Source organism: Mesorhizobium sp. M0292, from assembly GCF_040321695.1.
Lineage (GTDB): Bacteria > Pseudomonadota > Alphaproteobacteria > Rhizobiales > Rhizobiaceae > Mesorhizobium.
Genome location: NZ_JAMYSB010000001.1, coordinates 282,974 through 338,690 on the forward strand (window position 1 = coordinate 282,974; position 55,717 = coordinate 338,690).

A 55,717-nucleotide genomic window follows, 5' to 3' on the forward strand; every position below is an offset into this window, starting at 1 on the left:
CTGGCCGTAATCATCATCGCCGTAATTGTCGCCGTCGTCGTCATTGTCGCCATAGTCGTTACCGCCCCCGCGCTTCACGATATAGCAAGCCTTGTCGCGGCCGGGCGCCGGGTCGCCAAAGACTCGATTCGTACACGGCACGGCACGACGATCGATGAAGCGCGAAGTGGTCTGCCCGCGCGCGCCGTAGACCACTTCCGAGGGGTAGGGCAGGCGGCAGATTTCGCCTTCGTCGGCGCATCGCTGCATCCGCTGGGCGGATGCGGTGGCTGGAAAAAGAATAGACACGGACGAGGCCAGGCCGACCAGGCAGATGAATGTAAACGTCATCCGGATCAAAGCATTGAAGGTTTTTGACACAATTTGTCTCCCGTTCGATTCGACCAGCATGGTACAGCAGCCTTGTTAAATGCACGATGAACGAAAGCCCTCCGGGACGGCAGCACAATGATGGATCATCCAGGGCGCCTGATGCTGCGGTTGCTGTTCGCATTGGCAATCGTCGGCACTGGACGCTCCTCCTATGCAGGGAATGCCGGCGACGGCGTCGACCAGCCCGCCGCCAAGGCAGCCTTGCTCAAGGCCTATCCCGGCCTTTTCACCATTTCGGGCAATGTCCTGACCTGGACCGACGGCACCACCATGGTGTGGAACGACGGCAAGGCGCGCGACGCCGACGCGCTGCTTGAGAGCCCCGACATCGAAGACATGTTTCGCTACGTCTATCCCAGAGCAGCCGAGGGCGCGCTGGTCCCGGCGGAGGATTTCGATCCCGGCCGTATCCGCAATGAACCTTTCTTCGAGAAGCTCTACGGGGCAAGTGCCGCCGAGGTGGGCAAGCACATCGCCAACGTCAAATGGTTGCCGAAGCTCGGCAAGAAGACCGTGCAGGTCACCAGGATTTTCGGCATCAACGACCGGCTGGGCAAGGTCTCCGCTGCGCTTGAGGCGATGCCCGCAGAGCTGAGCCGTTACGGGCTCAAGCCCGGCGGCGGCTTTGTCTGGCGGCCGATCGCCGGCACCGACCGGTTGAGCGTTCACTCGTTCGGAGCGGCCTTCGATATCAATGTCGGCTTCTCCGACTATTGGTACAACAACAGGAACAAAACCAACCCGAAGGCCCACATTCCCTTCAAGAACCGGATTCCGCTGGAAATCGTGGAATTGTTCGAGAAAAACGGCTTCATCTGGGGCGGGCGCTGGTATCACTACGACACCATGCACTTCGAGTACCGGCCTGAGTTGCTGCTGTACAAGAAATCCGGCTGATCACGGCGGCAGCAGCCGGAAATCCTTGCCTTCGGGCAGCAACTGGCCGCCGTCGACGACGATGGTGGTGCCGGTGATGTAGCTGGCATCGTCGGAGGCGAGGAACAGGAAGGCGTTGGCGACGTCGCGCGGACTGCCGAGGCGTCCGAGCGGGATCGAATCCTCCATGTTCTTGATGTAGGCGGCGCCGCGATGCAGCTCGATCGCTTCGGTCAGGATGTTGCCGGGCTCGACGCCGTTGACGGTGATGCCGTAGCCCGAAAATTCCAGCGCCGCCGAGCGGATGAAGCCGTTGATGCCGGCCTTGCTGGCGGCATAGTGGCCGTGGCCGGGGCTGGTGACGTGCGGACCGGTGATCGACGAGGTGTAGAGCATGCGCCCGTAACCTTGCACCTTCATCGGCGCCAGCGCCGCCAGCGTGGCGTTGAACGTGCCGCGCAGATTGACCGCCATCACCCGGTCCCAGTCGTCCGGGCTGGTGTTTTCGATCAGCTGCCAGGGATAGATGCCGGCATTCTGCACGACGATGTCGAGGCGGCCATGGCGGCTCAGCGCCAGCGCCACCGCAGCTTCTGCATCGGCCATTTGCGAGATGTCGGTGCGAATGAAATCCGCGCCGAGCTCGTCCGCGGTCGCCTGGCCGGCTTCGGCCTCGCTGTCGGCCAGGACCAGCCTTGCGCCTTCCTCGGCAAAGCGCAGCGCAATGCCCTTGCCGATGCCGCGCGCGCTGCCGACGATAAGCGCGACCTTGTCTTGCAGCCGTCCTGTCATGTGAGCTGTCCTGTCATGCGAGTCTTTGGCGAATGGTTTGCTTGAAGGCGTCGAGCAGCACGGCGGCGAGCACCAGCAGGCCATGGATCACCTGGGTGAAATTGGCCGGCAGGCCCATCAGGTTGATTGCCGTGTTGATGGAGGAGAGCAGCAGCACGCCGGCATAGACGCCGGGCAAGGTGCCGACACCGCCTTTCAGGCTGACGCCGCCGATGACGACCGCGGCAAAGGCGTTGAACAACAGCCCGGTGCCGAGATTGGCGGTGGCGCCCGAGGTGCGGATGGCGAGCAGCCAGCCGGCGAGGCCGGCAATGGCGCCGGCAAGTACGAAGGCGATGATCAGATTGCGGTTGACGCGGATGCCGGCGCGGAAGGTCGCGGTCTCGTTGCCGCCGATCATCACGAGGTGGCGGCCGAACGGCGTCTTGGCCATGATCAGCGAGAACAGGACGAAACAGGCGACGGCGATCCAGGCGGTCAGCGGCAGGCCGGCCATTCGCTGGATGCCGAACCAGCGGATGGCCGGCGCCAGATCCTGTGCCGAGCGGCCGCCGGAAATCACCAGCACCAGGCCGCGCACCCAGATGTAGGACGCCAGCGTAATGATAAAGGCGCTCATCTTCACCTTGACCACGAGATAGCCGTTGAAGGCGCCGATGAGGCCGCCGACGGCCAGCGCAACCAGCAGCGAAACCGGAACCATCAGCCATTGCGGATTGAGCTGTATGCCCATGCCGATGCCCGATGAGCAGAACAGGATGCCGACCGCCATGGCGCTGAGTGCGGCCACCGATTCCACCGACAGGTCCATATGGCCGGCAATGATGACCAGCGACAGGCCGATCGACATCACGCCGAGAACGCTCGAAGCCTCGATGATGTTGGCGAAGATGCCGAGCTGGAAGTAGTTGGGGACGAAGACGGAAAAGACAACCAGCACAAAGATCAGCATGAACCAGACGAGGTTGTCGAGGACGAACTCCAGGGCTTTGCGGCTGCGCGGGTTCATGGGCTGATCCGGTTGGCGCCCCCGAGAAAATCAGGCTGAGAAATCAACTCGATTTCGTCGGGTTCAGGCGCGGGTTTAGGTTCGCCACGGTGTCCTGGGACGCGGCGTCGTGAATGGGCAGGCTCCGGGCCGCAATGGCCCGGAGCGCTTCGCTAGGCGACTATTCGACAGACTTGATCGTGTCCGTCGGCGGCTTCTGGTTGCCCCAGAAGGCCGGATTGTCGACGTTTTCCTTGGTGATGGCGGCACCCGGGATCTTGATGTTGGGACCCCAGGCTTCCTTGGTCACGGTCGACTTCAAGCCGAGCACGTCATACTCGCCGGGCTTGATTTCCTGCTTGCCGGCGATCTTGTCCATGAACATCGCCACGGCTGCGGCCTGCGCATAGAGCGGCTGTTCGACTTCGACGTTGAGCCAGCCCTTGCGGATCAGGTCGAGACCGACCGGAGCGCCGTTCGAGCTCATCAGCATGACGTCGCCCGGCTTCTTGCCGGCGGCCTCGAGCGAGGCGACGGCAGCGACCGACAGATGCGCGGCATGGCTGAAGATCAGGTCGATGTCGGGGTTGGCGAGCATCTGGTCGGCAACGATCGTGCCGGCGTTGCTGGCTTCCCATTGCATGGCCGGCAGCGAGATGATCTTGACGTCCGGGAACGCCTTCAACTTCTCCTCGAAACCCTTCTGGATGTCGAGCGTGTAGGGATCGCCGGGATCGCCCAGCACCTGCAGAATCTTGCCCTTCACCGAGCCGTTCTTGGCGGTCAGAAGTTTTTGCGCCTGGTCGGCGGCGACGTAGCCGATCTCGACCGTGCCCGCGACCGACGTGAAGTCGGACGGGGTCGAGGTGATCTGGCGGTCGAACTCGACCACCGGGATGCCGGCCGCGCGGGCGGCTTCGATGGACGGCTTCAAGGCGTTGAAATCGACGGCGGCCAGGATGATCGCCGCCGGCTTCAGCGCGATGACGTCGTTCATCTGCGATTGCTGCGCGTCGGTCTTGTTGTCGGCGTTGAGTGTTTTCACCTCATAGCCGACCTGCTTGAGGAACAGCTCCAGCGCGCTCACCGAGCCGGTCTGGAATTCATCGAGCAGGGTCGGAACCATATAATAGACGATGCCCTTGGTCTGGGCCAATGCCGGCGTGAGCGAGGCAAGAGCCAGTGCCAGGATACCGAAGACAAGAACCAGTATTCGCTTCATGTCGTTCGCTCCTCTTTTATACCGGACCCCTCTTTTGTCCCTCAACTTGCCGGTCCGGCACCGGCAAGCGTCTCACCGGTGATCATGTTGATCACCGCATCGGGACTTGTTTTGTTGCGTGCGACATCGCCGGCCACGACGCCTTGCCGGATCACCACGATCCGGTCGGCGACCTGGAAAGCCTGTTGCATGATGTGGGTGATGATCACGACGCCGATGCCCTGGTTGGCCACCTGGCGGATCATCTCGAGGCCGCGCCTGGTCTGCTCGACGCCGAGTGCCGCGAACGGCTCGTCCAGCAGCACCAGCTTGCCGCCCCAATGGACGAAGCGGTTGAGCTCGATGGCCTGGCGCTGGCCGCCCGAGAGATGCTCGACATTGGTGCGCAGCGACGGAATGCGGGTGCCGGCACTGGCCAGCGCCTTGCCGACGACGGCCTCCATGGCGCGCTCGTCGAGGATCGGTATGCCGAGCACCTTGCGGGTGATCTCGCGGCCCATGAAGAAGTTGGCGACGACGTCCACATTGGTGCAGAGCGACAGGTCCTGGTAGACGGTCTCGATGCCGGCAGCCTTGGCCTCGGCCGGCGTTTTCGCCAGGAATTCCTTGCCCTCGAACAGCATGCGGCCGGAGCTCGGCTCGAGGCCGCCGGCGATGATCTTGACCAGTGTCGACTTGCCGGCGCCGTTGTCGCCGAGCAGCGCCACGACTTCGCCCTTGCCGATCGAGAAGCTGATGCCTCTCAGCGCATGGATGGCGCCGTAATTCTTGGTGACGTTTTCGAGTACCAGCAGCGGTTCGGTCATGCCGCCACTCCCTTGCTGTGCATGAGGTCGGACCGGCGCTCGCGCTCGGCGATGAACATCTGGCCGAAGCGCGGCGAAAGCACACCGGACACTGCAAGGGCGGCAGCGCCGCGCAGCACCGAATGCTTGCCGCCGGTCGCCACCGTCACGCGCGGTGTCTTGCGGTCGCGCCGCGCCGAGACCGAATTGGGAAGCTGTCCCGCCGCGCCGACCAGCTTTTCCAGGAGGTCGGTGGGGGCGAGCCCGCCGAGGATGACGGTTTCGGGGTCGAATACATTCTCGATTGTGACGATGGCGTTGCGGAAGATCGGCGCGATCTCGGCCACCCAGGCGGCGTCGCTGATGTTGCGGCGGCGACGTGCTTCTAGCGAGAGATACCGTTCGAGGCAGCCGCTGTTACCGCATGGGCAAGGCTCGCCACCGGGAACGGCAGGGATGTGTCCGATTTCGCCGGCATTGCCCCAGGCGCCGCGCATCACCGCGCCGTCATGCACGATGACGCCGCCGAGGCCGACGCCGAAATAGAGGTAGTAGTATTCGGAATAACCGGAGCCGAGACCGTAAAGCCGTTCGCCCATGGCCGCCGCCGCCATGTCGGTTTCGAAGAAGGCCGGCAGCCCGGTCGACGCCGCCAGCCGTTCCGGCAGCGCGACATCCTTCCAGCCGGCCATGGTCGTCGGGCCGACGAAGCTCATCGACTCCACGCCGAACGGTCCAGGCAGCGCCATGCCGATGCCGAGCACGCGTCCGCCGGGCCGCAACGCGGTCAGCTCGGGCACCATCGCGCCGATCAGCTCGAAGGCATGGTCGGGCGTCGCATGCGGCGCCTCGCGATGCATGCTCTCGATGACATCGCCGCTGAGATTGATGAGCGCCGCGTCGATCCCCAGCGGGGTGAGGTGGACGCCGACGGCATAGCCGCCCTCGGGGTTGATCCTGAGCGTCGCCGGCGGCAACCCGCGTCCGCGCGGCTCTTCGCGCAGCGACAGCACATAGCCATGCTCTTCGAGTTCGCGAACGATGGTCGATACGGTCTGGACGGTGAGGCCAACGCGGCCGGCAATGTCGCCGCGAGCTATGGGACCGTGAAGGCGGATGGACTCCAGCACGATGCGCCGGTTGTAAGGCCGCCCGAACTCCTGATTGGTTCCCCGCAGTGCCATGTCCCGCGCCCTTTAGGAAGGCTAAGACTTGCACAGGCAATTTATTCAGTCAAATGGAATTCAAAAATAATTCGGAATGGTTCCCAGACGCGGTGCAGGACCTGTCCCATGCGCCGCGCTGGCCGATTGCAGCCGGGCTGAAACCACCGCAATGGTGAATGACGTCAGGCGGGCGCGGGGCTCGCCCGACCAGTGATCCAGCAGGAAAACCGATGATCGAATTGCCTTTTGCGCGCGATGAGTACCAGCGGCGGCTCAAGAAGATCCGCGCTGAGATGGCGGCGCGTGGGCTGGAACTGCTGGTCGTCAACGATGTCGCCAACCAGCATTACATCACCGGCTATGACGGCTGGTCGTTCTACACGCCGCAGGTCGTGCTTGTCCCGATCGAAAACGAGGCCGAGCCGGTCTGGATCGGCCGCGCCATGGATGCGGCAGGCGGCTTGCTGACGGCCTGGATGAAGCCGGAGAATGTGGTCGGCTTCCCCGAGGACCACGTGCAGCGCGCCGATCGCCATCCGATGGACTGGATAGCGGCCTGCATCGTCGCCAAGGGCTGGGGCGCGAGACATATCGGCATCGAGCTCGAAGCCTATTATTTCTCGCCGAAGGCGCATGCCCGGCTCGTCGCCGGCCTGCCCAATGCGAAATGGCACGACGCCGATCTGCTGGTGAACTGGATCCGCGCCGTCAAATCCGCGCCCGAAATTGCTTATCTGCGCAAGGCGTCGACACTTGCCGAATCGGCGGTTTCGCGGGCCTTCGAAGTCATCGCGCCAGGCGTGCGCGAATGCGATGCGATTGCCGCGATCCAGGCGGCGCAGATTGCCGGCAGTCCAGACTTCGCCGGCGACATCACGGCACTGCCGCCGACCATCCTCGGCGGCGAGAATGCATCGGCTCCGCACATCATGTGGAGCGATCGGCGCTTCGGCAAGGACGAAACGATTGCGCTCGAACTTGCCGGTGTCTGCCGCCGCTATGCCGCAGGCCTCGCCCGAACGATGCAGCTCGGCAAGACGCCGGCCCGTGTCGCCGACACCGCAAAGGCGGTGATCGAAGGCATGGATGCGGTGCTCGACGCGGTCAGGCCGGGGACCACAGCCGAAGCGGTCGAGGCCGCATGGCGCAAGGTTATCCAGCGCTACGGGCTGAAGAAGGAATCGCGCATCGGCTACTCCATCGGCGTCGCTTATCCCCCGGATTGGGGCGAGCACACGATCAGCCTGCGGCCCGGCGACAAGACCGCGCTGCAACCCGGCAACGTCCTGCACTCCATTCTTGGCATGTGGATGGATGGCTGGGGCATCGAGATCAGCGAGACCATTCTGGTGACCGAGACCGGCCATGAGACGCTGACCAAATTCCCGCGAGACATCCATGTCAAATCCTGACCGGTCAGCCACGACGGACGCCACCGCGACCCGCCTGACGCATCTGCTCAATATTGGATCGTCCGGCGCTCGATCAGCACCACAAGACAAAACAGGACGATCGACAGGCCCGATGACAGCACGATCGCCGCGTAGAGGCGGTCCGACTGGTAGTTGAAGGACGCCTGGATGATCAGCGCGCCAAGTCCTTGGTCGGAGCCGATCCATTCGCCGACAATGGCGCCGATCACGGCGGTGGCCGAGGCAATCCTCAGCGATGAGAACGGCATCGGCAAAGCGCGCGGCAGCCGCAGGCTCCAGAACGTGACGCCGGAGCACGCGATGTCGGATTGCCAAACAACAGGATGGTACAACGGGTGAAGGAGGCGGGGGCGTGCAACCAGCCGCCTGGCTTGACCCTACAGATACTGCTCGACCTTCTTGCCGACGGTCAGGAAGCGCAGCGGGTCGATGGCCTCGCCATTGTGGCGGACTTCGTAGTGCAGGTGCGGGCCGGTCGAACGGCCGCTGCTGCCGGTTTTGCCAATGATGTCGCCGGCTGCGAGTTTTTGGCCGACGGCAACGTCGATCTCGCTCAGATGGCCGTAGCGCGTGGCAAAGCCGTTGCCGTGATCGACCTCGACCATGCGGCCATAGCCGCCGTTCCAGCCGGCCCTGGTAACGATTCCGGCCGCCGTGACCTTGGCTGCCATGCCGACCGGCGCGCGGAAATCCATGCCCGAGTGCAGGGCAGCGGTGCCGAGGATGGGGTCAGTGCGCACGCCGAACGGGCTGGTGACGGAGTGGCCCGGCGCCGGGTTGGCGAGCGGCAGCCGCCGCGCCTCTTTCTTCAACTGGTCGAGCGTATCCAGCGCCTCGTCCAGTTCCTTGACCTTGCTGTCGAACATCATCGAGCTGTCAAGCGGGATCAGCGGTCCGCCGACGTCGCTTTCGTTTTTGCCGAAATCACTGTCGACCGGCAGACCGGCCGCTTCCAGCGCCTGGGTGATGGCATCGGCGTTCTTGTAGGCGTTGTCGGCCAGGGTTTCGATGCGGGTGAGTTGCTGGCTCTCGATAGCCTTCAGTGAATCATTGATCGAGACGAACAATTTGTCGGCGCGGTCCGCAGCCGTTTCGCTGGGCAGCGGATCGGAACGTGTCGACCACAGCGAGAATGGCCTGGTGTCGCCCGAACCAAGGCTGGCGACCGAATAGGCGAGTGGCTCGCCGCCAGTCAGTTCGGCATGTTCGTCGGGTTTTGCCGCCACATCCGCGGCGGCCGGCGTGCCGACCTCGTTTTCCGCCCGCTCGAGAATCGGGCCGAGGCGGCCATGGCGCTGACTGAGTTGGCTCTGCCGCTCGATCAATTCGCTGACCTTGGTTTCCATCAGTTTTTGGTCGAGAAGCTGGCGGCTGGTGATGCGGTCGACCTGCGCGCGCAATGCGGAAATGCGATCTTCATAGGCCTGCTGCATGCGCGCCTGCCGGGCCGTGGTGGCGCCGATCAGATCGTCGCGCAGTACGAGATAGGAGGTCGCCAAGAGATAGCCGATGGCGATCGCCGCCAGTGCCGAGCCGAGAAAGGCGACGAGCCACGGCCGGATGGTGAAATGCCGTATTTCATTGCCCCGCGCAATGATGACCGTATGCGGCTCCTTGCGCCTGCCGAAGACCGCTGACTGACCGGTTAGGTTCACGGGACCAAGCTTTCGTTACGACACCGACGAAGCCCGATTACACATTATTAGGGTTAACAAAGTTTTGCCGTCGCGGGCGCGCTAGTGACCAACGGTGTCAGCCAACCGCATATATGTCTTATGCCTCTAATGCACTGCGCGGCGTTGGCCAGATCGGTGGCGCCTCAGAGCGCGCGGACCGCCTCCAGCACTGCTTCGGCATGGCCTTTCACCCGGACCTTGCGCCAGATCCCGGCGATCCGCCCGTCCTTGCCGATCAGGAACGTCGCCCGCTCGACGCCCATATAGTTGCGGCCATACATCGTCTTCTCGACCCACAGATTGTAGGCCTCGATCACCTTGCGCTCCTCGTCGGCAACCAAGTCGACGGTGAGATCGTATTTGGTTTTGAACTTGTCGTGCTTCTTCACGCTGTCCGGCGACAGGCCGATCACCACGGCGCCGGCCTTTTCGAACTCCGGCTTCAGCTGCGAAAAGCTGATCGCCTCATTGGTACAACTTGTGGTGTCGTCCTGCGGATAGAAATAAAGTACAACGGGCTTCCCCCGCATCGAGGCAAGGCTGATCGAGCCGCCGCCGTCGCGCGGAAGATCGAATTGCGGCGCAACGTCGCCAACGTCGAGATCAGCCATATCGATGCCCTTGTTTGAGGTTACGCGGCCCTAAATCAAAGAGATAGAGCATGATGCCTGGACAAACGGAAACCGTTTGTCCGAGAAAACCGCCTCACACTTTTCGGCATCATGCTCTAGCCTGCGTCGTTATAGTGTCGGGCGGGGATTCGTCCACGATCGAATTCGCACAACGGAAAATTGCGTGGATCAGGAAGAACCGCAGCACGAGAAAATCCGGTTCAGGCGTGACGAGATCACCGACCTGGGGGCTTTCCCGTCCGCTTGCCGCGTGCCGCCGCTCGGCAAGGCACGGATCGGCCGCGGCTTTCGCATCCTTGCCCGGCTGTTTGCCGGCATTGGAGCCCTTGTGCTGCTGGCAGCGGCCGCCGTCTACGTCATCGGCGCCACCGGCATCGGCAACGAACGGCTGCGGTTGGAAGCCGAAACGGCGATCGAGAAACTGGCCGGTTTCGACGTCAAAGTCGCCGTCGGTCCTGCCAGCCTGACACTTGACGGATCGAGCTTCATTGCGCTGCAGGTCAAGGATGTCAGCGTCGAGACGGCCGACGGCAAGCCGATGGCCGATGCCGGGCGCGTCCGCTTCGGCATCCGGCTGGTCCCGCTGCTTTCGGGCGAGGTTCGGCTGACCAGCGCCAGGATTTCCGACGCCCATATCGTCACCGCGGCAATGCCGTCGGGTGGTGACTGGATAGCGCGCCTGCGCAATCAAGACGGTCTCATCGATCCGGAAAAACTGGCCGCCGTCGTCTTCAGTGACGTCAATCGTGCACTCGATGCCGTGCGCGAGGATTCGATGCGCCGCATCGATCTTAGAAATGTCGCGTTCGAGCTGCCCGAGGCCGGATCGGTCAAGCTGGTCACGATCGCCAACGCCACGGTGCTGCAGTCAGGCCCCGGCAGCATGGAGTTCTCGTCCGAGGCGGATGTCGATGGCCGCGCGCTCACCGTCACGGCCACCGCCACCCGCGATACGAGCTCGATGCGCGTTACCGCCTTGAACGCCGCCATCGACATGGCGGATGTCGCGGAGACAACGCCGGCGGCCGGCGGGCGAACCGGCGCGATGGCTTTGAAGCTCACGGGATCCGAAGGCTCGGGCGAGACCGATTCGCGGCTGACGGGCTCGCTGTCGCTAACCGGCTCGGTGCTCGACCTCGGCACACGCGGGCTGTTGCCGGCCGATGTCGATGTCGACGCCGCCCTTGTCTCCGGCTCCAACAAGATCGATGTCGGCAGGCTGGTTCTAAAGACCGGGCGCTCGGCGTTCAATTTCGCCGGCTCGATCGGGCCAAAGCCGTCGACCGGCGCGGCCGGCGAGGAGCCTTCCTATCGTTACGACCTGACCAGCGACGGCTCGACGCTGGCGCCTTCGGAATCGCCCGAGCCGGCGCTGAATTTCTTCGCCCGCATCGCCGGCGTCTATCAGATCAAGAGCCGCAAGCTTGTCGCCGACCAGATCGGCATCAGGTCGGGGTCGGGGAGCGAAGTGCTGGGAACCGCTGCGGTTTCCTTCATCGACAACGGACCGCCGGGTATCTCGGTGTCGCTCAACGTCCACGACATGGCGGTCTCGCACGTCAAGCAATTGTGGCCCTGGTTCTCGGCCAAGAACGCGCGGCTGTGGGTGCTGCAGAACCTGTTTGGCGGCCGCGTCGTCGATGCCAGCCTGCAGTTCCAGGTCGTGCCGGGGCGTCTCGGCAACGGCGTGCCGCTTTCGGCCGACGAGGTGTTCGGCCGGTTCCAGGTCGAGGGCTCGCGTTTCGACACCGCCGGCCGCATCCCGCCGATACGCGATGCCGTCGGCGTCGTTTCCTTCCACGGCAACGATGTCGACGTCGCGCTGTCGTCGGGCAGCGTCTATATGCCGAGCGGCCGCACCGTGGCGGCAAGCAATGGCACACTGTCGGTAAAGGCGGCAAACCACCCGCCGGTGATCGGCGCGCTCGACATCGACGTCGCCGGCGAGGCGCCGGCCATCGCCGAACTTGCCTCCTACGAACCGATCAACGCCATGCGCCATGTCGGCATCTTGCCGGACGACCTGTCGGGCACGGTGACCGGCCACGTCAAGGCCGACATTCCGTTGCAATCCGGCGTCGACACGTCGAAGCTCGATTGGCTGGTATCGCTCGACTACAAGGACCTGTCGCTCGCCAAGCCGTTCGAAGGCCAGATGGTGACCGATGCCGACGGCTCGATCGAAGTCGGGCCCGGCAAGGCGGTGATCTCTGCCAAGGCGCGGCTGAACGGCATTCCAGCCGAGCTCGATCTGGTTGAGCCGCTCAGGGATGGCGGGCCGCCGCGCAGCCGCAAGGTGGCGCTTGTGCTCGACGACAAGACGCGCGCTATCGCCATGCCTGGCCTGTCGCCGCTGATTTCCGGCACCATCAAGGTGGCAATCGACAAGAGCGGCGAAGGCGGCAGCCAGAACGTCGACGTTGACCTGACGAGCGCCAGGCTGGACATTCCCTGGGCAGGCTGGAGCAAGGGGCCGGGCATTCCCGCCAATGCCACTTTTACCATGAGCAAGTCCGGCGATACCACGACGCTGTCCGACTTCGACCTCGACGGAAAGAGCTTTTCGGTCGAAGGCGATGTCGTCCTGGTCAAGGGCGCGCTGTCTTCGGCCCGCTTCAGCAAAGTCGCCTTGAACCGGGGCGACGATGTCGCCGTGACGGTGAAGCGGTCGGGCAAGGGCTTCGCAGTCGATGTCAGCGGCAACGCGCTCGATGCCCGCTCGCTGATCAAGCAGTTCACCTCCGATGTCGATACCGCCACCAAAACCACCGGCACGGACGCGGTTTCGGTCAGCGCCGACGTCAATTCGCTAACCGGGTTCCATGACGAGGTCCTGTCCAATTTGAAGCTCGACTACAGTGCCGCCGGCTCCAGGGTGAACAGGCTCAAGGTCAGCGCCGCGGCAAGTTCCGGCGCCGCCATCACGATCAGCAATACGGCAGGCAATGGTGCTCGCGCGCTCACCATGAAGTCGGCCGACGCAGGCGCCATATTGCGCTTCCTCAACATCTACGAGCACATGGAAGGCGGATCGATCACGCTGGCGCTGAGCGGCACAGCCGACGGCCCGATGCGGGGACAGGTCGATTCGAGCAACTTCTTCATCGTCAATGAACCCAAGCTCGCCTCCATCGTCTCGACCACGCCAACCGGCGATAGCCGCAGCTTGAACGAAGCGGTCAAGGGCAAGATCGACACTTCGCGCGTAAAATTCGAGCGCGGCTTTACCGAGATCGACAAGGGGTCGGGCTATTTGAAATTGGCGAATGGCGTGCTGCGCGGCCCGCGCATCGGCACCACCTTCCAAGGCACGCTCTACGACCAGAACAACAATATGGACATGACCGGAACCTTCATGCCGGCCTATGGCCTCAACCGCATCTTTGGCGAACTGCCGCTGGTCGGCGCGCTGCTCGGCAATGGCCGCGACCGCGGGCTGATCGGCGTCACCTACCGGCTTAAGGGCAACGCCAACAAGCCGGTGCTGGACATCAACCCGCTATCGGTAATCGCGCCGGGCATTTTCCGCTCGATCTTCGAATATCGCTGAGGATCCCAGAAGACGGGTCAGACCGGCCGCACCAGAACGTGTTTTTTCTTGCCCACTGAAAGCTTTGCGACGTTTTCCGGACTCAAATCCTGAGGCGTCACCATCCGCCGGTCGTCCGCCACCGGCTGGTCGTTGAGGCGCACGGCGCCACCCTGTATGTGACGCCTTGCCTCGCCGTTTGACCCGGCAAGGCCCGCGCTGACCAGCAGCGACAGGATGCCGATGCCGGCTTCCAGCGCGGCGTCGTCCACTTCCACGGTCGGCAGCGTTTCGGCCGTCACGCCTTCCTCGAATGTCTTGCGCGCAGTTTCCTCGGCCGCGAGCGCCGCCTCGCGGCCGTGCACGATGGCCGTGGTTTCGGTGGCCAGCACCTTCTTGGCCTCGTTGATCTCCGAGCCGCCAAGGGCGGCCAGCCGCGCGATCTCCGACAGCGGCAGCCGGGTGAAGATCTTCAGGAAGCGCTCGACGTCGGCATCCTCGGTGTTGCGCCAGTACTGCCAGAAATCATAGGGCGAGAAGAGGTCGCCGTTCAGCCACACCGCGCCCTTGGCCGATTTGCCCATCTTGGCGCCCGACGATGTCGTCAGCAGCGGCGTGGTCAGCGCATAAAGCTGCGGCGTGCCCATGCGGTGGCCGAGATCGACGCCGTTGATGATGTTGCCCCACTGGTCCGAACCGCCCATCTGCAGCCGGCAGTCGTGGCGGCGGCTGAGCTCGACGAAATCATAGCCTTGCAGAATCATGTAGTTGAATTCGAGGAAGGACAGCGACTGTTCGCGCTCGAGCCGCAGCCTGACGCTGTCGAAGGTCAGCATCCGGTTGACCGAAAAGTGGCGGCCGACATCGCGCAGGAACTCGACATAGTTGAGCTTCATCAGCCAGTCGGCATTGTTGACCATGATGGCGTCATTGCCAGTGTCGCCGAAGCGCAGGATGCGGCCAAAAATTCGCTTGATGCCTTCGATGTTGGTGGCGATCGCCTCGGGCGTCAAAAGGCTGCGCTGGTCGTCACGGAAGGAAGGGTCGCCGATCATCGAGGTGCCGCCGCCCATCAGTGCGATCGGCCGGTGGCCGGTCTCCTGCATCCAGTAGAGCATGGTCGCCGATATCAGATTGCCGATGTGCAGGCTGGTCGCCGTGGCGTCGTAGCCGACATAGGCGGTCACGGTTTCCTTCGCGAAAAGTTGATCCAGCCCGGCCTCATCCGAAATCTGGTGGATGAAGCCGCGCTCGCTCATGACGCGCAGGAAATCGGACTTGAAGGCGGGCATTGTTTCTTCCTGAAAGCGCCGGGTCCGAACGGACCGGCATGGCCTGAACGCGGGCGTTTAGCATCCAAGCGCGTCAAGCAAAAGTGGTTTCCGATTTTGCGCCGGCATGGACAGCCTATTCTGCACTGCCGCGCATGCTTGCTTCATCCTGTCGGCTGGCGTAATGAGGCGCCGCGCCAACGGGTTCGATCCGCTGGAACGGCACCGCACGGCATCCACCGAATGCCATATCTTGTGACAGAGCCCGACGCGATATGCCGGACGCATTGATATCCATCGTCATTCCCTGCCGCAACGAGGCGGCGAACCTGCCGCTGCTGATCGACGAGATCGAGGCGGCGATGACCGGGCGCGACTTCGAAATCATCGTTGTCAATGACGGTTCGACTGACGACACCGCTTCGGTGCTTGCCGCTGAAGCCGCCACACGTCCGTTTCCGCTTCGGCAGCTTCGGCACGAAAAATCCGCCGGCCAGTCGCTTTCGGTGCGCTCGGGCGCCTGGGCGGCGCGCGGCTCGATAATCGCCACCATCGACGGCGACGGCCAGAACGACCCGCAATATATCCCCGTGCTGGTCGATGCGCTGCGTCGGGCAGGGCCCGATTTCGGCGCCGCGCAGGGGCAGCGCTTGAAGCGCCGCGACAGCAAGATCAAGCAATTGGCATCGCGTTTCGCCAACTGGCTGCGCGGCGCGATCCTGCATGACGACACCCGCGACACCGGCTGCGGCTTGAAGGCGATCCACACCGATATCTTGCGCAAACTGCCGTTTTTCGACGGTACGCATCGTTTCGTTCCGGCGCTTGTCATCCAGGAAGGCTACCGCGTCGTCCATTGCGACGTCGTCGACCGCTCCCGCCGCCACGGCAAGTCGAATTACGGCATCTTCGATCGCGGCCTGCAGGGCGCGCTCGATCTCGCCGGCGTCTGGTGGCTTCGGCGCCGGCGCCGCAGAATGCCAAAGGTAGAGGAAATCACGCATGGCTAACGTGTTTCAGGAATTGGCGACCTGGCTGCACCAGGTTTTTGTCAAGCAGTTCGACGCCTGGGTTCTGCTCGGCTTCGTTGCCCAGTTCTTCTTCACCATGCGCTTCCTGGTGCAGTGGATCGCTTCGGAAAAGGCCAAGCGCAGCGTCGTGCCGATCGCTTTCTGGTTCTTCTCGCTGTTCGGCGGCGGGCTGCTGCTGGTCTACGCCATCCAGCGTGAGGATCCGGTGTTCATCGCCGGCCAGGCCATGGGCATGGTGATCTATGTCAGAAATTTATGGCTCATCGCCAATGAGCGCAAGGCGGCGATGACCAAGGTCGACTGAGCCACCAGTCCCGCCAAATCCAGTCTGTCCGGTGTTGACCAGTCTGTCCGGTGTCGAAATGAGCAGGAACTACATCTTTCTCTTCCTGTTCAGCCTGATGATGACGGCGTCGGGACTGGCCTCTTTGCCGCCGCTCGACCGCGACGAGCCGCGCTTCGTCCAGGCGACCAAGCAGATGACGGAGACCGGCGACTATGTCGACATCCGCTTCCAGGACGCGTCGCGCTACCAAAAGCCGATCGGCATCTACTGGCTGCAATCGGCGGCGGTGACGCTGAGCGGCGAGGGGGCACAGGCGCCGATCTGGATCTACCGGCTGATCTCGGCGCTGGGCATCGCCATCGCCGTCGTCGCAATCGCCTGGACCGGGGCCAATCTGTTCGGCGCCAATGCCGGTCTTGCCGCCGGCCTGGTCATGGCGGCGATTTTCGCCACCGCCTTCGAAGGCCGCGACGCCAAGACCGACGCGATGCTGCTTGCCTGCTGCGTTCTGGCGCAAGGCGCGCTGGCGCAGATTTATCTGGCATCGCGCCGCAACGAGCCTGTCGCCGGCCATCTGCCGTGGATTTTCTGGGCTGCGCAGGGCGCAGCTATCCTCATCAAGGGGCCGATTGCACCGCTGCTGTCGGCGCTGACGGTGCTCACGCTGGTTGCTTTCGAGCGCGACTGGCGCTGGCTGGCGAGGCTGAAAGCCGGGCGTGGGCTGATTCTGGTGCTGTTGATCGTGCTGCCTTGGCTCGCCCTCATCACCTGGAAGAGCAACGGCGCCTTCCTGCAGCAGGCCGTCGGCAAGGATATGCTCGGCAAGGTCGCGCAAGGCGAGGAGTCGCACGGCGTTCCGCCGGGCTTCTACGTGCTGACCTATTGCCTGTTCATGTGGCCGTTCGGCCTTGTGGCGCTCGGCGCCGGGCTGCAGGCGCTCAACCGATTGCGCGACGATCCGCGCCTGCGTTTCTGCCTCGCCTGGTACGTTCCGTTCTGGCTCGTCTTCGAATTGATCCCGACGAAACTGCCGCATTATGTGCTGCCGGCCTATCCCGGCATGGCCCTGCTCATCGGCTGGCTTTTGACGCTGACACCGCAAGAGGCAAATGCGCCGCTCAGGCGCTGGCAGACATGGCTGTGGTGGGCGACCGCATTCGGCACCGTTCTGGTGACAGTCGGTCTCGCCGTGCTTTGCGTCGGTGCGCCGATCTATCTCATGAAGACATTTTTATGGTGGAGCGTTCCGGCCGCCGCGGCAGCATTGGGCGCCGGCTACCTCGCTGTTTCGCGCCAGACGCTGGTGCCGCTGGTCCGCATCGGCGGGGCTGCGGTTTGCGCCGGTATAACCTACGCCCTGCTGTTCGGTGTCATCGTGCCGTCACTGAAACCGATTTGGATGAGCCGGGAAATCGAGGCGGCGGTTCGCGCCGATCGTCCCTGTGAGATGAGCGTGCTCGCCTCCGCGCAATATCACGAACCGAGCCTGGTATTTCTGGTGGGCACAAAGACGGTACTGACCGATGTCGACGGGGTTGCGCAACATCTGCTTGGCGATCCGGCCTGCGCGCTGGGCCTGGCGCCGGTCGGCGATCAAAAACGGCTGGATGACCTTCTGGCAGGGCAAGGCAAGAAGGCCAGCCGCGTCGCCGAGATCGACGGCATCAACTATTCGTCAGGTGATAAATTGTCGCTCGGCCTGTACCGTGTGGCGAACTGATACCTCTTCAATGATCGCGCCGAGCTCCGCATGTTGATGAAGTCGCCATCACCGGCGCGTGCCGCTATGCCTGCCATGCTCCGGCAGTCTGTCGATAATTTCCGCGATACTTTCGGGATTGTACGGCATCGCCTGGCGACGCGCCCGGCGCGCTACCCGAAAATCCTGTGGTCGGTCTGGGTGGTGGCCTGGCTTTTGCTGACGATCGCGGTGTCGCTCCGTTTCGACCATCTTGCAGGGACCATGGCGAGGGAGTGGGCTTCAGGCTCGACCAATGTCTTTCGCATCGCCGAGTTTTTTACCTTCTTCGGCCTTGGCGGCTGGTATCTTGTCCCGTCGGTACTGGTGCTGATTGCCGCGAATCTGACGGATTGGCGCAGCCTTTCCCGGCGGGCGCGGATGACCTTCTACAACTGGACCTGCTTTGCTTTCATGGTGCTGGGTTCGATCGCACTCTCGGCCATGGTCGTCAACGTGCTGAAATATGGCGTGGGCAGAGCCAGGCCGATGAATTTCGACAAGCTCGGCGATCTGTCGCTGCATCCTTTTTCCTTGGAGGCGCGCTTTGCCAGCTTCCCGTCCGGCCATGCCACGACCATGGGCGTCATTTTCGGCATTGCACTGCTGTTGTTGCCCCAGCGCAGATGGGTGCTGCTGGCAGCAACCTTGTCGGTCGCATCGACCCGGATCTTTATCGGCGCGCACTATCCGAGCGACACTGTCGCCGGATTCGGCCTTGGCTGTGCTGTTGCGATCGTCTGCGCGATGGTGCTTGGCCGGCTGGGATGTATCTTCCGCTACACGGCGTCGGGGTTGCCGGTGGCAAAAACTACGTTCAGCCTATTCCGTCGGGCTCGCAAACCAAACCAAAAACGATGCGCCGAGACAGACGAATTTCGGCATTGGAGCGGCGCCGGCAAGCAACTGAATTGCTGACGCCTTTGGAACTATCTAAGACCACCCCAGCTAGCTGTCGATGCCGCCCCAACTCCGCACCAGCCGAGCCATGTCAGGCGCGCCGGCGGCTTCCTTCTCCAGCCCTTCGGCGACACCGACGCGGTCGGCGACAGGCCGGTTCTGGCTGACTTTCCACTTGCCGCTGATTTCGGCGATCTCGATCTCGAGCCCGATGATGCCCTTGATCTGCGACTGGATGAAGGTCGGCGGCGCATCGGTCACCGCCCAGGGTGCCTCGCGGGCGCCTTCCTGTGACAGCGTCAGCTCGGTGATCTGCTGTGCGATCCAGGCGGAATCCTCGGTCACTCTTACCGTTCCTCGCACCTGGACAATGGCGTAGTTCCAGGTCGGCACGACCTTGCCGGTCTCGCGCTTGGTCTCGTACCAGGACGGCGTCACATAGGCGTCGGCGCCTTGGAAGACGACCAGCACCGGCGATGTCGGATTGTCGGCGAGCAGGCGCCATTGCGGGTTGGCCCTGGCCAGATGGGCGCGCAGCCGGCCATTCGGCCCAACCTCGGCATCAAGCAGGAAGGGAATGGCGTTGGCGACAGGGCCATCGGCACCGTTGGAGATCAGCAACCCCAGCGGATGCTCCCGGATCAGCCCGTGCAGGACGTCCTGCCGCGTTTCCTGGAAATGGGGAGGCTGGTACATGATCGGTCATGCCTTCTTCGGCTGGCTAAACCGGTATTGTGCACCGTTCAGCCAAGCCGCGCCACATGTCAGGCGGGCTTCACCGTTTGGATCAGCCGAAATGGCATTGTCGCGCCCGTCATGGGCACGACTGTGCACGGCATCGGACCGGGAGTTTTTGTTTTGACGCAATTCCGGACGGAAAACCCGTTTACACTTTTCCTGGAATTGCTCTTAGCGCAGCCGCTTCGGCCGCGGATCGGACAATTCGCCGGCCAGCCGCCGGTCGAGATAGTCGGCGCATTCCTCGAGCAGCAGATCGGCGTCGTTGGCGAAGAAGTGGTTGGCGCCGGGCAAGGTCTTCTGCGTGATGGTGATGCCCTTTTGCGTGTGCAGCTTGTCGACCAGGCCCTGCACATCCTTGGGCGGCGCCACCTTGTCGGCATCGCCATGGATGATCAGACCCGATGACGGGCAGGGCGCCAGGAACGAGAAATCATAGGTGTTGGGCTGCGGCGCGATCGAGATGAAGCCCTCGATCTCGGGCCGGCGCATCAGAAGCTGCATGCCGATCCAGGAGCCGAAGGAATAACCGGCCACCCAGCAGCTCTTGGAATCCGGATGCAGCGACTGCACCCAGTCGAGCGCTGCGGCGGCATCCGACAATTCGCCGGTGCCGTGGTCGAATTCGCCCTGGCTGCGGCCGATGCCGCGGAAGTTGAAGCGAAGCGTGGTGAAATCGCGCTTCTGGAACATGTAGAAGAGGTCATAGACGATCTTGTTGTTCATCGTGCCGCCGAATTGCGGATGCGGATGCAACACGATGGCAATCGGCGCGCTCTTCTCCTTGGAAGGCTGGTAGCGGCCCTCCAGGCGGCCGGCCGGACCGGTGAAAATGACCTCAGGCATGAACTACTCCAAATGGCATACGAATGCGCGGCGCCCGGAACAACTCTTTACTCTAGCCCCAGCCCTTCCGGGCCTTGACGCAGGGCAAGCGTCTTCTTAGAAGCTAGTTTAGAATTGTTCAAAACTGGATAGCCAGCCGTGACGGCCCGGCCATCCTCGCCGCAAGCCGCGTAAATAGGACGTCTTGCCTTGCAATTTCAAGGAAATAACGCGCTATCCTTGCGGAAAGGGTCTTGACGGGATCGATTGGGTGAAAATGGCCGCAGCACGCGCCTATCTCGACTACAATGCCAGCGCGCCGCTCATTACCGAGGCGCGCGAGGCGATGATTGCCGCGCTCGATCTCGTCGCCAATCCGTCGTCGGTGCATGCCGAGGGGCGCGCGGCGCGGCGCCTGATCGACACTGCCCGGCGCGATGTGGCAGCACTTGTCGGCGCCAAGGCCGAGCATGTCGTCTTCACCTCGGGCGCGACGGAAGCCGCATCGACGCTGCTGACGCCGGATTGGCGGATGGGCCGTGGCACGGTGCGCATGAGCCGGCTCTATGTGTGCGAGGCCGACCACCCTTGCCTGTTGAACGGCGGCCGCTTCCCGGCAACACAGGTTTCGCGGATCGGCGTCGACGCCGATGGCATTGCCGACCTCGCTCAGCTGACAGCCGCTCTGGCCGCGCATGACAAGGCCGAAGGCCTGCCGTTGGTCGCGATCCATGCCGCCAACAACGAGACCGGCGTCATCCAGCCGATCGAGGCAATCGCTGCAATCGTCAAGGCGGCGGGCGGCATTCTGGTGGTCGACGCGGTGCAGGCTGCGGGCCGTGGTCCCATCGATATGTCAGCGGCTTACGCTGACTATTTGATTCTGTCTTCGCACAAGATCGGCGGCCCCAAGGGTGTCGGCGCCGTCGTTGCGGCAGCCGATCTGATGATGCCGAAGCCGCTGATCAATGGCGGCGGCCAGGAAAAGGGCCATCGCGGCGGCACCGAAAACCTGGCGGCCATCGCCGGCTTTGGCGCCGCGGCGCGGCAGGCTTTGGCTGGACTGAACCATGTCGATACGCTCGCGCACCGGCGCGGCGAGGTCGAAACCATCATCAAAACACTGGTGCCGGACGCAGAAATCTTCGGAACCGGCGCGCCAAGGCTTGCCAATACGACATTCTTCGCTATTCCCGGCATCAAGGCCGAGACGGCGCAGATCGCTTTCGATCTGGCCGGCGTTGCGCTGTCGGCGGGATCGGCCTGTTCGTCGGGCAAGGTCGGGCCGAGCCATGTGCTGAAAGCCATGGGTCACGGCGACAGCCTGGGCGCTTTGCGCGTGTCCATCGGCCACGCAACGAGTGCCGGGGATATCGAACTGTTCCGTGCTGCGCTGGCCGGTATTGCCCAGCGCCGGGCGGGCAGGGAACAAGCCGCCTGAGGCGGCGACAAAGAATTCAGGCCTCGCGGCCTGGTAGAGCCGTGCGTTTGCAAGTGGCCGGGTGAATTCCCGGCCGAGACGCACTATATGAAACTTACGCCGCCTTCGGCGCCTCATGGGCAGCCCTCGGCGATGCCATAGTTTGAAAACTGTCGGGCCTTGACCCCGGCGTGGATGGAGAACGCTTATGCCTGCTGTGCAGGACACGATCGATCGGGTCCGAAAGATCGACGTCGACCAGTACAAATACGGATTCCAGACAGAGATCGCGATGGACAAGGCCCCCAAGGGCCTGAGCGAAGACATTATTCGCTTCATCTCGGCCAAGAAGGATGAACCGTCCTGGATGCTGGAATGGCGTCTGGAAGCCTATCGGCGCTGGCTGACGCTGGAAGAGCCGACCTGGGCGCGCGTCCATTATCCGAAGATCGATTTTCAGGACCTCTATTACTACGCAGCGCCCAAGAGCACGCCCGGCCCGACCTCGCTGAGCGACGTCGATCCCGAGCTGTTGAAGGTCTACGAGAAGCTCGGCATTCCGCTGCGGGAACAAGAAATCCTCGCCGGCGTGCAGAAAACCGACGTCTCCGATCTCGAGGAGCCCAGCGACAACGTCTACAAATCGGGCCGTGTCGCCGTCGACGCGGTGTTTGATTCCGTTTCCGTCGTCACCACGTTCAAGAAGGAACTGGCGCAGGCCGGCGTCATCTTCTGCTCGATCTCGGAAGCCATCCGCGAGCATCCGGAGCTGGTGCAGAAATATCTCGGCTCGGTCGTGCCGACATCCGACAATTTCTACGCCACGCTGAATTCGGCTGTCTTCACCGACGGCTCGTTCGTCTTCGTGCCCAAGGGCGTGCGCTGCCCGATGGAGCTGTCGACCTATTTCCGCATGAACGAGAAGAACACCGGCCAGTTCGAGCGCACGCTGATCATCGCCGAGGAGGGGGCTTACGTCTCCTATCTCGAAGGCTGCACGGCGCCGCAGCGCGACGAGAACCAGCTGCATGCCGCCGTCGTCGAACTGGTGGCGCTCGACGATGCCGAGATCAAATATTCGACGGTGCAGAACTGGTACCCCGGCGATGCCGAGGGCAAGGGCGGCATCTACAATTTCGTCACCAAGCGCGGCGACTGCCGCGGCCACCGTTCGAAGATCTCGTGGACGCAGGTCGAGACCGGTTCGGCGATCACCTGGAAATATCCCAGCTGCATCCTGCGCGGCGATGATTCCTCCGGCGAGTTCTATTCGATCGCCGTGTCGAACGGCTACCAGCAGGTCGACAGCGGCACCAAGATGATCCATCTCGGCAAGAACACGTCGAGCCGCATCATCTCCAAGGGCATCGCCGCCGGCTTCTCGCAGAACACCTATCGCGGCCAGGTCTCGGCGCACCGCAAGGCGACCAACGCCCGCAACTTCACCAATTGCGATAGTCTCCTGATCGGCGACCAGTGCGGCGCGCACACCGTGCCCTACATGGAAGCCAAGAACTCGACGGCGCAGTTCGAGCATGAGGCGACGACGTCGAAGATTTCCGAGGACCAGAAATTCTACGTCATGCAGCGCGGCATCCCCGAGGAGGAGGCGATCGCGCTGATCGTCAACGGCTTCGTCAAGGATGTCATCCAGCAGCTGCCGATGGAGTTCGCGGTCGAAGCGCAGAAGCTGATCGGCATCAGCCTTGAGGGTAGCGTGGGGTGACAAGGGCGCGCAAACGCGAATCCGTGGAAAAACATGTCTATCTGCGGGAACGAGTGGATAACTGGGAAGCGGGCCTGGGCCTTGCATTCTGGTTTTGCGCGATAGGGATAGTGCTGCTCGGCGCGGCCTACTCGCCGGATGGCTTTTGGCGAGGATTTTGGCAAGCCGTGACGCAGATGTAGAAAACCGGGCGTAGGCGCTCGGATAGGCAATGCGATGGACACTGGAAGGATAGCGACCCGCCAAGCGTTCAGGGCCGTGCACAAGGCACAGGATTGCAACTGAACGTTTGAAAGGAAGTTGAAGTGATGGATACGGTTCCGATCGTTTTTTACGCTTTGGTGTGCGGCGCGCTCTGCGCTATCGCGCCCTCTATCCAGTCGACGCCGCGCCGGATGGCGGCGGGCGCCGTGACCGGGCTGGTCTCGGCAATTATACTGCCGTTTCTGCGCCACTTGGTTGATGGCTGAAGAGATGACCATGACGCTGCCTCGCGACGAGATCTGGTTTGCGGTTCGCTGGCGGCGGCTGTGGGCGGTTCGTCGCGAGGGCAACATCGCCACGATGAAATACGCCGCGGCCGCAGTGGCCTCGGCACTGGTAGGCGCCGTTTTGGCGGCGTTCGTCCATCCGCTGGTCGGCCTTGCGGTTTTCGCGGTAGGGTTCGGCCTGTCCTTCTGGCGGTTCAAAACCCTGCAGCGCCGGCACACCGATTACACAGTCACCTACGACGATTATTTCAGAGAAAAGAACAATGCTTGAGATCAAGAACCTGCATGCCCGCATCGTCGATGATGGCACCGAGATCATCCGCGGCCTGAACCTGACGGTGAAAGACGGCGAGGTCGCCGCCATCATGGGCCCGAACGGCTCGGGCAAATCGACGCTGTCCTACATCCTCGCCGGCCGTGAGGACTATGAGGTCACCGAAGGCGACATCCTCTATAACGGCCAGTCGATCCTCGAAATGGATCCGGCCGAGCGCGCCACGGCAGGCATCTTCCTCGCCTTCCAGTATCCGATGGAGATACCTGGTGTCGCGACCATGGAATTCCTGAAGGTGGCGATGAACGAGCAGCGCAAGGCGCGCGGCGAGGAGCCGCTAAAAATTCCGGAATTTTTGAAGCGGGTGAAAGAGGCGGCAGCCTCGCTCTCGATGGACATGGCGATGCTGAAGCGGCCGCTCAATGTCGGCTTTTCCGGCGGCGAGAAGAAGCGGGCCGAGATCCTGCAGATGAAGCTGCTGGAGCCAAAGCTCTGCGTGCTCGACGAGACCGATTCAGGCCTAGACATCGATGCGCTGAAGATCGTCTCGGACGGCGTCAACGCGCTGCGTTCGCCCGACCGTGCCATCATCGTCATCACCCACTACCAGCGCCTGCTCGAGCACATCGTGCCGGATAGCGTGCATGTGCTTTACAAGGGCCAGGTGATCAAGTCCGGCGACAAGTCGCTGGCGCTCGATCTCGAAGCCAATGGCTATGCCGGCGTGATCGGCGAAGCCGCGTGAGATGCCAGGTCATTTTGTACCAAAAGACAGGGCCAAGCTTATGAACATGCATTCGACACCCCAGCGCACCCAGGCCGAAACGGCGCTGATCGACGCTTTCGGCGAGCGGCTGTCGCTGCTGCCGGGCGACGGTGCGGTGATGCTGAAGCGCGACGACGCCATCGAGGCGATCAAGCACGGCCTGCCGACGCGGCGCATCGAATCCTGGCATTACACTGACCTGCGCCGGCTGTTGACCGCGGTGCCGGCGTTCGATCCGACGGCCGCCGCCAAGGGGCTGGCTCCCATCGTCGAAGGTTCCGCCGTGCTGGCGGTTCTGAACGGCGTCTCGAGTGCGAAATTCCCTGCCATCGAAGGCGTGACCGTCCAGCGCCTGTCGGAAAAGCTGACCGATGGCTCGATTGCGCCCGGCCTCGACCCCTATGGCAGCGATGACGCCATTGGCGCGCTGAACACTGCTTTCGTCGCCGACGGCTATTTCGTCGACATCGCCGATGGCGCAGCACTGGAAAAGCCGATCGAATTGCAGAACGTGCAAGCCGGCGGACAGACCCATGTGCGCTTTCCCGTGCGTGTCGGCGCCGGCGCCAAGGCTGCGATCGTCGAGCGTCAGGCGGGCGAGGGCGCGGCTCTGGCCAGCTCCGTGAGCCAGATGGTGCTGGACGAAGGCGCCGAGGTGACCTGGCTGATCATCCAGGAACAGCCGGAAACGGCCACCCATCTGGCGCAGTTCAAGGCGCATCTCGGCAAGAATTCGAAGCTGACGCTGTTCTTCATGAATGCCGGCGGCAAGCTTGTGCGCCAGGAGATCGTGGTGAAGACCACGGGCGAAGGCGCCGATTTCAAATTGCGCGGCATCAACCTGCTCGCCGGCGACACCCACACCGACGTGACCATGGTGCTCGACCATGCCGTGCCGCATACGACGTCGACGGAAGTGATCCGCAATGTCGTGACCGGCAAGGCGCGCGGCGTCTTCCAGGGCCGCATCAACGTCCACCAATACGCGCAAAAAACCAACGCCAAGATGGCCTGCAACACGCTGCTTTTGTCGGACGATGGCGAGTTCTCGACCAAGCCTGAGCTGGAGATCTTCGCCGACGACGTCATCTGCGGCCATGGCGCGACCGTTACCGAGATCGACCACAACCATCTGTTCTACCTGATGGCGCGCGGCATCGACGAGAAGAGCGCCCGCGGCTTGCTGGTGAAGGCGTTCGTGGCCGAAGTAATCGAGGAACTGGACGACGAAACCATCGTCGAGGCCCTGGAAACAAGGCTGGACGACTGGTTCGTGGCGCACGGGTAAGCGCCTCTTTCCCTTCTCCCCTTGTGGGGTCCGAAGGACGGGCGAGGCAAGTGACTCGCCCCGGGCGGTGGCCGAGCGAAGCTCGGTCGGATGAGGGGTGCGTGACGAAGTGAGGCGGTGCCTCAAGAGAGCTTGTAATGGACCAGAAGATCGAAACAACCCCATACGACGTCGAGGCGATCCGCCGCGACTTCCCGATCCTGTCGCGCGAAGTCTACGGCAAACCGCTGGTCTATCTCGACAATGGCGCCTCGGCGCAGAAGCCGCAGGTGGTGCTGGATACGATCCAGCACGCCTATTCCCAGGAATACGCCAACGTCCATCGCGGCCTGCATTTCCTGTCCAATGCCGCAACCGACGCCTATGAGAAGGCGCGCGAGACGGTGCGCCGTTTCCTCAATGCGCCAAGCACCGACAACATCGTCTTCACCTCCAACACGACAGCCGCCATCAACACCGTGGCTTACGGCTATGGCATGCCCAATATCGGCGCGGGCGACGAGATCGTGCTGTCGATCATGGAGCACCACTCCAACATCGTGCCGTGGCATTTCATCCGGGAACGGCAGGGCGCCAAGCTGGTCTGGGTGCCGGTCGACGATCTCGGCATCTTCCACATCGAGGAATTCGAAAAGCGCCTGACCGACAAGACCAGGCTCGTCGCCATCACGCATATGTCGAACGCGCTGGGCACGGTGACGCCGATCAAGGAAATCGTGCGCATCGCGCATTCGCGTGGCATTCCCGTACTTGTCGATGGCAGCCAGAGCGCCGTGCACATGCCGATCGACGTCCAGGACCTCGACTGCGATTTCTTCGTCTTCACCGGTCACAAGGTTTACGGGCCGTCCGGCATCGGCGTGCTTTACGGCAAGAAGGATATTCTCTCGGCCATGCGCCCTTTCATGGGCGGCGGCGAGATGATCGAGGAAGTGACGGAAGACGTCGTCACCTACAACGAGCCGCCGCACCGCTTCGAGGCCGGCACGCCGCCGATCGTCCAGGCGATCGGGCTGGGTACAGCATTGGAATACATGGAAAAGATCGGCCGCGAGCGCATCGCCGCGCACGAGGCCGACCTCAAGACCTACGCGCACGAGCGGCTGCGCGCCATCAACTCGCTGCGCATCTTCGGCGACGCGCCGGACAAGGGCGCCATCATTTCCTTCGAATTGCAGGGCATTCATGCCCATGACGTGTCGATGGTGATAGACAGGCAAGGTGTTGCCGTCCGCGCGGGCACCCATTGCGCCCAGCCGCTGTTGAAACGCTTTGGCGTAACCTCCACATGCAGGGCATCGTTCGGCATGTATAATACCAGGGCCGAAGTCGACGCTTTGGCCGATGCGCTGGAAAAAGCGCGCAAGTTCTTCGGGTGACAGGTTCTTTGGATGACGACCATGGATGATGCGAGCCACACCACCGCGCCGGAAGCGGCCGTCAATCCGGTGGTTTCCGCCTCGGCAATTCCCGCCGACGAGCTGGCGCGGCTGACCGACGACATCGTCTCGGCGCTGAAGACGGTCTATGACCCGGAAATACCGGCCGACATCTATGAGCTCGGCCTCATCTACAAGATCGACATCGAGGACAACCGCGCGGTCAAGATCGACATGACGCTGACCGCGCCCGGCTGTCCGGTGGCCGGCGAAATGCCCGGCTGGGTGGAAAACGCCGTCGGCGCCGTCGAAGGCGTCTCCGGCGTCGAGGTCAACATGACCTTCGACCCGCCCTGGTCGCCCGACCGCATGTCGGAAGAGGCGCAGGTGGCGGTGGGCTGGTACTAGGTTGACTGAGGTTGGTGCACTTGCACCAGTGGTAAAACTTCACCATTTTAGGTGAGGAATCATTCGGCAGGCCTTGAACCTGCATGGAATGGAAGAGGAAAAAGAATGGGACGCTTCGCCGTCATCACGATGACCGAAAAGGCCGCCGACCGGGTGCGCGAGATCGTCGCCACGCGCGACAATGCGCATGGCATTCGCCTCGGCATCAAGAAGGGCGGTTGCGCCGGCATGGAATACACGGTCGACCTGGTGACCGAGCCCAATACCAAGGACGACCATATCGAACGCGACGGCGCGCATGTCTATGTCGCGCCCGAGGCTGCCCTTTTCCTGTTCGGCACCGAGATGGATTTCGAGCAGACGACGCTGCGCACCGGCTTCACCTTCCACAACCCGAACCAGAGTTCGGCCTGCGGCTGCGGCGAATCCGTCGAACTGAAGCCCGCCGACCTGAAGGCGCTGGCTGAGGCGCGCGCTTCGGCCTGATCTTCCTTCTCCCCGTTCACGGGGAGGTGAGGAATGGTCCGCGCAGCGGGCGAAAAGCCAATTGCTTGGCTTTTCGAATGACGAACGGCCCGAAGGGCCGGATGAGGGGCAGCGCTGACCATCGGAAGTCGCGCTCCGCGCCTCCCTGCTTACTTCACCCACATCTTCGTCCGCTTGTGCCAGTCGGCGATCGATTCCTCGGGATAGACGTCGAAGACCTTGTCCTTTTTGCCGATCACCGGCTCGACCCAACTCGCCTTGTATTTCAACATCAGATGCACCTTCTCCGGCGGTTTCGGCAACTCGCTGTCGATTGCCGAGGCGAAGGGGTGGACCAGGTCCGGCCATGTCGGATCGTAGAGCCAGAGCGCCGAACCGCACTTCTTGCAGAAATTGCGCTCGCCCGTCGAAATCTCGCACTTTGGATGCTCGTCGTCCGCGATCTCGGCCTGGTAGACGCCGAGATTGCGCTTGCCCTTGATTTTCAGCGTCTTGTAATCGGCGCCGAGATTGATGGCGAAGCCGCCGCCGCCCTGCTGCTTGCGGCAGATCGAGCAGTAGCACAGCATGAACGGCACCGGCGTGTTGCTCTCCACCTCGAAATGGACGGCATCGCAGCGGCAGGATCCCTTGAGCAGCAGCGGCATGACAGAACTCCGACGGATGGCTCTCAACTTGCCAGCATGGTTTTTGGTTGCAGCCATGGCAAGCCCGGTGACATGATTGCGGCATGGACAATGAACGCATCGAAGAACTGTTCGAAGGCCTCGGCCCGGTCAGTATCCGAAAACTGTTCGGCGGCAAGGGTATCTATTTCGACGGCGTCATCGTCGCCATCGTGCTGCGCGGCGAATTGCTGCTCAAGGCTGACGAGCAAAGCGCGCCCGACTTCGAAGCCGCCGGCTGCAAGCAATGGACCTATACCGGCACCCGCCACGGCAAGCTGGTCGCGATGCCGTACTGGAGCATTCCCGACGACGCGTTTGATGATCCTGACGAGATGAGGGTGTGGGCGCGCCGGGCGTATGAGGCGGGACGAAGGGCGGGGAAGTGAACCGGGACCGCCGCGTTTCTTCCCACCCCCCTCTGTCCTGCCGGACATCTCCCCCGCAAGGGGGGAGATCAGTTGTCACATTGGCCTTCGCTAATCACCAACGTTGAAAATGGGAGCCTGCGGCTAAGCTGTTAATCTCCCTCCTTGCGGGGGAGATGGCCGGCAGGCCAGAGGGGGGTGCTGTCCCGCCGACGTAGGCGATCCTACAGCGCCGTCGCAATCCTCGCCGCCAGCCGCGCATTGTTCTCGACCAGCGCGATGTTGGTCTTCAAGCTCCGGCCGCCGGTCAGTTCGAGGATTTTGCCCAGCAGGAACGGCGTCACCGCCTTACCGGTCACATTCTGCACTTCCGCCGCCTTCTGCGCGGCCTCGATATAGCCGGCCATCTCGTCGGCCGGGATTTCATCGTCCTGCGGCACCGGGTTGGCGATCAGCATGCCGCCGACCAGGCCAAGTGCCGCCCTGGTCTTGTAGAAATGCGCGATCTCTTCCGGTCTGTGCAGGGTCAGCGGCGCGCGGAACGGCGAATGCCGCGACCAGAAGGCCGGCATCGTCTCGCAGCCATGGCCAATCACCGGCACGCCGCGCGTCTCCAGCACTTCCAGCGTCTTTTCGATGTCGAGAATCGCCTTGGCGCCGGCCGAGACGACGATGACCGGCGTGCGCGCCAACTCGTCGAGATCGGCCGAGATGTCGAAGCTCTTTTCCGCGCCCTTGTGGACGCCGCCAATGCCGCCGGTGGCGAACACCTTTATCCCGACCATGTCAGCGGCGATCATGGTGGCGGCGACCGTGGTGCCGCCGGTGCGGCCTTGCGCCACCGCAAAGCCGAGATCGGCGCGCGACAGCTTCATGGCGTCGCCGGTCATCGCCAGCGACTCGCGCTCGCCGTCGGAAAGCCCGATCTTGATGCGGCCGGCGACCACGGCGATCGTCGCTGGCACCGCGCCATTGTCCAGGATTATCTTTTCGACATTGGCGGCCATGGCGCCATTGTCGGGGTAAGGCATGCCATGGGTGATGATGGTGCTTTCCAGCGCCACGACGGGGCGGCCAGCGGCGAGCGCCTCGGCCACGGGCGCGTGGAGGTCGATGAAGGGGCGGGCGCTTTGCGGTGTCATGATGGTCTCCGATCCGGAGATCCGCGCGTCCGCTTGGACGTCGCGCTCCGGCAATGGCAATTGGCCGCCCTCATGCCATTTCCTGCGCGTCGGGCACAAGAGCCAGTGCCTCGGTGAAGGTCGCAATCGTGAAGGCCGGAACCGCGTCGGCGCTTTCAATGGCCAGCGTGGCGGCGGCAACGCCCTCGCGCAATGCCTGGCGCAGGGGCAGGCCGCGCAGCAGGGCAGCGATGGTGGCGCCGGCCAGCGCGTCGCCGGCGCCGGTGACGTCGGCGACTTTTCTCGGCGCCGGCGGCAGGATAGAGAAGGCGCCGGCTTCGTCGAATCCCAGCACCGGGCCGTCGCCCGCCGTCACCACGCCACTGGTGAGGCCGCTGCAGCGCAGTCCGTCGACGATCTCGCGCTCGGTGGCATTGGCATCGACGCCGGCCAGCACCATGGCCTCGCGCCGGTTCATGAAGACCTGCGCGAGTTCCTTCAGCACTGGTATCATCCGCACCACCTTGGCCGGCGAAATGGCGATGGCGAACACCGGCTTGCCGGCGGCGAGCCCCACCAGCCGCTCCAGCGCCGTTGATGGCAGATTGGCGTCGCAGAGCACCGCATCGGCCTCGGCGACCACCTCGCGCACCTTGGAGCGGCGGATCTGCTTGGGGAACGCCAAATCGTAGAGCGCCATATCGGCAAAGCCGGTGATCAGCTCGCCGTCGCGATCGATCAGCGCCGTGTAGCTCGGCGTCGTGCGGTCGAGGAAAACCGCCGACAGGTCGGCAATGCCGGAGTCGGCGATGGCGCGCGCAACCGTCTCGGCCGAGGCATCGCCGCCGCGCACCGACAAAAGCGAGGCCGAGACGCCGCGCCGCACCAGGCTGCGCAGCGCGTTGAAGACGCCGCCGCCGACATCCTCGCGCATCGTGCCGGGGTTGGACGCCGCGGGCACGTACGTGCCCGACACCTGGCCGCGGCGATCGATATGGGCGCCGCCCACCGCCAGTATCTTTGCTGATTTCACCATGCCGGCGATATGACCTTTGTTATTCGAACCAGACAAGCGCTAGGCTGTGCGACCGAGCTTCGCAGGCGAGCCGGCGATTCGGCCCATCGAAACAGCCGGAGCATCTGGCCCAATGCGGAACGCGTCCGAAAACCAAACCACGAGACAAAAAAAGAACAAATCCGGATAATGATTGTTTTTCAGTTATTTGATCCCTCTTGCCAAACGAGAACAAAAGTAGTACAAAATGGGCAGGGATTACGGATTGTCCGGCCTTCATTGACGACCAAGGGGTGATGTATCATGGCTCAGAATTCTTTGCGGCTTGTAGAGGACAAAGCGGTGGACAAATCAAAGGCTCTGGACGCGGCGCTGTCGCAAATCGAGCGCGCCTTCGGCAAGGGCTCGATCATGCGGCTTGGCGCCAATGAGCAGGTCGTCGAGATCGAAACCGTGCCGACCGGATCGCTGGGCCTCGACATCGCGCTTGGCGTCGGCGGCCTGCCGCGCGGCCGCATCGTCGAGATCTACGGGCCGGAAAGCTCGGGCAAGACGACACTGGCGCTGCACACAGTTGCCGAAGCCCAGAAGAAAGGCGGTATCTGCGCCTTCGTCGATGCCGAGCACGCACTCGATCCGGTCTATGCCCGCAAGCTCGGCGTCGATCTGGAAAACCTCTTGATCTCGCAGCCGGACACCGGCGAGCAGGCACTGGAAATCTGCGACACGCTGGTGCGTTCCGGCGCCATCGACGTTCTGGTGGTCGATTCGGTGGCCGCCCTGACGCCGCGCGCTGAAATCGAGGGCGAGATGGGCGATTCGCTGCCCGGTCTCCAGGCTCGTCTGATGAGCCAGGCGCTGCGCAAGCTGACCGCCTCGATCTCGCGCTCCAACACCATGGTCATCTTCATCAACCAGATCCGCATGAAGATCGGCGTCATGTTCGGTTCGCCGGAAACCACGACCGGCGGCAACGCGCTGAAATTCTACGCTTCGGTGCGCCTCGACATCCGCCGCATCGGCTCGGTCAAGGACCGCGACGAGGTCGTCGGCAACCAGACCCGGGTCAAGGTGGTCAAGAACAAGCTGGCGCCGCCCTTCAAGGTGGTCGAGTTCGACATCATGTATGGCGAGGGCGTCTCCAAGACCGGCGAACTGGTCGATCTCGGCGTCAAGGCCGGCGTGGTCGAGAAGTCCGGCGCCTGGTTCTCCTACAATTCGCAGCGTCTCGGCCAAGGTCGCGAAAACGCCAAACTGTTCCTGCGCGACAATCCCGACACGGCGCGCGAGATCGAACTTGCGCTGCGGCAGAATGCCGGGCTGATCGCCGAGAAATTTCTTGAAAATGGCGGCCCCGAGCGCGGCGAAAGCGACGACGGCTTCGAGGAAGAATCCGGCGCCATGTAGGGCACGGCCATAAATCCGGTCTATTACCCGATGCTTAAGTAACCGAGTTCTTTAGTATTGCGTTTCAAACCGCCGGCCTTCGCGCCGGCGGTTTTCGTTTTTGGGCAGCGTGAAGCCGGCTTGGCAGTTGCCGGGATGGCCCAATTCCGTGTTTCTGGACAGGGTGGGGCGTGCCCGCTAAAAGGCCAAGTTCAATCTTCTAAAAAGCAGAGACCAGTGTCCGCCGGCCGTGCCGGCGGTTTTCGCGAAAAGGCAGCAGTCATGAGTGGCGTGAACGAGATCCGGTCGACATTCCTCGACTATTTCCGCAGGGAGGGCCACGAGGTCGTGGCCTCGAGCCCGCTGGTGCCGCGCAACGACCCGACGCTGATGTTCACCAATGCCGGCATGGTGCAGTTCAAGAACGTCTTCACCGGCCTGGAGAAGCGGTCCTATTCGCGCGCCACCACTGCGCAGAAAAGCGTGCGCGCCGGCGGCAAGCACAACGACCTCGACAATGTCGGCTACACCGCGCGCCACCTGACTTTTTTCGAAATGCTCGGCAATTTCTCCTTCGGCGACTATTTCAAGGAGCGCGCCATCGAACTGGCCTGGAACCTGATCACCAAGGAGTTCGGGCTGAACAAGGACAAGCTGCTGGTCACCGTCTATCACACCGATGACGAGGCGGCCGGCTTCTGGAAGAAGATCGCCGGTTTCTCCGACGACCGCATCATCCGCATCCCGACCTCCGACAATTTCTGGGCGATGGGCGACACCGGACCGTGCGGGCCGTGCTCGGAAATCTTCATCGACCGTGGCGAGCACATCTGGGGCGGCCCTCCCGGCAGCCCGGAGGAGGACGGCGACCGCTTCCTTGAATTCTGGAACCTGGTGTTCATGCAATATGAGCAGGTCACCAAGGATGAGCGCATCGACCTGCCGCGGCCGTCGATCGACACCGGCATGGGCCTGGAGCGCATGGCCTCCATCCTGCAAGGGGTGGAGAGCGTCTTCGAGACCGACCTGTTCCGCCACCTGATCGATGCGGCCTCGTCAGCGCTCGGGCAGGGACCCGACAAGGAGACGGTCGCCTCCTTCCGCGTCATTGCCGACCATCTGCGCTCGTCCTCTTTCCTGGTGGCCGATGGCGTGCTGCCGTCGAACGAAGGCCGCGGCTATGTGCTGCGCCGCATCATGCGCCGCGCCATGCGCCATGCGCAGTTGCTCGGCGCCAAGGAGCCGTTGATGTGGAAGCTGGTGCCGGCGCTGGTGCGCGAGATGGGCCAGGCCTATCCCGAACTGCTGCGCGGCGAACAGTTGATCACCGAAACGCTGAAGCTCGAGGAGACACGCTTCCGCAAGACGCTGGTGCGCGGCCTTGGCCTGCTCTCGGAGGCGACGGAGACGCTTCATGCCGGTGACATGCTGGACGGCGAGACGGCGTTCAAGCTCTATGACACGTACGGCTTCCCGCTCGATCTGACGCAGGACGCACTGCGCCAGCGCAACATCTCGGTCGACCTTGCCGGCTTCACCCATGCGATGGAGCAGCAGAAGGCCGAAGCGCGCAAGCATTGGGCTGGCTCCGGCGACGCGGCCACCGAGACCATCTGGTTTTCGGTGCGCGAGAAGGCCGGCGCCACCGAATTCCTCGGCTACGAGACTGAAGCTGCGGAAGGCATTGTTCAGGCTATAGTTAGCTATGGCAAGGTTGTGGACAGCGCCAGCGTAGGCGAGCCGGGCATATCGGTCATTGTGAACCAGACGCCTTTTTATGCCGAGTCCGGTGGGCAACAAGGAGATCAGGGCATCATCATAGGCGATGGTGTCGTGTTCAAAGTCCTCGATACGCAAAAGAAGGCCGACGGTCTGTTTGTGCATTATGGAATCGTCGAAAAAGGTATCCTCAAGACGGGCGCAGCAGTCGAACTTAAGGTCGACCATGCGCGCCGCACCCGGCTGCGTGCCAACCATTCGGCAACGCATTTGATCCACGAGGCGCTGCGCGAGGTGCTGGGCACCCATGTCGCGCAGAAGGGCTCGCTTGTCGCGCCCGAGCGCCTGCGCTTCGACATCTCGCACAACAAGCCGATCTCGGCTGAAGACCTCGAAGAGGTCGAGCGCATGGCCAACGAAATCGTCGTCCAGAACAGCCCGGTGACGACGCGGCTGATGTCGGTCGATGACGCCATTGCCGAGGGCGCCATGGCGCTGTTCGGCGAGAAATATGGTGACGAGGTGCGTGTCGTTTCGATGGGCACCGGCGTGCATGGCGCCAAGGCCAATAGACCCTATTCCGTCGAACTTTGTGGCGGCACCCATGTCCGGGCGACCGGCGATATCGGCCTGGTCCGTGTCGTCTCCGACAGCGCGGTCGCCGCCGGCGTGCGCCGCATCGAGGCGCTGACCGGCGAAGCCGCGCGCAAACATCTCGATGAGCAGGACAGGCGCCTGAAGGCAACTGCGGCCGTGCTGAAGATCTCGCCGGCCGACGTGCCGGCGCGTGTCGAGACGCTGCTCGAGGAGCGCAAGAAGCTCGAGAAGGAGCTGAGCGAAGCGCGCAAGAAACTCGCGCTGGGCGGTGGTGCCGCGGCCGATGCTCCGGCCACCACCGAAACCGTCGCCGGTATCGGCTTCCTCGGCAAAGCGGTTTCCGGCGTGTCGCCGAAGGATTTGAAGCCGCTGGCCGATGCCGGCAAGACATCGCTCGGCTCCGGCGTCGTCGTCTTCGTCGGTGCGGGCGAAGACAACAAGGCAAGCGTCGTGGTCGCCGTGACGGACGATCTCGTCGGCCGCTTCAGCGCTGTCGATCTGGTGCGCGTTGCCTCGGCCGCATTGGGCGGGCAGGGCGGCGGCGGACGGCCCGACATGGCGCAAGCCGGCGGTCCGGACGCCTCGAAGGCCAATGATGCGATCGCCGCGGTGAGGGCGGCGCTGGAGGCAGCCTGAAAGCCACCCTATGTCGTATCTGGTTCGTGTGCGGCTTTCCGGCCTTCGCCGCCGTGCTTTCCATTCTGTGGCTGATAGTGGCAAGCCGGCAATCAGCTCTTAGACGGTCCGTCTAGCTAGTCTAGTTCTTTTCGCCGCCTTCAGGGCGCGCGTCATTCTGCTGGAATCGCCCCAGGTGGACAGCCAGATCAGCACGTCCGTGGCGATCGAAATCAGCGACCGTAAAAAGTTCAGCGCCGGGCCGGGCGATTTCAGCTGCTCTTCGGCGTGATGGAGATGGGCGAGCTCTTCCTCGCGGATCGCCAGGATGATGCCTTGCAAGTCGTGGTCGCGATTGGCGAGGAAAAACAGCTGATCGTCCAGATGGCGATGCACCGCCGCTTCAACCGCCGCCGTGCAGGCCCAGATGCCTTGCGGACCGAGCAGGGCGGTGACAGAACCCAGCAGCCAGCCACCCCAGCTCCAGAATTGCATCACCCGGCACGGTCGCGCCTTCCGCGCCGGCATGGCGGCACGGAAGGCGGCGCAATGCGTGCGCTCGTGCCCGAGCATCTCCGACAAGGATGGCACGCAATCCGGCCATAAGCGCCTGGCGACAAGAATCTGCGCCGAATAGATCCTGATCGCACCGAACTCACCGGCGTGGTTGACCCTGACAATTCTGGCGACGGTGAGCGCGTCCTGGCGAGATGGGTCAGCCATGGCCCGAACCCATATCAGCCCGCCACCAGGCTCGGACGTTTTGCGATGCCCTCCCACCAGGCCTGGATGTCGGCGAACGCCGCAAGCAGCTTTTGCCCGTCGGCGACCTTGACGAAATAGGCGATGATGGATGCCGCATGCAGGTCGGCCAGCGTCAGATGGTCCCCGAGCAGCCACGGCCCGGGAGGCTTGAGTGCGGTGAGCACCCGCAGCACCGTTTCCGCCTGGCGCAGCCCGTTGGCGACCAGTGCCTCGTCTGGCGCTTCCTTCTCAAGCCGCTCGACGGCGACGTCCCAGACCATCGATCTGTAGGCATAGGCGTCGAGCATGCCGATGATCTGGTTCATCGTTGCGCGGGTGCGGGCGTCTTTTGGCTGCAGTGCCGGGCCGTCGAACGCCTCGTCGACATAGCGGGCGATTGCGCTGGTTTCGAACAGGCGAAACCCGTCATGCTCGAAGGCCGGAATGCGGCCGAAAGGGTGATGCTCGAAGTACCAGGCGGGAGTGCCCTCGGCGGCAAAGACATCGACCGGCACAAGGTCGTAGTCGATGCCTTTTTCCGCCAGCACGAGGCGGACGATGCGCACATAGACGCGTAGTCCGCCCCGTAGACGACCGGCTTGGCCATGGCTGCCGGCTTATGCCATCGCCTTCTGCAAATTCTCGTCGATCTTGTCGAGGAAGCCGGTGGTCGACAGCCATGGTTGGTCGGGACCGATCAAGAGCGACAGGTCCTTGGTCATGAAGCCGCTCTCAACCGTCTGGATGCAGACCTTCTCCAGCGTGTCGGCAAACCGCTTCAACTCGGCATTGTCGTCGAGCTTGGCGCGGTGGGCGAGGCCGCGCGTCCAGGCGAAGATCGAGGCGATCGAATTGGTCGAGGTTTCCTCGCCCTTCTGATGTTGGCGGTAGTGGCGCGTCACGGTGCCGTGCGCGGCCTCCGCTTCCACCGTCTTGCCGTCCGGCGTCATCAGCACCGAGGTCATCAGGCCGAGCGAGCCAAAACCTTGCGCCACCGTGTCGGACTGGACGTCGCCGTCATAATTCTTGCAGGCCCAGACATAGCCGCCAGACCATTTCAGGGCGGAGGCCACCATGTCGTCGATCAGCCGGTGGTCGTACCACAGCTTCTTCGCCTTGAACTCGGCCTCGAATTCAGCCTCGTAGACCTCCTGGAAAATGTCCTTGAAGCGGCCGTCGTAGGCTTTGAGGATGGTGTTCTTGGTCGAGAGATAAACCGGATAGTTGCGCAGCAGGCCGTAATTCAGGGAGGCGCGGGCGAATTCCCGGATGGAGTCGTCGAGATTGTACATCGCCATGGCAACGCCGGCGCCGGGTGCGTCGTACACGTCATGCTCGATCACCTTGCCGTCCTCGCCGACGAACTTGATGGTCAGCTTGCCCTTGCCGGGGAAGCGGAAATCGGTGGCGCGATACTGGTCGCCGAAGGCATGACGGCCGACGATGATCGGCTTGGTCCATCCCGGCACCAAACGCGGCACGTTCTTCATGATGATCGGTTCGCGAAAAATGGTGCCGCCGAGAATGTTGCGGATGGTGCCGTTGGGCGACTTCCACATCTTCTTCAGCTTGAATTCCTCGACGCGCTGCTCGTCGGGCGTGATCGTCGCGCATTTCACGCCGACGCCCCATTTCTTGATGGCATTGGCCGAATCGACGGTCACCTGGTCGTTGGTGGCGTCGCGGTGCTCGACGCCGAGGTCGTAATATTCGAGCTTCAGGTCGAGATAAGGGTGGATCAGCTTGTCCTTGATGAACTGCCAGATGATGCGGGTCATCTCGTCGCCGTCGAGCTCGACGACCGGGTTCGCCACCTTGATCTTCGCCATGAAAAGAATGCCTCGCTTTTGGGGAACTAAACGGCCTTGCCCGCATGGCTTCGGCCGGGGATGCGGAGCGTATATCAAAGCCTATTTGGCCGCGCAAACGCCGATCCGTGCAGAATGGGTCGTCTGTGCCGCGACCGGTGTTTTGCAAAAGCTTCATTTTGCCGAGCGGATGTGGCAGGGAACGCTGAAATGCCGCAAACAGCAGTTCATTGAGATCATGTCCGCCGTCGATCATCCTGAAAACGCATCCGCCGCCGGGCCGGCGATCATCCTGGTCGAGCCGCAGCTCGGCGAGAATATCGGCATGGTTGCGCGCGCCATGGCCAATTTCGGCCTTGCCGAACTGAGACTGGTCAACCCGCGTGACGGCTGGCCGAGCGAGAAGGCGCGCGCCGCCGCCAGCCGCGCCGACCATGTCATCGATGCCGTAACAGTGTTCGGCGATCTCGCGTCCGCCGTCGCCGACCTCAACTTCGTCTTCGCCACCACGGCGCGGGAGCGCGACGGCTTCAAACCCGTGCGTGGTCCGGTCGAGGCGGGCAGGGCGCTGAGGGCGCGTCAGATGGCCGGCCTGCGCACCGGCATCTTGTTCGGCCGCGAGCGTTTTGGGCTCTACAATGACGAGGTCGGGCTGGCCGACGAGATCGTCACCTTTCCGGTCGATCCCGGCTTTTCGTCGCTCAACATCGCCCAGGCCGTGCTGTTGATGTCCTATGAATGGATGAAATCCGGCCTGGAGGACGAGACGGCGACTAATTTCTCCAGTCCTGAAATGAAGCCGGCGAGCAAGGAAGAGTTGCACGGCCTGTTTGCCTATCTCGAAGGCGCGCTCGAAGCGCGCGGTTATTTCCGCCCGGCGCCCAAGAAACCCAAGATGGTCGACAATCTGCGCGCCGTCTTGACGCGCGCCGGTTTCGCCGAGCCGGAACTGAAAGTGCTGCGTGGCATCATCTCGTCGCTCGACCGGTTTTCGCCGGCCATGCCGCGCGGTGACGGCTCGCCGGGAGACGATCCAAGGCGTTTGCCGGCCGCTGCGCGAAAACGCCAGGCAGACAAAGAAGATTAGAAATCGCTAAGCTTCGAACGGCTGAAGTAACCGAATTTTATTTGCCTCTCGTCCATTGTTGTCAAAACGGTGTGGTGGCAAATGTTCACGTCCAAAATCGGCCGTATGCGCTTCTTCTTCTATTCGCTCGGCGTAGCCCTGCTCGAGGCCATTCTTGCTGTGCTGTGCATCGTTGGCACGATCGGCTTTGAGGGGCTGGTCAACTCGGCGCCCGGTCCATCGCGGCAAGGCATGGCAGGCGCGGTTCTGGTCGTTTCCCTCCTGGCTGTGGTCATGCGTGCCAACATCGCCTGGCGACGCAGCCGCGACGCCAACGGCAAAGCCTGGATCCTGTGGTCCTACATCGTGTTCTGCGCCATCTACGCCTTTCTGCAGGCAGGCACGCTGCTGGTCATCGATTTCAACAATCCGGAAAGCACGTCCAGCGGTTTGAACCTGCTTGCGCTGTCGATCTTTGGCCTTTGGTGCACGATTCTGGTGGCTAAGCCGGTGGCGGGCATCAATATCGACGAACTGACATCGGTTTTCGATTTCGATGGCGATACGCCCATGCCTGCGGGATCCGGCCGGATGGCCAGCAGCACGGCACAGTCTTCTATGCGCAACGCCACACCGGCCACGCGCTCGGTGCCGTCCGCCCAGCCTCTGGGCCGTCCGCGGCCCGCCGGCTTCGGCAAGCGCGGGCTCTAGAGCAACCGAGGCAAGGTCGTCTTCGCCGGCTTTGCATGGAAGTTGCTAACATTCGCCACTTCAAGGCCATGATGGTTGCAGATAGAACGGCATTGGCCAATGACCGCCAAGCCTTCTGATCCAGCCTCTTTCATGGTCCGTTATCAATGAGCCACCGTCCGATCCTGATGTTCGATTCCGGCGTTGGAGGATTGACCGTGCTGCGCGAAGCGCGCGTGCTGATGCCTGACCGGCGCTTCGTCTACGTCGCCGATGACAAGGCCTTTCCCTACGGCGCCTGGGAAGAGCCGGCGCTGCAGGCCCATATAGTCGAGCTCTTCGCCAAGCTGCTCGACCGTTTTGATCCGGAAATTTCGGTCGTCGCCTGCAATACCGCTTCGACGCTGGTGATCGATGCGTTGCGGGAAAAATTCCCTGGCCATCCCTTTGTCGGCACCGTGCCGGCAATCAAGCCGGCGGCCGAGCGCACCCGGTCCGGGCTGGTCTCGGTGCTGGCGACGCCGGGCACGGTGAAGCGCCAGTACACGCGCGACCTGATCGGCAAATGGGCGCAGAAATGCCATGTGCGGCTGGTCGGCAGCAACAATCTCGCCGGACTGGCCGAGGCCTACATGCGCGAGGGCTTTGTCGACGAGGAGGCCGTGCGTGCCGAGATCGCACCGTGTTTCGTCCAGCATGACGATTTGCGCACGGACATCGTCGTGCTCGCCTGCACGCACTATCCGTTCCTGGCCAATCGCATGCGCAAGACCGCGCCCTGGCCGGTCGACTGGATCGACCCGGCCGAGGCGATTGCGCGGCGCGCTCTGTCGCTGCTTCCGGCTGTCGACGGGCCATTGCCGCAAAGCGAGCCCGACATCGCCGTCTTTACCTCGGGAAAGGCGGACTTCGCCATCGGCCGGCTGATGCAGGGTTTTGGATTGAGCGCGCGCTAATGCATGTCGCCCAAAAGTGCGCAGCGGTTTTGGGACAACGACATGCATAAAACGAAAAAACTAAAGCGCGTCGCCGACGCGCTTTAGGCAGGCTCGAAGACAATGACGCGCCGATCCGGATCGGCCGAAACAAGCCTTAGCGTCAGGCCATCGCCCTGCCTGAACCCTGAGGCCTTCACATTCGCAACGACAGGCATGTCCGAGAGCTGAACGCGCACACGCTGATCACCGACGTCGGTGACGACGGCCTTGAATGTTTCACCCATGCGCCCCCTCAGCATCACCGCCTCGGCAAGGTCGATGGCCGCGTGGTTGATCTGCGAGGCGCGGGCGCCTGCGCGGCCCATCACCTTCGGCAGTCTGGAAAACGCCTCGGTAACGGCTTGCGGCACCGGCTGGCCGTTGGCGATGGCCAGCACGCAGCGCACGACGTAGCGATCGGCCAGCCGCCTCAGGGGCGCGGTGGCGTGGGCATAGGTCGCGGCCATCGCCTCGTGCCAGGGGACAACGCCTTCTTCATAGGGTTGGTAGGACGCACCGGAGCCGGCGCGGCGGATTTCCAGCATCAGCGCTGCCTGTTGCATGTTGGTCGGATCGAGGGTTCGCTGATAGTCGGACAGGCTGGTCGAAGGAGGCCAGGACAGGCCTAAGGCCCGTGCCGCGCTGCGCAGTCTTTGTACTTTGGAAGCATCGGGCGGCGCCATCACCCGGAACAAGCCGGTCCGGTGTGCCAGCATGGCGTCGGCAATCGCCATGTTGGCGGCCAGCGAAAGTGCTGCGTTGTCTTGCTCGGATTGCAGCAGCGGTCTGAACGCAAGCTGGAATGTGCCATCGGCAAGCTGTTCCACCTCCTGCTCGGGCGGGTCGACGCGCGAAGCGCCGCGACGGTCTTCGGCCGCCGCCATGCGCCGCGCGATTTCGGCGAAGCCGACTGGGACGTCGGCGGCCTGCACGCTGTCATAGCCGAGCTTGGCGCGGCTTTGAATGATTGCCCGCTCCGCGCCATCCAGCCTTACCGCTCCGTCCTCGGCAATCCGGACCGTGAAGATGACAGCCGGACGCGGAGCGCCGGGCAGCAAGCTCGCGGCGCCCTCGGCAATGACCCGGGGATAGAGCCCGGCCTTGCCGTCCGGCAAATACAGGGTTTCGCCCCGCGCCCAGGCTTCGCGATCCACCGCGTCGCCGTCCGCGACGAACCAGGCTACGTCGGCAATCGCATAGTGCAACAGAAGGTCGCTACCGCTCGCTTCGATCGAAAACGCTTGGTCAAGATCGGTGGAAGCCGCGGGATCGAGCGTCACGAAAGGCATCGCCGTGCGGTCGGCATGCTGGTCGGGCACGCGCCTGGCCGCCGTCTGTGCCATGGCCATTACATCAGGGGGAAATCCCTCCGGCACATGGAACTCGGTGCGGATTTTCGCGAGGCCGGTAGCGAGTGCCTGCGAGGGATCGTTCAACGATTTCATGGCGCCGTCCTACACCGGCGTTGCGGGCACGGGAAGGTGGTTTTGCCGGCAGTGCCGGCCGACCATGGGCTGGCATGAGCGCGGAACGGAAGTTGACCGCCAGCGCTGGAACCGTCGCCAGAGCGCAACGTTTCTTCCTCTGGCAGCAAAGGAGGAGCCGATATGCCTGCAACCTCAAAAGCACAGCAAAAGGCCGCTGGCGCAGCCCTGTCGGCCAAGCGCGGCGAGACCAGGAAGAGCGAACTTCAAGGCGCGTCGAAGTCGATGTATAATTCGATGAGCGAAAAACAGCTCGAGGAATTCGCAGAGACCAAGCGCAAAGGCCTGCCGGAGAAGAAATCGGCAGACTGAAACCTTGAACCGAGTCGATAAACAAAGCCCGTGGCCGAAACCACGGGCTTCTTCGGTTCAGGCCAAGCCCGAAACCCCTGACGTCACCAGCAGCGCTTCACCTTGTAGCGGATGACCTTCTTGTGGCCATGCCGCCAGATGACCTTCTTCTTCACCACGACATGGCAGGTCTGACGATGCTTGTGGCCCTGCCAATGCTTGGCCATCGCTGGCTCGGGCACGGCGATCGACATCGTCCCGGCCAGGACGGCTGCACCGACCAACGAGAGGAAAAACTTCTTCATGCGACTTCGGGCTCCTTTGGCTCCAGTCCCTTCCTAAATGCCGTCGGCGCAACAACCTCCCGCCGCATCCGGCACGGCACTCAACGCCAAAGACGTGATATGGTTGCCGGGCCCAGCGCCAGCGACGCGCTTGACTCTGCTCAAATCTCCGTTTAACGAGCGCACCAACACCGGGCCGCAATGCCCGGTTGTTTCTTTTGCATGGCAAGCCCGGGAAAGCAGGTTTATCGTTTCCTGGGCCTTGTCTAGACTGACGTGTCCCGTGGGTTTCCGCCGCGTTGCGTGGGAAAACCCTGTCAGGCCTCGAAAACGGAGGCCAGAGGAGGGCGCGTTTCCTTCACCCGGACCATGAGGTTCCGGGTGGTTTGTTTTGAAAGGGAATGCGATGAGCAAGCGCGAATCCGCGAAGTACAAGATCGACCGCCGTCTCGGCGAAAACATCTGGGGCCGCCCGAAGTCCCCGGTCAACAAGCGTGAATACGGCCCCGGCCAGCACGGCCAGCGCCGCAAGGGCAAGCTTTCCGATTTCGGCCTGCAGCTGCGCGCCAAGCAGAAGCTGAAGGGTCACTATGGTGATGTCTCCGAAAAGCAGTTCCGCAAGGTCTATGAAGAGGCTGATCGCCGCAAGGGCGACACCTCCGAGAACCTGATCGGCCTGCTCGAGTCGCGTCTCGACGCGGTCGTCTACCGCTCCAAGTTCGTGCCCACCATTTTCGCGGCTCGCCAGTTCGTCAACCACGGCCACGTCAACGTCAACGGCAAGCGCGTCAACATCGGCTCGTACCGTTGCAAGCCGGGCGACGTCGTCGAAGTGCGCGAAAAGTCGAAGCAGCTGGTCATCGTGCTGGAAGCGGTCGGCCTCGCCGAGCGCGACGTGCCGGACTATATCGAAGTCGATCACAACAAGATGGTCGCGACCTTCTCGCGCATCCCCGGCCTGGCCGACGTACCGTTCGCCGTGCAGATGGAGCCGAACCTGGTCGTCGAATTCTATTCGCGCTGATCGATCGCTTTTCTGCGATACCGGAAAGGGCCGCCCGTCGAGGCGGCCTTTTCTTTGTCGGCCATGTCCGCTAATCCGGCACTCTCGGCTATGGAAAGCGACAAGCCATGAACATGCTGGCAGACATCGAAACAGTTGAACCGATTGCTGAAGGCGGCTTCCATCCGCTGTTTGCCGACGTGCCGTCATCGGTCGAGTTCAACAAACTGCGCAAGCGGCTGTTGCGGTTAACCCGTCAGGTGGTCGAGGATTTCGCCATGGCGAGGCCCGACGACCGCTGGCTGGTGGCCTTGTCCGGCGGCAAGGATTCCTACGGCCTGCTCGCCGTGCTGCTCGATCTCAAATGGCGCGGGCTTTTGCCGGTCGAGCTGCTGGCCTGCAATCTCGACCAGGGCCAGCCGAATTTCCCGAAGCACATTTTGCCCGATTACCTCGATGCGCATCGCATTCCCCATCGCATCGAGTATCAGGACACCTATTCGGTGGTCACCGACAAGCTGCCTCAGGGCAGCACCTACTGTTCGCTGTGCTCGCGGCTGCGGCGCGGCCATCTCTATCGCATCGCGCGCGAGGAGGGCTGTTCGGCGCTGGTCCTCGGCCACCACCGCGAGGACATTCTCGAAACCTTCTTCATGAATCTAATCCATGGCGGCCGCCTTGCCGCCATGCCGCCAAAGCTGCTCAATGACGACGGCGACGTCATGGTGCTGCGGCCGCTGAGCTACTGCGCCGAGGTCGATCTGGAGAAATTCGCCGCCGCGATGAAATTCCCGATCATTCCCTGCGATCTCTGCGGCAGCCAGGAAGGCCTGCAGCGCAACGCCATGAAGGCGATGCTGGACGATATGGAAAAGCGCATGCCGGGCCGCAAGGATACGATGCTGCGCGCGCTGTCCAACACCAGGCCGTCGCATCTGCTCGACAGAAAGCTGTTCGACTTTGCCGCCCTCAATGGCAGCCTCAGCACAGGACAAGACATTTCCGATGATATTTGACGACCAAGCGATCGACTGGCTGGCCGAGCTTCTCGCCGATGCAGCCAAGGCCGAAATCATGCCACGCTTTCGCCGGCTGGGCGAGGGCGACATCAGACAGAAGACCTCGGCTGCCGACCTGGTGACCGAGGCCGACATCAACGCCGAGCGGCTGATCACGGCCAGGCTGCGCGAGCGCTATCCCACGGCGATGATCGTCGGCGAGGAAGCCTGTTCCGACAATCCGGCGCTGCTTCAGGGGCTCGGTGATGCCGACCTCGCCTTCGTCGTCGACCCGGTCGACGGCACCTTCAACTTCGCCTCCGGCGTGCCGCTGTTCGGCGTCATGCTGAGCGTCGTCATCAAGGGCGAAACCGTCGCCGGTATCATCCATGACCCCGTAGGCCGGGACTGGCTGATCGGCGCCAAGGGCGCCGGCAGCCATATCCGCCATGCGCATGGCGCGCTGGAGACGGTGCACGTCGCCGATGCCGTGCCGATCTCACAGATGACCGGCTCCGTCTCCTGGCAATATCTGGCGGAACCGCAACGCTCGCTCTTGGCGCGCAACCAGACCAAGACCCTATCGCAGTTCGGCTATCGCTGCGCGGCACATGAATACCGTCTTCTGGCCAGCGGCCATGCCCATTTCGTCGTCTACAACAAACTGATGCCGTGGGACCATCTGGTCGGTGTGCTGATCCACGCCGAGGCCGGCGGCTACACCGCGCGGATCGACGGCAGCGCCTATCTGCCCTCGCATATCGACGGCGGCATTCTTGTCGCCCCGGACAAGGAAAGCTGGCAGGAGTTGCGCAGGGAACTCTGGGCGCAATAATCGGTCCAACTGCTGGTAGAGGCTTTCGTCAAGTATATTGGCTCTGTTATAGTGGTCCAATCGCTCGCGAAGCCGGAGCCGCGAAATGAAACATCGGTCCGCAATTGTCGCAACGGCACTTGCACTTGCCCTGGTCGCCTGCGCCACTGAGGCACGATCGCAGGAGCGCGCGTGTCGTAGCCCCGATCCCATCGACACCATCGACGAAATGTTCGACGCGATCTTTGCCTGTTGGCAGCCGCCGCCTGGAAGTGCTGGCCTGACCCTGACGCTGAGTTTTTCAATTCGCAAAAACGGCACGCTGATGGGCAAGCCGCGCGCCACTTTCTCCCATATGGGAGATGATGCCTCGCTCAACCGGGTCTTTGTGTCATCCGTGCTCGAAGCGCTCGACAAGGCTCTGCCGATGCCGCTGTCGGACAGCATGGGTGGCGCCATCGCAGGGCGCCCGCTGTTCCCTCGTTTCACGGCAGTGATTGGCGGCGCATCCTGAAACGCGTCGCATAAAGGTGGATGCGGTTTTGAGACCAACAATCTCAAGGCGCGTCGCTCAATGCAGGTCGGTGACGTGCCCTGAAATGGGTGGGTTGTGCGGCTGGAACATCTTGCCGCGCTCGGCGATCAGGATCATCAGCAGGGCCGCGACCGAGACGCTGCAGAAGCCGGCGGCAAGCGGCGTCACCGTGCCGTTGAAGGCCTGGCCGATCAGCGTGCCGAGGATGCCGCCGAGAAAAGTCTGCATGAAGCCCAGGATGGACGACGCGGTGCCCGCCAGTTGGCCGAGCGGTTCCATCGCGAGCGCGTTGAAATTGGCGCCGAGCGCGCCGAACGGGAGCATCGCACTGGCGAAGAAGGTGATGAACAGCCAGAGTGGCATCTTCATTTGAAGCGAAACGGTGAGCCAGGCAAGGCTGATCACCAGGAACAACAGCAGTGCGCTCTGCGACAGGCGGCGCATGCCGATGCGGCCGACCAGGCGCGAGTTGAGGTAGTTCGAAAAAGCGAGAACGCCGGCGACACCCGCGAAGATGACAGGAAACAATTCGCCGACATGAAAAATGTCGACATAGATCTGCTGTGCGGAGGCGATGAAGCCGAACATGGCGGCGAAAATGAAGGTGCTGGCAAAGGCGTAGCAAAGCGCCATGCGGTTGGTGAGCACGATGCGGAAACCACCGACGACGGATGAGACTGTCAGCGGCCGGCGGTACTCCGGATGCAGCGTCTCCGGCAGCCGCAGCAGCGACCACGCCGACACGATCAGCGCTCCGACGGCCATGGTGACGAAGATCCAGTGCCATGTTGCGAACAGCATGATGAACTGGCCGATCCCAGGCGCGATCACCGGGATGGCCATGAACACCATGAAGATCAGAGACATCACCTCGGCCATGCGCCGACCGTCGAACGTGTCGCGCACGATCGAGACGGCGATGACGCGGGTCGCCGCCGCACCGATGCCTTGCACCAGCCGGCACAGCAGCAGGACGGCGAATGACGGGGCGATGGAGGCAGCTGCCGCCGCCACGACATAAATCGCCAGCCCGGCAACGAGCGGCGCGCGGCGCCCGAACCGGTCCGAGATCGGTCCGAAGAAAAGCTGTCCGCCACCGAAGCCCAATATATAGGCGGTGATCACATACTGGCGGTGGTTTTCATTCTCAACGCCAAGCGTGGCGCCGATTTGCTGCAGTGCCGGCAGCATGATGTCGATGGCCAGCGAGTTCAACGCCATCAGTGCCGCGCACAGCGCGATGAATTCCCAGCGCGGAATAGGCAATTTGCGTGCCTGTTGCGGCGCTTTTGCTGGCTGGTCCACGGCGGGTCCGATCTTCAAAACGAATATGCGCCGGCATGCCGGCGCATAAGTTCGTCCTCACTCCGATAGGGGGAGGTAACATTTTGCCGGGGCGGGGCTGCCCCGTCTCAACTCAGAATCAGGCTGTCGCTTTGACGCTGACGCCCTTGTCGACGAGCAACGTCTGCAGCTCGCCCGCCTGGAACATTTCGCGGATGATGTCGCAGCCGCCGACGAATTCGCCCTTGACGTAAAGCTGCGGGATCGTCGGCCAGTTCGAATATTCCTTGATGCCCTGGCGCAGTTCGGCCGAGGTCAGCACGTCGACGCCCTTGTAGTCGGCGCCGATGTAATCGAGGATCTGGACGACCTGGCCGGAAAAGCCGCACTGCGGAAAACCGGGCGTGCCCTTCATGAAAAGGACGACGTCGTTGCCCTTCACTTCGCTGTCGATGTAGTCGTTGATGCCGCTCATGAGATATCCTTTCACGCCTGTGGGAGTCAGGCTCGAAGCATAGCCATCAAATAAACCCATAGATGGGCCGAAACAAGATGTTTGCGCCGCCGTCGCGGAAATGGCGCAAAGGATCGCCTGTCTTGGGCCAAGCATCCCTGCCGATTGCAGCCTCCGGGACATGATGAAAAGACGATATGGCGCCGCCCTTCTGATCGCCATCCTGCTGGCCGCGATTGCCGTTGTCTGGTGGCCGAGACGCCCGGAGCCGCCGCCGCTGGTCATTGGCGGTGACCTGCCCGCGCCTTGCCGGAATGTCGCCTTCGAGGCGGTGACCTATGTCGTCTGCACGGTCGACCTGCGGACCTACAACCTCGCTGTCTTTCACGTCGGTGCCGACGGCAAGCCCTTCGGCTCGCTGGAGGCCTTCGGCAAGGCGGTTGCGGGCGAGGGGAGGCCGGTGCTGCTCGCCATGAATGGCGGCATGTATCACGAGGATTTGTCGCCGGTCGGCCTGCTGGTCGAGAACGGCAGCGAGAAGTCGCCGCTCAACCTTGCCGACGGCGAAGGCAATTTCTTCCTGAAACCGAACGGCGTCTTTCTGGTGGGCAATGACGGCAAGGCGGCTGTCATGGAAAGCAACGCCTATGCGGTTACTAAACGCGATGTTGCCTTCGCCACGCAGTCCGGCCCGATGCTGGTGATCGATGGCAAGATTCACCCACGCTTCGAGCCGAACGGAACCTCGCGCTACATCCGCAACGGCGTCGGCGTGCGCGATGAAAACACCGTTTTGCTGGCGATCTCGCGGTCTGAGGTCAGTTTCGGCAGCTTTGCGCGGCTGTTTCGCGACGCGCTACAATGCCGCAACGCGCTGTTCCTCGACGGCGCGGTCTCCGCGCTGTCGGATGGGAAAAGAATGATCGTCGGCGGAAAATACCCGGCGGGCCCGATCATCTCAGTGTCGGCGAAGCCGATCACGTCAGTGTCGGCGAAGCAGCCGCAGAAACAGTAGGCCAGCCTGGCGTCAGTCCGGCACGCTGGTCTGCAGGGCCAGCGCGTGCAGCACGCCGCCCATATTGCCCTTCAGCGCATCATAGACCATCTGGTGCTGCTGGACGCGGCTCTTTCCGCGGAAGCTTTCGGCCACCACTTCGGCTGCATAGTGATCGCCGTCACCGGCGAGGTCGCGGATCGTCACCTTGGCGTCCGGAATGCCGTCCTTGATCAGTTTTTCGATGTCGTGGGCATCCATTGCCATGGCAAAATCCTGTTCTGGGCGGCTAGGCACGAGTGACTCGGACGGCAGCCTAAAGCCTTTCTGGTCCGGGTTGAAGCCGTTCTGTCGGCGACGCAGTGTCTAAGGGCCATCCTGCCGCGGGTGAACCACACCATCTTCGGTAATGTCGTCGCGGGTCGAGAACCCCCGGCCAAGGCTGAACACCAGGACATAGAGCGGGATGTTGAGCGCCAGGTTGATAATCGGGAGATAGCTGGTCATCTGCCACAAGGGCGAAAAGAATGGTTGGCCATAGCCGTCGCAGATCAGCGATGACCCGTATTCCCACAGCGCGCCGGTAATGACCGCAATGGCAAAGAGCTTGATGCAGGTGGCGACATGCCTTGCGCGCGCCGGGTTCGGCAAAAGGCGGCTCCACAGCACCAGGCAGACGATGGGGATCGCATAGATCAGACTTTGTAAGGCCAGCATCTGCAGTGTGCCATTGGCCGCCTCAATGAACTGGTCACGCCTTTCCAGCAGCGGACAGACCTCGCTCGAGGTCGTCGACAGCAGGAAAAAGACGAACGGCCCGAGGAACCAGAAGAAGAACAGCGACGGCCAGAAGACGACTGCGATCAGCGTCCGGGCTGCCAGGCCGGTCAAATGGACTTGTCCATGAAGTTCGGGAACCAGCCTTCGTGGGCGGCGGTCAATTCGCTGACCGGGATCGCCCTGGCATCGCCGAGCTTCAGTTCGTTTCCACCGGTCGAGCCGATCCATGGCGCAAAGATGCCGAGCTTGCTCTGTTCCTCGCGGATGGCGTCCCATTCCTTGCTCTGCGGATCGACGGACAGCGTCAGCAGGTAGCGGCCCTGGTCTTCGCCGAACCAGACCGGGATCGGGTCGGTGCCGGCGAGCCCCGGAATGGTGGCGCCGATGCCGGACGCCATCGCCATTTCGGCCAAGGCTATCGCCAAGCCGCCATCGGAAAGGTCATGCGCCGCGGTCACGACGCCCGACGCGATCAGCGCGCGCACGTGGTCACCGACGCGCTTTTCGTGCGCGAGGTCGACGGATGGCGGCGGCCCGTCGGTACGGCCATGGATGTCCCTGAAATAGGCGGACTGGCCGAGATGGCTGCCCCAGCTTGCGGGTGCGCCGACCAGCAGGATCATCTGGCCCTCGGCGGCAAAGCCGATACGGGTCATCTTCGACCAGTCGGCAATCAGCCCGACGCCGCCGATGGTCGGCGTCGGCAGGATGCCCTGGCCGTTGGTTTCGTTGTAGAGCGAGACATTGCCCGACACGATCGGGAAGCCGAGCGCGCGGCAGGCATCGCCAATGCCTTTCACCGCGCCGACCAGCTGGCCCATGATCTCAGGCCGTTCCGGATTGCCGAAATTGAGGTTGTCGGTGGCCGCCAGCGGCAGCGCGCCGGTGGCGGTGAGGTTGCGCCAGCATTCGGCCACCGCCTGCTTGCCGCCTTCATACGGGTCGGCCTCGCAATAGCGCGGCGTCACGTCGGAGGAGAAGGCGAGCGCCTTGGTCGGATGGCCTTCGACGCGCACCACGCCTGCGTCGCCGCCCGGAAGCTGCAGCGAATTGCCCTGGATCAGCGTGTCGTACTGCTCCCACACCCAGCGGCGCGACGACAGGTCCGGCCCGCCGAGCAGTTTCAACAGCGCGTCGGCGACATCGGCCTTCGGCGCATCGCCGGCGGCGAGCGCCGCAGGCTTCTTCGGCTCGACCCAGGGGCGGTCATATTCCGGCGCCTTGTCGCCAAGGTCCTTGATCGGCAGGTTGGCGACCTCGTCACCCTGGTGAATGACGCGGAAGCGCAGATCGTCGGTGGTCTTGCCGACAATGGCGAAGTCGAGGCCCCATTTGTGGAAGATCGCCTCGGCTTCCTTTTCCTTCTCGGGGCGCAGCACCATCAGCATGCGCTCCTGGCTCTCCGACAGCATCATCTCATAGGCGCTCATGCGCTCTTCGCGCACCGGCACCTGGTCGAGGTGAAGCTCGATGCCGAGGTCGCCCTTGGCGCCCATCTCGACCGCCGAACAGGTGAGGCCGGCCGCACCCATGTCCTGGATGGCGATGACGGCGCCGGACGCCATCAGCTCAAGGCAGGCTTCGAGCAGGCATTTTTCGGTGAAGGGATCGCCGACCTGCACGGTCGGGCGCTTCTCGTCGATCTTGTCGTCGAACTCGGCCGAGGCCATCGTGGCGCCGCCGACGCCGTCGCGGCCGGTCTTGGCGCCGAGATAGACGACCGGCAGGCCGACGCCCTTGGCTTCCGACAGGAAGATCGCATCTGTCTTGGCGAGGCCGGCGGCAAAGGCGTTGACCAGGATGTTGCCGTTGTAGCGGGCGTCAAAATTGACCTCGCCGCCGACGGTCGGCACGCCAAAGGCGTTGCCGTATCCTCCGACGCCGGAAACCACGCCGCTGACCAGGTGCCTGGTCTTGGGATGGTCCGGTGCGCCGAAGCGCAAAGCGTTCATCGCCGCAATCGGCCGCGCGCCCATGGTGAAGACATCGCGCAATATGCCGCCGACGCCGGTCGCCGCACCCTGGTAGGGCTCGATGTAGGAGGGATGGTTGTGGCTCTCCATCTTGAAGACGACGCAGTCGCCATCGCCGATATCGACCACGCCGGCATTCTCGCCCGGACCCTGGATGACCTGCGGCCCGGTGGTCGGCAGCGTGCGCAGCCATTTCTTCGAGGATTTGTAGGAGCAGTGCTCATTCCACATCGCCGAGAAGATGCCGAGTTCGGTAAAGCTCGGTTCGCGCCCGACCAGATCGAGGATGCGCTGGTATTCGTCGGGCTTGAGCCCATGCGCGGCTATGAGTTCCGGGGTGATCGGCACGGAATTAGAAATGGTCATGGGCGGCGATTGGTGTCCATGGGAGAGGGAATTTGAGTCCCCTCATATCGCAAGCTTTGGCGTGATACACCCCATCGGATGACGAAAAACGCCGGAAAACACAAGGCGACGATGGTAGCGGGGCGCCGTTGGGGAACGCTATGGCATCCCGGCCGTTAGGCCTCAAACCAATCAGGAGATTTCGACATGGCCACCAAGCAAGGCAAGAAAGACAATCGCCTCTCCGACAAGGAGGCCATGCATATTGCCGAGACGACCGACGTTTCGCCCAAGCAGGCCAAGGACCTGGCCGAGAAGCACGGCAAGGACAAGGGCGCGAAGGAAGCCAAAAACTTCAAGGCAGAGGGCTGAACCTGAAGATCGGGATACAGGAGGACCGAGTCAGGACGAACTGTCGTAGCCGGCGCGGCCTTCCTCCAGCAGTCGCCGGATCACCGCGACGCCGCCGGTGATGTCCTCGCGCCGCCTTGGCTGCGAGACGCCGAAACGCACGCCGTGAAAAACCTGCTCGGAACGCCCCGCCTTGAACTCGTCCTCGTCGTCGAGGAGCACGCCATTTTCGAGGCATGCGCTCCTGAAAGTGCCGGACAGCCAGGGATCGGGCAGCGTCAGCCAGACGAAGGGCACGCTGCCGTGTGACTTGAAGGCGAAACCGGCCAGTGTCTCGCGCACGATGGCGATCCGGGCGGCAATTTCGGCAATGCTGCGTTTGCGGATATCGCCAGCCTGCCCTGACAGCACCAGCCGCGCATTCACCTCCGCCAGCAGGAACGGCATCCCGCCGGTCATCATCTTGTGGGCGACGCGGATGCGATGGCGATAGGCGGGCGGGCAGGAGAGCCAGCCGCCGCGAACACCTGCCGCGACCGATTTCGACAGACCGCCGGCGACAATGGTGCGCTCGGGTGCATATTCGGCGATGAGCGGCGTCGGATCTTCGGTCAGGCCGCCATAGAGATCGTCCTCGATGACGATGACATTGTACGCGCGCGCGACACGGGCGATCGCCTCGCGGCGCGAAACCGACAGGATCGCCAGCGTCGGGTTCTGCACCGTCGGCATCAGGAAGATCATCTTCGGGTGCTTTTGCGCGCAGACGCGTTCGAAATCCTCGGGATCGAGGCCTTCTTCGTCCGATGCCACCAGTGCTATGCGCCGCCCGATCAGCCCGGCGCTGCGGGCGATCTGCGAATAGGTGAGGTGCTCGAAGGCGACATAGTCGCCCGGTGTGGTCAGTGCCGCAATCGCCGCCATCACCGCGGCATGTGTGCCAAGCGTGGGAACGATGGTGTCGGCCGCCGGACGGAACGAATTGCGCGACAGCCAGCGGGCGCCGGCCTCGAACCAGCGCTCCGGAAAATCCCTGGTGTAGCTCGAAATCTCGTGCGGGTGATCCTGCACCGTGCGCGAGAGCATGTCAGCGACAATGGCGCCCTGGCCGATGTCGGGCGCGGCAGTGCTGTCGAAACGCAGCTTGCCGGGCGGTGCATCGACATAGCGCGTGCCTTGCACGGCCGGCTCGGCGAATTCGGGTGACGCCGCTTCCGATTGCTGCGCCAGCACATAGGTCCCGCGTCCGACTTCGCCGCTCACCAGCCCGCGTTCGCGCAGCAGCTGATAGGCCCGGCCGATCGTGCCGACCGTCGTGCCGATGTCATAGGCGAGATCGCGCTGCGGCGGCAATTTTGCCCCGGCATCGATAACGCCCTTGTCGATGTCCGACTCGATGCTGTCGGCAAGGCGCTGGTAAAGCGGGCCGGAACCGATGGTGAGGTCAGGGAGCCAATTTGTCATGGTGACAATTCTGTATATTGCACCAGATCGGGTGTCAATGCATATCAGAACCGTACCAAGATGGGTGCAATTTGCAAGGTTGGCAGAAAAACAATGGATACAATCGAGACAATCCGCTGCGCCGGCATTGAATTGGTCGGGCCGTCCAGCCGGCGAGGCTTTGTCGGCCGGATCGTGCATGTGGTCAGATCGCTGGCGCGATGGATCGAAGCGTTGATCGAGCGCCGTCGCGGCCGCCTGGCCTTGCTGGAAATGACCGACGAGCAGCTCAGGGATATCGGTGTTTCGCGTGGCGACGCGTACCGTGAAGGGATCCGACGGCTCTGGGACTGACCCGGAGCCGGTTCGTCAACGACGGGTGCGCGGAGCCCTGAGGCGTGAGACGCCCCTATCGGCAAGCACGGCGAGGATGCACAGCACCAGGAAAACACCGGTGACGGCCAGCGCCGCAAGGGCGACGCTGGCCGCGCCGTTTTTCGCAACGTCGAGGAACGGGTAGGGCACTTCGCCTGCGATCGGTGCGCGCGCCAGCGCATAGGCGAGATAGGCGATCGGAAAGGCCATCCACCACGAAATGTCGCTCCAGCGTGTCCTGCCGTCAGCGCCTGCAACAAGCCACCACAGCACGAACAGCACCGGCGTCACATAGTGCAGCAGCACGTCACAGAGCAGGAACAGCCCCTGCGGCTGCCAGAGCTGCGCCAGAACTGTCGCGTAGACGATGAAGACCAGGGCGATGGAAGCCGCCACGCCCGCCCGCATCCGCGGCCCGGCAAAGGCCGGCAGCCAGGCGTAGCCCGAAGGCGACAGCAGCGAGACGTGGACCAGCACTGCACCGATGTTGGTCAGGATGGTGAAGAAGCTGAACAGAAAGACGATGGAGCCGAGAAAACTGCGGCCGGCTTCCATCGATGCCGGGATGGTGATGCACGCTTGCAGGACAAGCCCGGCCAGACCGATGATCAATCCCGCAAACTGCAGGAAGCGGCCCATGGCGTCAGGCGGCCGCGTTGCAGGAGGGGTTGCCCGTTTGCCAGCGCGCAATGTCGGATCCGATGCGCGCGCCGAGCGGATCGTCCATCAGCGGACCGAACACGTCGACGCGGCTGGAATTGCCTTGCGCCTGGACGACCAGCAGCGGCTTGCCGCCATAATGCTTGGCCGGCACCAGCAGGAAGCGGGGCGTGCCGCTGAACGAATTCAGCTCATTGGCCATCTGATAGGATTTGAAGGCGGGATCCTTGCTGGCGATCCAGCATTTGTGGGCCGATATCGCTACCTGTTCCATGGCCAGCAGCGAAGCGCTCTTGCCCGTGGGGACCGGCGCGCTCTTCGGGCTGGACTGGCAGGACGCCAACGCCAAGCCGGCAGCAGCCAGGGGACCTAGGCGAACA

56 protein-coding genes and 2 pseudogenes (2 of these 58 cut by a window edge) are annotated in these 55,717 nt (G+C 63.0%); 30 read left to right on the forward strand and 28 right to left on the reverse strand.

Annotated elements, in window-relative coordinates:
• Positions 1-390 carry the 5' portion of a hypothetical protein gene (locus NKI96_RS01415; protein ID WP_245260656.1) on the reverse strand. Its footprint begins 192 nt before the window's first position, so 390 of the gene's 582 nt are visible here — the first part of the coding sequence; it begins with the start codon at positions 388-390; its stop codon lies beyond the left edge, outside the window.
• A gap of 57 nt (positions 391-447) precedes the next feature.
• Between NKI96_RS01415 and NKI96_RS01420 the strand changes: the two genes are divergently transcribed.
• Positions 448-1,269 (forward strand): M15 family metallopeptidase, encoded by an 822-nt coding sequence (locus tag NKI96_RS01420; protein WP_352802615.1) that lies wholly within the window; start codon positions 448-450, stop codon positions 1,267-1,269.
• On the opposite strand, the gene NKI96_RS01425 is transcribed toward NKI96_RS01420, so the two are convergent.
• The 5 genes from NKI96_RS01425 to NKI96_RS01445 all read right to left on the reverse strand — a co-directional run bounded on the left by NKI96_RS01425 (position 1,270) and on the right by NKI96_RS01445 (position 6,219).
• Positions 1,270-2,040 (reverse strand): SDR family oxidoreductase, encoded by a 771-nt coding sequence (locus tag NKI96_RS01425; protein ID WP_023690227.1) that lies wholly within the window; start codon positions 2,038-2,040, stop codon positions 1,270-1,272.
• A gap of 13 nt (positions 2,041-2,053) precedes the next feature.
• Positions 2,054-3,049: an ABC transporter permease gene (locus NKI96_RS01430; RefSeq protein ID WP_023690226.1), complete on the reverse strand. Its 996-nt coding sequence runs from the start codon at positions 3,047-3,049 to the stop codon at positions 2,054-2,056.
• A gap of 160 nt (positions 3,050-3,209) precedes the next feature.
• Positions 3,210-4,250 (reverse strand): sugar ABC transporter substrate-binding protein, encoded by a 1,041-nt coding sequence (locus NKI96_RS01435; protein ID WP_352802618.1) that lies wholly within the window; start codon positions 4,248-4,250, stop codon positions 3,210-3,212.
• A 41-nt stretch (positions 4,251-4,291) separates the two neighbouring features.
• Positions 4,292-5,056, reverse strand: coding sequence for an ATP-binding cassette domain-containing protein (locus NKI96_RS01440; RefSeq protein ID WP_023726942.1), 765 nt, complete (start codon positions 5,054-5,056; stop codon positions 4,292-4,294).
• Entirely contained in the window at positions 5,053-6,219 is a 1,167-nt protein-coding gene (locus NKI96_RS01445) for an ROK family transcriptional regulator (RefSeq protein ID WP_023694099.1), read from the reverse strand. Before NKI96_RS01445 ends, NKI96_RS01440 begins: the two co-directional genes overlap by 4 nt.
• 212 nt (positions 6,220-6,431) lie before the next feature.
• Between NKI96_RS01445 and NKI96_RS01450 the strand changes: the two genes are divergently transcribed.
• A complete protein-coding gene (locus tag NKI96_RS01450) occupies positions 6,432-7,613 on the forward strand; it encodes a M24 family metallopeptidase (RefSeq protein WP_023697546.1) in 1,182 nt (393 codons plus the stop codon).
• A 47-nt stretch (positions 7,614-7,660) separates the two neighbouring features.
• Here NKI96_RS01450 and NKI96_RS01455 read toward each other — a convergent pair.
• From NKI96_RS01455 to NKI96_RS01465, 3 genes and pseudogenes are all read right to left on the reverse strand, one after another.
• A pseudogene (locus NKI96_RS01455) lies at positions 7,661-7,918 on the reverse strand (ABC transporter permease); the annotation flags it as partial.
• A 93-nt stretch (positions 7,919-8,011) separates the two neighbouring features.
• Positions 8,012-9,289, reverse strand: coding sequence for a M23 family metallopeptidase (locus NKI96_RS01460; protein ID WP_352802621.1), 1,278 nt, complete (start codon positions 9,287-9,289; stop codon positions 8,012-8,014).
• A gap of 164 nt (positions 9,290-9,453) precedes the next feature.
• Positions 9,454-9,921 carry a peroxiredoxin gene (locus tag NKI96_RS01465; protein ID WP_023706427.1) on the reverse strand — a complete coding sequence of 156 codons (468 nt, stop codon included), beginning with the start codon at positions 9,919-9,921 and terminating at the stop codon, positions 9,454-9,456.
• 184 nt (positions 9,922-10,105) lie between these two features.
• Between NKI96_RS01465 and NKI96_RS01470 the strand changes: the two genes are divergently transcribed.
• A complete protein-coding gene (locus NKI96_RS01470) occupies positions 10,106-13,492 on the forward strand; it encodes a hypothetical protein (protein WP_352802624.1) in 3,387 nt (1,128 codons plus the stop codon).
• 17 nt (positions 13,493-13,509) lie between these two features.
• Here the strand turns inward: NKI96_RS01470 and tyrS are convergent, their stop codons facing one another.
• Positions 13,510-14,763, reverse strand: coding sequence for a tyrosine--tRNA ligase (gene tyrS, locus NKI96_RS01475; protein ID WP_352802626.1), 1,254 nt, complete (start codon positions 14,761-14,763; stop codon positions 13,510-13,512).
• 254 nt (positions 14,764-15,017) lie between these two features.
• Here tyrS and NKI96_RS01480 point away from each other — a divergent pair, with 254 nt between their 5' ends.
• From NKI96_RS01480 to NKI96_RS01495, 4 genes are read left to right on the forward strand one after another with little or no spacing between them, the layout of a single operon-like run.
• Positions 15,018-15,752 carry a glycosyltransferase family 2 protein gene (locus NKI96_RS01480; RefSeq protein ID WP_023694104.1) on the forward strand — a complete coding sequence of 245 codons (735 nt, stop codon included), beginning with the start codon at positions 15,018-15,020 and terminating at the stop codon, positions 15,750-15,752.
• Entirely contained in the window at positions 15,745-16,077 is a 333-nt protein-coding gene (locus NKI96_RS01485; RefSeq protein WP_023669132.1) for a lipid-A-disaccharide synthase N-terminal domain-containing protein, read from the forward strand. Before NKI96_RS01480 ends, NKI96_RS01485 begins: the two co-directional genes overlap by 8 nt.
• A 58-nt stretch (positions 16,078-16,135) precedes the next feature.
• Positions 16,136-17,779, forward strand: coding sequence for an ArnT family glycosyltransferase (locus NKI96_RS01490; protein ID WP_023697552.1), 1,644 nt, complete (start codon positions 16,136-16,138; stop codon positions 17,777-17,779).
• 30 nt (positions 17,780-17,809) lie between these two features.
• Positions 17,810-18,715: a phosphatase PAP2 family protein gene (locus NKI96_RS01495; protein WP_352802629.1), complete on the forward strand. Its 906-nt coding sequence runs from the start codon at positions 17,810-17,812 to the stop codon at positions 18,713-18,715.
• A 30-nt stretch (positions 18,716-18,745) separates the two neighbouring features.
• Here NKI96_RS01495 and NKI96_RS01500 read toward each other — a convergent pair whose 3' ends face one another.
• The gene (locus NKI96_RS01500) at positions 18,746-19,393 is read right to left on the reverse strand and encodes an FMN-binding negative transcriptional regulator (protein ID WP_352802632.1); all 648 of its coding nucleotides are present in this window, start codon (positions 19,391-19,393) and stop codon (positions 18,746-18,748) included.
• A 213-nt stretch (positions 19,394-19,606) separates the two neighbouring features.
• Positions 19,607-20,281, reverse strand: coding sequence for an alpha/beta hydrolase (locus tag NKI96_RS01505; protein WP_023669128.1), 675 nt, complete (start codon positions 20,279-20,281; stop codon positions 19,607-19,609).
• A gap of 256 nt (positions 20,282-20,537) precedes the next feature.
• Between NKI96_RS01505 and NKI96_RS01510 the strand changes: the two genes are divergently transcribed.
• From NKI96_RS01510 to sufA, 9 genes are all read left to right on the forward strand, one after another.
• Positions 20,538-21,701, forward strand: a complete 1,164-nt coding sequence (locus tag NKI96_RS01510; protein ID WP_352802635.1) for a cysteine desulfurase family protein — start codon at positions 20,538-20,540, stop codon at positions 21,699-21,701.
• A gap of 187 nt (positions 21,702-21,888) precedes the next feature.
• A complete protein-coding gene (gene sufB, locus NKI96_RS01515; protein ID WP_023706434.1) occupies positions 21,889-23,406 on the forward strand; it encodes a Fe-S cluster assembly protein SufB in 1,518 nt (505 codons plus the stop codon).
• A gap of 308 nt (positions 23,407-23,714) precedes the next feature.
• A complete protein-coding gene (locus NKI96_RS01520) occupies positions 23,715-23,876 on the forward strand; it encodes a hypothetical protein (protein WP_352802638.1) in 162 nt (53 codons plus the stop codon).
• Positions 23,877-23,880: 4 nt separating this feature from the next.
• The gene (locus NKI96_RS01525; RefSeq protein WP_352802641.1) at positions 23,881-24,168 is read left to right on the forward strand and encodes a hypothetical protein; all 288 of its coding nucleotides are present in this window, start codon (positions 23,881-23,883) and stop codon (positions 24,166-24,168) included.
• Complete coding sequence (gene sufC, locus NKI96_RS01530; protein WP_352802644.1) at positions 24,161-24,916, forward strand: Fe-S cluster assembly ATPase SufC; 756 nt, start codon at positions 24,161-24,163, stop codon at positions 24,914-24,916. The genes NKI96_RS01525 and sufC overlap by 8 nt, the downstream gene beginning before the upstream one ends.
• Before the next feature lie 40 nt (positions 24,917-24,956).
• Positions 24,957-26,225, forward strand: coding sequence for a Fe-S cluster assembly protein SufD (sufD, locus tag NKI96_RS01535; protein ID WP_352802646.1), 1,269 nt, complete (start codon positions 24,957-24,959; stop codon positions 26,223-26,225).
• Positions 26,226-26,362: 137 nt separating this feature from the next.
• Positions 26,363-27,604, forward strand: a complete 1,242-nt coding sequence (locus NKI96_RS01540; protein ID WP_023697558.1) for a cysteine desulfurase — start codon at positions 26,363-26,365, stop codon at positions 27,602-27,604.
• Between the two features lie 21 nt (positions 27,605-27,625).
• Positions 27,626-28,012, forward strand: a complete 387-nt coding sequence (locus NKI96_RS01545; protein WP_023684865.1) for an SUF system Fe-S cluster assembly protein — start codon at positions 27,626-27,628, stop codon at positions 28,010-28,012.
• 105 nt (positions 28,013-28,117) lie between these two features.
• Positions 28,118-28,498 (forward strand): Fe-S cluster assembly scaffold SufA, encoded by a 381-nt coding sequence (gene sufA, locus NKI96_RS01550; protein ID WP_013532156.1) that lies wholly within the window; start codon positions 28,118-28,120, stop codon positions 28,496-28,498.
• Between the two features lie 149 nt (positions 28,499-28,647).
• Here the strand turns inward: sufA and NKI96_RS01555 are convergent, their stop codons facing one another.
• Positions 28,648-29,145 (reverse strand): GFA family protein, encoded by a 498-nt coding sequence (locus NKI96_RS01555; protein ID WP_023697559.1) that lies wholly within the window; start codon positions 29,143-29,145, stop codon positions 28,648-28,650.
• A gap of 83 nt (positions 29,146-29,228) precedes the next feature.
• Between NKI96_RS01555 and NKI96_RS01560 the strand changes: the two genes are divergently transcribed.
• Positions 29,229-29,552, forward strand: coding sequence for a TfoX/Sxy family protein (locus NKI96_RS01560; RefSeq protein ID WP_023669120.1), 324 nt, complete (start codon positions 29,229-29,231; stop codon positions 29,550-29,552).
• 203 nt (positions 29,553-29,755) lie between these two features.
• Here NKI96_RS01560 and NKI96_RS01565 read toward each other — a convergent pair whose 3' ends face one another.
• Both NKI96_RS01565 and NKI96_RS01570 read right to left on the reverse strand, forming a co-directional pair.
• Positions 29,756-30,673 carry a pseudouridine-5'-phosphate glycosidase gene (locus tag NKI96_RS01565; RefSeq protein ID WP_023748562.1) on the reverse strand — a complete coding sequence of 306 codons (918 nt, stop codon included), beginning with the start codon at positions 30,671-30,673 and terminating at the stop codon, positions 29,756-29,758.
• A gap of 70 nt (positions 30,674-30,743) precedes the next feature.
• Positions 30,744-31,688: a carbohydrate kinase family protein gene (locus NKI96_RS01570; protein WP_023739396.1), complete on the reverse strand. Its 945-nt coding sequence runs from the start codon at positions 31,686-31,688 to the stop codon at positions 30,744-30,746.
• A 282-nt stretch (positions 31,689-31,970) separates the two neighbouring features.
• On the opposite strand from NKI96_RS01570, the gene recA reads away from it, so the two are divergent.
• Together recA and alaS are read left to right on the forward strand one after the other, a co-directional pair.
• A complete protein-coding gene (gene recA / locus NKI96_RS01575) occupies positions 31,971-33,074 on the forward strand; it encodes a recombinase RecA (RefSeq protein ID WP_023669117.1) in 1,104 nt (367 codons plus the stop codon).
• 261 nt (positions 33,075-33,335) lie between these two features.
• On the forward strand, positions 33,336-36,005 hold the full coding sequence (alaS, locus tag NKI96_RS01580) for an alanine--tRNA ligase (protein ID WP_352596298.1): 2,670 nt from the start codon (positions 33,336-33,338) through the stop codon (positions 36,003-36,005).
• 99 nt (positions 36,006-36,104) lie between these two features.
• On the opposite strand, the gene NKI96_RS01585 is transcribed toward alaS, so the two are convergent.
• From NKI96_RS01585 to NKI96_RS01595, 3 genes and pseudogenes are all read right to left on the reverse strand, one after another.
• A complete protein-coding gene (locus tag NKI96_RS01585) occupies positions 36,105-36,707 on the reverse strand; it encodes a demethoxyubiquinone hydroxylase family protein (RefSeq protein ID WP_352802649.1) in 603 nt (200 codons plus the stop codon).
• Positions 36,708-36,721: 14 nt separating this feature from the next.
• Positions 36,722-37,335 (reverse strand): annotated as a pseudogene (locus tag NKI96_RS01590) (glutathione S-transferase family protein).
• Between the two features lie 10 nt (positions 37,336-37,345).
• A complete protein-coding gene (locus NKI96_RS01595; protein WP_352802652.1) occupies positions 37,346-38,557 on the reverse strand; it encodes an NADP-dependent isocitrate dehydrogenase in 1,212 nt (403 codons plus the stop codon).
• 217 nt (positions 38,558-38,774) lie between these two features.
• Between NKI96_RS01595 and NKI96_RS01600 the strand changes: the two genes are divergently transcribed.
• The 3 genes from NKI96_RS01600 to murI all read left to right on the forward strand — a co-directional run bounded on the left by NKI96_RS01600 (position 38,775) and on the right by murI (position 41,248).
• Complete coding sequence (locus tag NKI96_RS01600) at positions 38,775-39,623, forward strand: RNA methyltransferase (protein ID WP_023690202.1); 849 nt, start codon at positions 38,775-38,777, stop codon at positions 39,621-39,623.
• Between the two features lie 81 nt (positions 39,624-39,704).
• On the forward strand, positions 39,705-40,313 hold the full coding sequence (locus tag NKI96_RS01605) for a DUF805 domain-containing protein (protein WP_023697563.1): 609 nt from the start codon (positions 39,705-39,707) through the stop codon (positions 40,311-40,313).
• Positions 40,314-40,459: 146 nt separating this feature from the next.
• Positions 40,460-41,248, forward strand: a complete 789-nt coding sequence (gene murI, locus NKI96_RS01610) for a glutamate racemase (protein ID WP_023697564.1) — start codon at positions 40,460-40,462, stop codon at positions 41,246-41,248.
• Between the two features lie 83 nt (positions 41,249-41,331).
• Here the strand turns inward: murI and NKI96_RS01615 are convergent, their stop codons facing one another.
• Positions 41,332-42,714 (reverse strand): RNB domain-containing ribonuclease, encoded by a 1,383-nt coding sequence (locus tag NKI96_RS01615; RefSeq protein WP_352802654.1) that lies wholly within the window; start codon positions 42,712-42,714, stop codon positions 41,332-41,334.
• A gap of 162 nt (positions 42,715-42,876) precedes the next feature.
• Between NKI96_RS01615 and NKI96_RS01620 the strand changes: the two genes are divergently transcribed.
• Positions 42,877-43,065, forward strand: coding sequence for a DUF3008 family protein (locus NKI96_RS01620; protein WP_023684876.1), 189 nt, complete (start codon positions 42,877-42,879; stop codon positions 43,063-43,065).
• An 83-nt stretch (positions 43,066-43,148) separates the two neighbouring features.
• Here NKI96_RS01620 and NKI96_RS01625 read toward each other — a convergent pair whose 3' ends face one another.
• Positions 43,149-43,349: a hypothetical protein gene (locus tag NKI96_RS01625; RefSeq protein WP_023690200.1), complete on the reverse strand. Its 201-nt coding sequence runs from the start codon at positions 43,347-43,349 to the stop codon at positions 43,149-43,151.
• A 385-nt stretch (positions 43,350-43,734) separates the two neighbouring features.
• On the opposite strand from NKI96_RS01625, the gene rpsD reads away from it, so the two are divergent.
• From rpsD to NKI96_RS01645, 4 genes are all read left to right on the forward strand, one after another.
• Positions 43,735-44,352: a 30S ribosomal protein S4 gene (gene rpsD, locus NKI96_RS01630; protein WP_023669107.1), complete on the forward strand. Its 618-nt coding sequence runs from the start codon at positions 43,735-43,737 to the stop codon at positions 44,350-44,352.
• Positions 44,353-44,459: 107 nt separating this feature from the next.
• Positions 44,460-45,347 carry a tRNA 2-thiocytidine(32) synthetase TtcA gene (gene ttcA / locus NKI96_RS01635; RefSeq protein ID WP_352802657.1) on the forward strand — a complete coding sequence of 296 codons (888 nt, stop codon included), beginning with the start codon at positions 44,460-44,462 and terminating at the stop codon, positions 45,345-45,347.
• Entirely contained in the window at positions 45,337-46,164 is an 828-nt protein-coding gene (locus NKI96_RS01640) for an inositol monophosphatase family protein (protein ID WP_023711499.1), read from the forward strand. The genes ttcA and NKI96_RS01640 overlap by 11 nt, the downstream gene beginning before the upstream one ends.
• A gap of 85 nt (positions 46,165-46,249) precedes the next feature.
• Positions 46,250-46,657: a UCP034077 family protein gene (locus tag NKI96_RS01645; RefSeq protein WP_023706454.1), complete on the forward strand. Its 408-nt coding sequence runs from the start codon at positions 46,250-46,252 to the stop codon at positions 46,655-46,657.
• A 57-nt stretch (positions 46,658-46,714) separates the two neighbouring features.
• Here the strand turns inward: NKI96_RS01645 and NKI96_RS01650 are convergent, their stop codons facing one another.
• Positions 46,715-47,983, reverse strand: a complete 1,269-nt coding sequence (locus tag NKI96_RS01650; protein WP_352444704.1) for a multidrug effflux MFS transporter — start codon at positions 47,981-47,983, stop codon at positions 46,715-46,717.
• Positions 47,984-48,101: 118 nt separating this feature from the next.
• The gene (grxD, locus tag NKI96_RS01655; protein WP_023669102.1) at positions 48,102-48,437 is read right to left on the reverse strand and encodes a Grx4 family monothiol glutaredoxin; all 336 of its coding nucleotides are present in this window, start codon (positions 48,435-48,437) and stop codon (positions 48,102-48,104) included.
• Positions 48,438-48,597: 160 nt separating this feature from the next.
• On the opposite strand from grxD, the gene NKI96_RS01660 reads away from it, so the two are divergent.
• Positions 48,598-49,431 carry a phosphodiester glycosidase family protein gene (locus NKI96_RS01660; protein WP_023816530.1) on the forward strand — a complete coding sequence of 278 codons (834 nt, stop codon included), beginning with the start codon at positions 48,598-48,600 and terminating at the stop codon, positions 49,429-49,431.
• Positions 49,432-49,443: 12 nt separating this feature from the next.
• Here NKI96_RS01660 and NKI96_RS01665 read toward each other — a convergent pair whose 3' ends face one another.
• The 3 genes from NKI96_RS01665 to purL all read right to left on the reverse strand — a co-directional run bounded on the left by NKI96_RS01665 (position 49,444) and on the right by purL (position 52,529).
• Entirely contained in the window at positions 49,444-49,677 is a 234-nt protein-coding gene (locus NKI96_RS01665) for a BolA/IbaG family iron-sulfur metabolism protein (RefSeq protein WP_010909092.1), read from the reverse strand.
• 99 nt (positions 49,678-49,776) lie between these two features.
• Positions 49,777-50,301, reverse strand: coding sequence for a hypothetical protein (locus tag NKI96_RS01670; protein ID WP_352802662.1), 525 nt, complete (start codon positions 50,299-50,301; stop codon positions 49,777-49,779).
• Entirely contained in the window at positions 50,298-52,529 is a 2,232-nt protein-coding gene (purL, locus tag NKI96_RS01675) for a phosphoribosylformylglycinamidine synthase subunit PurL (protein WP_023743135.1), read from the reverse strand. The genes NKI96_RS01670 and purL overlap by 4 nt, the downstream gene beginning before the upstream one ends.
• A gap of 186 nt (positions 52,530-52,715) precedes the next feature.
• On the opposite strand from purL, the gene NKI96_RS01680 reads away from it, so the two are divergent.
• The gene (locus NKI96_RS01680; RefSeq protein WP_023669098.1) at positions 52,716-52,880 is read left to right on the forward strand and encodes a hypothetical protein; all 165 of its coding nucleotides are present in this window, start codon (positions 52,716-52,718) and stop codon (positions 52,878-52,880) included.
• Between the two features lie 30 nt (positions 52,881-52,910).
• Here NKI96_RS01680 and NKI96_RS01685 read toward each other — a convergent pair whose 3' ends face one another.
• A complete protein-coding gene (locus NKI96_RS01685) occupies positions 52,911-54,323 on the reverse strand; it encodes an aminotransferase-like domain-containing protein (RefSeq protein WP_023684885.1) in 1,413 nt (470 codons plus the stop codon).
• Between the two features lie 93 nt (positions 54,324-54,416).
• Here NKI96_RS01685 and NKI96_RS01690 point away from each other — a divergent pair, with 93 nt between their 5' ends.
• Positions 54,417-54,656 carry a DUF1127 domain-containing protein gene (locus NKI96_RS01690; protein WP_023706460.1) on the forward strand — a complete coding sequence of 80 codons (240 nt, stop codon included), beginning with the start codon at positions 54,417-54,419 and terminating at the stop codon, positions 54,654-54,656.
• Between the two features lie 15 nt (positions 54,657-54,671).
• Here NKI96_RS01690 and NKI96_RS01695 read toward each other — a convergent pair whose 3' ends face one another.
• Positions 54,672-55,316 carry a Pr6Pr family membrane protein gene (locus NKI96_RS01695; RefSeq protein WP_023669095.1) on the reverse strand — a complete coding sequence of 215 codons (645 nt, stop codon included), beginning with the start codon at positions 55,314-55,316 and terminating at the stop codon, positions 54,672-54,674.
• 4 nt (positions 55,317-55,320) lie between these two features.
• Positions 55,321-55,717: the 3' portion of a hypothetical protein gene (locus tag NKI96_RS01700; protein WP_023669094.1), read on the reverse strand. 14 nt of this gene lie beyond the right edge of the window; only the last 397 of its 411 coding nucleotides appear in the window; the start codon falls outside the window, past its right edge; the stop codon is at positions 55,321-55,323.

Coding starts and splice junctions, on each gene's coding strand:
- alaS (WP_352596298.1), top strand. CDS start 33,336: ATGAGTGGCGTGAACGAGATCCGGTCGACATTCCTCGACTATTTCCGC.
- NKI96_RS01480 (WP_023694104.1), top strand. CDS start 15,018: ATGCCGGACGCATTGATATCCATCGTCATTCCCTGCCGCAACGAGGCG.
- NKI96_RS01660 (WP_023816530.1), top strand. CDS start 48,598: ATGATGAAAAGACGATATGGCGCCGCCCTTCTGATCGCCATCCTGCTG.
- sufD (WP_352802646.1), top strand. CDS start 24,957: ATGAACATGCATTCGACACCCCAGCGCACCCAGGCCGAAACGGCGCTG.
- NKI96_RS01620 (WP_023684876.1), top strand. CDS start 42,877: ATGCCTGCAACCTCAAAAGCACAGCAAAAGGCCGCTGGCGCAGCCCTG.
- NKI96_RS01485 (WP_023669132.1), top strand. CDS start 15,745: ATGGCTAACGTGTTTCAGGAATTGGCGACCTGGCTGCACCAGGTTTTT.
- NKI96_RS01420 (WP_352802615.1), top strand. CDS start 448: ATGATGGATCATCCAGGGCGCCTGATGCTGCGGTTGCTGTTCGCATTG.
- NKI96_RS01555 (WP_023697559.1), bottom strand. CDS start 29,145: ATGCCGCTGCTGCTCAAGGGATCCTGCCGCTGCGATGCCGTCCATTTC.
- NKI96_RS01435 (WP_352802618.1), bottom strand. CDS start 4,250: ATGAAGCGAATACTGGTTCTTGTCTTCGGTATCCTGGCACTGGCTCTT.
- NKI96_RS01525 (WP_352802641.1), top strand. CDS start 23,881: ATGACCATGACGCTGCCTCGCGACGAGATCTGGTTTGCGGTTCGCTGG.
- NKI96_RS01600 (WP_023690202.1), top strand. CDS start 38,775: ATGTCCGCCGTCGATCATCCTGAAAACGCATCCGCCGCCGGGCCGGCG.
- tyrS (WP_352802626.1), bottom strand. CDS start 14,763: ATGCCCGCCTTCAAGTCCGATTTCCTGCGCGTCATGAGCGAGCGCGGC.
- NKI96_RS01545 (WP_023684865.1), top strand. CDS start 27,626: ATGGATGATGCGAGCCACACCACCGCGCCGGAAGCGGCCGTCAATCCG.
- NKI96_RS01565 (WP_023748562.1), bottom strand. CDS start 30,673: ATGACACCGCAAAGCGCCCGCCCCTTCATCGACCTCCACGCGCCCGTG.
- NKI96_RS01685 (WP_023684885.1), bottom strand. CDS start 54,323: ATGACAAATTGGCTCCCTGACCTCACCATCGGTTCCGGCCCGCTTTAC.
- recA (WP_023669117.1), top strand. CDS start 31,971: ATGGCTCAGAATTCTTTGCGGCTTGTAGAGGACAAAGCGGTGGACAAA.
- NKI96_RS01645 (WP_023706454.1), top strand. CDS start 46,250: ATGAAACATCGGTCCGCAATTGTCGCAACGGCACTTGCACTTGCCCTG.
- NKI96_RS01500 (WP_352802632.1), bottom strand. CDS start 19,393: ATGTACCAGCCTCCCCATTTCCAGGAAACGCGGCAGGACGTCCTGCAC.
- NKI96_RS01450 (WP_023697546.1), top strand. CDS start 6,432: ATGATCGAATTGCCTTTTGCGCGCGATGAGTACCAGCGGCGGCTCAAG.
- NKI96_RS01605 (WP_023697563.1), top strand. CDS start 39,705: ATGTTCACGTCCAAAATCGGCCGTATGCGCTTCTTCTTCTATTCGCTC.
- sufC (WP_352802644.1), top strand. CDS start 24,161: ATGCTTGAGATCAAGAACCTGCATGCCCGCATCGTCGATGATGGCACC.
- NKI96_RS01695 (WP_023669095.1), bottom strand. CDS start 55,316: ATGGGCCGCTTCCTGCAGTTTGCGGGATTGATCATCGGTCTGGCCGGG.
- NKI96_RS01615 (WP_352802654.1), bottom strand. CDS start 42,714: ATGAAATCGTTGAACGATCCCTCGCAGGCACTCGCTACCGGCCTCGCG.
- NKI96_RS01430 (WP_023690226.1), bottom strand. CDS start 3,049: ATGAACCCGCGCAGCCGCAAAGCCCTGGAGTTCGTCCTCGACAACCTC.
- NKI96_RS01640 (WP_023711499.1), top strand. CDS start 45,337: ATGATATTTGACGACCAAGCGATCGACTGGCTGGCCGAGCTTCTCGCC.
- NKI96_RS01625 (WP_023690200.1), bottom strand. CDS start 43,349: ATGAAGAAGTTTTTCCTCTCGTTGGTCGGTGCAGCCGTCCTGGCCGGG.
- NKI96_RS01490 (WP_023697552.1), top strand. CDS start 16,136: ATGAGCAGGAACTACATCTTTCTCTTCCTGTTCAGCCTGATGATGACG.
- purL (WP_023743135.1), bottom strand. CDS start 52,529: ATGACCATTTCTAATTCCGTGCCGATCACCCCGGAACTCATAGCCGCG.
- NKI96_RS01440 (WP_023726942.1), bottom strand. CDS start 5,056: ATGACCGAACCGCTGCTGGTACTCGAAAACGTCACCAAGAATTACGGC.
- NKI96_RS01495 (WP_352802629.1), top strand. CDS start 17,810: ATGTTGATGAAGTCGCCATCACCGGCGCGTGCCGCTATGCCTGCCATG.
- grxD (WP_023669102.1), bottom strand. CDS start 48,437: ATGAGCGGCATCAACGACTACATCGACAGCGAAGTGAAGGGCAACGAC.
- NKI96_RS01560 (WP_023669120.1), top strand. CDS start 29,229: ATGGACAATGAACGCATCGAAGAACTGTTCGAAGGCCTCGGCCCGGTC.
- NKI96_RS01595 (WP_352802652.1), bottom strand. CDS start 38,557: ATGGCGAAGATCAAGGTGGCGAACCCGGTCGTCGAGCTCGACGGCGAC.
- NKI96_RS01510 (WP_352802635.1), top strand. CDS start 20,538: ATGGCCGCAGCACGCGCCTATCTCGACTACAATGCCAGCGCGCCGCTC.
- NKI96_RS01465 (WP_023706427.1), bottom strand. CDS start 9,921: ATGGCTGATCTCGACGTTGGCGACGTTGCGCCGCAATTCGATCTTCCG.
- ttcA (WP_352802657.1), top strand. CDS start 44,460: ATGAACATGCTGGCAGACATCGAAACAGTTGAACCGATTGCTGAAGGC.
- NKI96_RS01520 (WP_352802638.1), top strand. CDS start 23,715: ATGGATACGGTTCCGATCGTTTTTTACGCTTTGGTGTGCGGCGCGCTC.
- rpsD (WP_023669107.1), top strand. CDS start 43,735: ATGAGCAAGCGCGAATCCGCGAAGTACAAGATCGACCGCCGTCTCGGC.
- NKI96_RS01540 (WP_023697558.1), top strand. CDS start 26,363: ATGGACCAGAAGATCGAAACAACCCCATACGACGTCGAGGCGATCCGC.
- sufB (WP_023706434.1), top strand. CDS start 21,889: ATGCCTGCTGTGCAGGACACGATCGATCGGGTCCGAAAGATCGACGTC.
- NKI96_RS01445 (WP_023694099.1), bottom strand. CDS start 6,219: ATGGCACTGCGGGGAACCAATCAGGAGTTCGGGCGGCCTTACAACCGG.
- sufA (WP_013532156.1), top strand. CDS start 28,118: ATGGGACGCTTCGCCGTCATCACGATGACCGAAAAGGCCGCCGACCGG.
- NKI96_RS01425 (WP_023690227.1), bottom strand. CDS start 2,040: ATGACAGGACGGCTGCAAGACAAGGTCGCGCTTATCGTCGGCAGCGCG.
- NKI96_RS01505 (WP_023669128.1), bottom strand. CDS start 20,281: ATGCCTGAGGTCATTTTCACCGGTCCGGCCGGCCGCCTGGAGGGCCGC.
- NKI96_RS01665 (WP_010909092.1), bottom strand. CDS start 49,677: ATGGCAATGGATGCCCACGACATCGAAAAACTGATCAAGGACGGCATT.
- NKI96_RS01690 (WP_023706460.1), top strand. CDS start 54,417: ATGGATACAATCGAGACAATCCGCTGCGCCGGCATTGAATTGGTCGGG.
- NKI96_RS01680 (WP_023669098.1), top strand. CDS start 52,716: ATGGCCACCAAGCAAGGCAAGAAAGACAATCGCCTCTCCGACAAGGAG.
- murI (WP_023697564.1), top strand. CDS start 40,460: ATGAGCCACCGTCCGATCCTGATGTTCGATTCCGGCGTTGGAGGATTG.
- NKI96_RS01570 (WP_023739396.1), bottom strand. CDS start 31,688: ATGGTGAAATCAGCAAAGATACTGGCGGTGGGCGGCGCCCATATCGAT.
- NKI96_RS01585 (WP_352802649.1), bottom strand. CDS start 36,707: ATGGCTGACCCATCTCGCCAGGACGCGCTCACCGTCGCCAGAATTGTC.